Origin of the sequence: Bradyrhizobium sp. 137 (genome assembly GCF_023074095.1) — a bacterium.
Classification (GTDB): Bacteria; Pseudomonadota; Alphaproteobacteria; order Rhizobiales; family Xanthobacteraceae; genus Bradyrhizobium.
This window is the reverse complement of the sequence record NZ_JADPKU010000119.1, coordinates 1-57,443: the sequence shown is the minus strand read 5'-3', so window position 1 is coordinate 57,443 and position 57,443 is coordinate 1. Positions and strand designations below refer to the sequence as shown.

The window sequence follows — 57,443 nt, the reverse complement described above, 5'->3', positions numbered from 1 at the left end:
GGGTGAGCGCGCTGCGCAAGTCCCCATGCAGATAGGTGCTGATGGCACGGGCATAGCGCGCCGGCATGCTGTCGTTGGTCTGGGGATAGCGGCGGTACACCGTCTCTGGCCGCTCCATGAACGCCGAGATCTTGGCGCGCACCATGTCATGGCGGAGCTGGAGCGCGGGATCGTCCTTCTTGTCCCAATAGGGGCTTGAGCTTGCGAACTCCTGGAGCGAGGCGACGCGCTCGGCCGGCATCGGATGCGACTGCAGATAGGGATCGGCGCCGCGCGCGGCGAACAGGCTCTCGCTGGTGAAGCGCTTGAAGGTCTCGTACATGCCCTTCGGCGACTGCCCCGTCGCGGTGAGGAATTTCACGCCGGCACGGTCGGCGTTCTCCTCCTGCTGGCGCTGATAGGACAGCAGCGTGCGGCGGATCATCTCCTGCGGGCCGGCGATCGCGGCCGCGCCGGCATTGGCAAGGCCGTTGTTGCCGGCGCTCGAGCTGCGGGTGCTGCCGGCTGCGATCGCGCCGGCGCCGAGCAGCATCGCGATGATCATCTGGGTCTGGGCCGTGGCGAGCTGCTCGCGCAGCTTGGACAGATGGCCGCCCGCCAGCTGCCCGGTCTCGTGCGCGAGCACGCCGATGATCTGGTTCGGTGTCTCCGACTGGAGGATCGCGCCCCAATTGACGAAGATGCGGCGGCCGTCCGCGACGAACGCGTTGAACGAGCCGTCGTTGATGATCACCATCTGGATGTTGTGCTTCTCTAAACCGGCGACGCGCAGGATCGGGCGGGTATATTCGCGCAGGAGCTGCTCGGTTTCGGTGTCGCGTAGGACCGGCGGCCCCTTGACCTGCGCACGCGCAGCCGAGAACGGCGTCAGCGCGATCGCCGCGGCCGTGGTGAGGGCAGTGAGGGCGGAAGCCTTCTTGCCCGATGCGATCTGGAGCAACATCAATCGGTCTGGGTCAACGGTCTTGGTCAAGCAGTTTCGTGATTGGTTTTTGGCGATTGGCGGCGGACCGGATACGCGATATGCCCTTGTGAACCGTACCCCTTATGAGCCGTACAATGCGGCTAGTCTGGGGCGCAAGCGCTCCGTTTTCCTGACCGGACGGGCCGGTCTGCCAGCGAAATAGCGGAAATCGATGCACAATGCGACATTGAGGAACCGGTTGGCGCAGTGGCTCGAGCCCTCCCGCCGCAGCGATGTTCCCCCGTTCATGGTGATGGACGTCATGGCCGCGGCGGCCCGAATCGAGGCCGCAGGTGGCCAGGTCATCCACATGGAGGTCGGTCAGCCCGCGGCCGGCGCGCCCAGGACCGCGATCGCGGCCGCCCATGCCGCGCTCGAAGCGGGACGGATCGACTACACCTCCGCACTCGGCATCCCCTCACTGCGCGAGCGCATCGCGCGGCATTATCGCGATGTCCATGGCTGTGACGTCAGCCCCGAGCGGATCGTGGTGACGACCGGCTCCTCGGGCGGATTTATCCTGGCCTTCCTGTCGATGTTCGAGCCCGGCGATCGCGTCGCGGTGACCGTGCCGGGCTATCCACCCTACCGCCACATCCTTACCGCGCTCGGCTGCGAGCCGGTGCTGATCGAGACCACGAACGAGACGCGCCACGCGCTCACCGGCGAGGCGCTGCTTGCCGCCCATCGCAAGGCGCCGCTGAAGGGCGTGCTGGTCGGCAGTCCCGCCAATCCGACCGGGACCATGATGCACCGCGAGGCGCTCGCTAGCCTGATCGCAGCCGCGCAGGATGCAGGTATCCGCTTCATTTCCGATGAGATCTATCACGGGCTCGATTATGCGTTTCCGGCCGTGACGGCGGCGGCGCTGTCGGAGCACACGCTCGTGATCAACTCGTTCTCGAAGTATTTTTGCATGACGGGCTGGCGCGTCGGCTGGATGGTCGTGCCTGAGATCCTGGTGCGGCCGATCGAGCGGCTCCAGCAGAACCTCTCGATCTCGGTGCCGTCGCTGTCGCAGATCGCGGCGGAGGCCGCCTTCGACGGCGCGGCCGAGATGGAGGAGATCAAGCACGGCTATCAGGAAAACCGGCGTATCCTGATCGATGGATTGCCGAAGGCTGGACTGACGAGATTCCTGCCGGCCGACGGCGCCTTTTATCTCTATGCCGACGTCTCCGACTTCACCGCCGACAGTTTCGAGTTTGCCAAGCAGATGCTGGAGCAGGCCCATGTTGCGGCGACGCCCGGCCTCGATTTCGATCCCATTCACGGACGCTCGTTCGTTCGCTTTTCCTACGCACGTTCGCCCGAAGAGATGCAGGAGGCAGTTGACCGGATCGCCCACTGGCTTAAATAGCCGCGAGTTTTGACCAGCCTTCCGGAGTTCATCTTGTCTGAACGATCTACCGCGCCCGCTGCCACGTCGCATTCTCCTCTCGCCGCATTGATGTGGCCGACCCGGCCGGGTGAATCCGTCGGCGCTTTGCGCGCCTTCGTGCTGATTGCGCTCGGCACCGCATTGATGGCGCTATCAGCCAAGGTCAGCCTGCCGCTGCCTTACGTGCCCATGACGCTGCAAACGCTGGTGGTGTTGATGATCGGCGCTGCCTATGGCTGGCGCCTTGGCAGCGCAACCATGATTGCCTACCTCGCCGAGGGCGCCCTGGGGCTTCCCGTATTTGCCGGCCCGGTAGCCGGAATCGCTCCGCTGGTCGGGCCGACCGCGGGCTATCTGTTCGGTTTTGTTCTGGCAGCCTTCGTGACCGGCTGGCTCGCCGAGCGCGGCTGGGATCGCAGCGTGGTCCCGCTATTTGCGGCAATGGCCGTTGGCCATATCGTCATTCTCGCCGCCGGGTTTGGCTGGTTGGCCCTCGGCCTCGGCCTCGGTGCCGCGAAGGCCTGGCAGGTCGGAATTGTGCCGTTCATTGCGGCTTCGCTGGTGAAGAACGCGCTCGGCGCGGCGTTGATGCCGGCTGCGCGCCGGATCGTCGATCGCCGCGGGTAATACGCGCAGCAATGACCAGTTCCAATTGACAGGGCCGGCCAAGTTGATCTTGGCTGGTCCGATAGTTTGAGGGGGAGTGAAACGATGACGACGACAACGATCGCGGAGGCGCCGGTCGCGCCGCCTGCGGCCAAGCCGTGGTACAAAGTTCTCTATGTTCAGGTGCTGATCGCGATCGTGCTCGGCGCCATCGTCGGCTGGTTGTGGCCATCGCTCGCCACCAACGAGTGGATCAAGGCGCTCGGCGACGGCTTCATCAAGCTGATCAAGATGGTGATCGCTCCGATCATCTTCTGTACCGTCGTCTCGGGCATCGCCCACATCCAGGATGCCAAGAAGGTCGGGCGCATCGGCGTCAAGGCGCTGGTCTATTTCGAAATCGTCTCGACCTTCGCGCTGGTGATCGGACTCGTCATCGGCAACTTGGTGAAGCCCGGCGCGGGCTTCGGCAGTGGCGCAGCAAACGAGGCGGCTGTCGCAAATTACGCTAAGCAGGCCGCCGGTCAGAAGTCGGTCGACTTCGTGCTGCACATCATTCCCGACACCGTGGTCGGCGCCTTCGCGCAAGGCGAGATCCTCCAGGTGCTGCTGTTCTCGGTGCTGTTCGGCTTTGCTTTGATGAGCCTTGGCGAGCGCGGCCATACCATGCGCAGCTTCATCGACGATGCCGCGCATGCCGTGTTCGGCGTCATCTCTATCGTCATGCGTGCAGCACCGATCGGCGCGTTCGGCGCGATGGCCTATACGATCGGCAAGTTCGGCACTGGCGCCATCCTCAACCTGGTCGGGCTGATCGCCACGTTCTACCTCACCGCGGCGCTGTTCGTGTTCGTCGTGCTCGGCATCATCGCCCGTATGGCGGGGTTCTCGATCTTCAAGTTCCTAGCCTACATCAAGGACGAACTGCTGATCGTGCTCGGCACCTCGTCGTCGGAAAGCGCGCTGCCGTCGCTGATGGAGAAGCTGGAGCGGCTCGGCTGCTCCAAGTCGGTGGTCGGCCTCGTGGTGCCCACCGGCTACTCGTTCAATCTCGACGGCACCAACATCTACATGACGCTGGCAACGCTCTTCATTGCGCAGGCGCTCGGTTACGATCTCTCCTTCAGTCAGCAGCTCACGATCCTCGTCGTGGCCATGCTGACCTCGAAGGGCGCCTCCGGCATCACCGGCGCGGGCTTCATCACGCTCGCGGCGACGCTCGCCGTGGTCGATCCGCGGCTCGTCCCGGGCATGGCGATCGTGCTCGGCATCGACAAGTTCATGAGCGAGTGCCGCGCGCTGACCAATCTGTGCGGCAACGGCGTTGCCTGCGTGGTCGTCGCCTGGTGGGAGGGTGAGCTCGATCGCGACAAGCTCAACGCCAACCTCTCCAAGCAGATCGATCCGACCGACATGGAGACGGCGATCACGACGGACTGATCTGCGCGACGCGCCGCCGGGCTTCGAAGTCGTAGGGCTGGTCGAGACTCCTCGGTCAGCCCTTTTCCTTTCGGCGCATCCGAGTAAGGCGCCCGTCGACAGCTAGAACCGCTCTGGCCGGTAGGGCGCCGGATCGATCGCCGGCGTCTCGCCGCTCATGATTTCGGCGAGCAGGCGTCCTGTCGCGGGACCCAGCGTAAAGCCCTGGTGGCCGTGGCCGAAATTCATCCAGAGGCCCGGATGTCGCGGAGCTTGCCCAAGCACCGGGAGCATGTCGGGCGTGCAGGGGCGCGTGCCGAACCACGGATCCGGCTCGACCCGCTTGCCGAGATCGATCAGCTCGCGCGCGGAGGCTTCGGCGCTGGCGAGCTGCACCGGGGTTGCCAGCGCGTCCATGCCGGTCAATTCCGCGCCGGTGGTGATGCGGATGCCCTTGGCCATCGGGCCCATGGCGTAGCCGCCGCCCTTGTCGACGAGGGGCAGGTCGAGCGAGGCGCCGCCGCTGTAGTGCATGTGGTAGCCGCGCTTGCGGACCAGCGGAATGCGATAGCCGAACTTGTGCAACAGATCGGGTGACCACGGGCCGAGCGTCACGACGGCGTGGGCCGCGTCGAGACGTCCCTGGTCCGTATCGACGGACCAGCCGGTTGCGGTTTGCCGCAGGCTCTGGGCGTCACCGAGCACAACGGTGCCGCCGAGGCGCTCGAACAGCTCGGCATAGGCCGTGACGAGGGCACCTGGATCGGACACGGTCCAGGTGTCGAGCCAATGGATCGCGCCGGGGAGATCGTCGCGCAGGATCGGCTCGGCCTTGGCAAGCTCGCTGCCGGAGAGCACGCGGAAATTCACGCCGAACTCGCGCTGGTCTTCCTCTGCGGTCTTGATCGCGAGATCGAATGACGCAGGGTCGCGATGCAGCATGCGATAGCCGGCGCGGCGGATGAGATTGTCAGCGTGGGCTTCGCGAATGAGGATGTCGTGCTCAGCCGTCGCATAGGCGATCAGCCGGGCCCAGGCCTCGATCGCCTCGCGATGCCGCTTCGGCGCCGAATGCCACCAATAGCGGAGCAGGGGCTCGATATGGAGATGAAGCGACGACAGGCTGTAGCGCACGTCATTGGTGCGGCCGGTCGCGATCTTCAGCAGCGTGGCGAGGTCGCGCGGCATCGGGTAGGGGCGGACCGCTTCCGCCTGGATCATCCCCGCATTGCCGTAGCTGGTCTCGCGGCCCGGCTCCCTGCGGTCGACCAGCGTGACGGACCAGCCGCGCTGCCGCAGGTGCAGCGCCGCGCTGACGCCGATCATGCCGCCGCCGAGAACGATCGCGCTTTGCATTGGCAGATTTCTCCTGTCAGGCTGGTTGTGGGCGAGGTCGGGTCAGTCCCAGGCGAGGAACCCTGGTGCGGCCGACAGCGGCGGCGCCGCGGCGAGCCGCGCCGGATCGGTCACGTCGGTCGTTTCGAAGAAGCTCTGATTGGCGCGAGCACTGGAATCGCAAAGCTTTGACAACGCCATTCCCATTCAAAATGACGAAAGCGATCTAGCATATCGGAAACGGCCCGGGCAGGTGATCAGCGCGCATAGGAGCGCATCGAAACAAAAACGCCCGGCTGTGCCGGGCGTTTTGCATTGGATGCTCGGCTTTATTCGCCGCCACCGAAGCGGCGCGACCACCAGCCGGCACGGCGCGGGGCGGCCCGAGTTTCGTTTGCGGCTTGCGGTGCGGGCTCAGCTGCTGGGACGGGCGCAGCAACCGGTTCGGTCGCCTGCGCAACCGGTGTTACGGGCTCGGGCTGGCTGTTCAGCAGGAAGCTGACCTTTTCCCGGACGGTGGAGCGGCGTCGCGCGGCCTTGTCGTCGGCGGGCTCTTCGACCGGCGCTGCGGTCGTCGCTGCGGGAGCGGGCTCGGCTGGTACCTCGCTCTGCGCGTCGGCGCGCGATGCAGGCTCCGCCGCCTGCGGTTCGGCCCTGTGTTCAGGCTCTGCGATCGAAGGCGCGGCCTCGTTGCTGAAGCCATCGAAATCGGCGACGGCGTCGGTTGCTTCCGGCGGCGCGTTGGCTGCGAGCTCGTCGCCGATGGAGCCGGCGAGACCTTCCTCGTTGCCACCGCGACGACGGCGTCCGCCACGGCGACCACGCCGGCGGCGGCGATCGCCGCTACCCTGCTGCTCGCCGCGGGCCACCTGTTCCTCTCCTTCCTCGCCGTCCTGCTCGGACTCGGAGTCCTCTTCGCCTTCGCCGGCTGCCGTGGCGGCCTCAGGAAGCGTGTGTGCGCTATCCTCGCGCAAATCGCCGTCGCGCTGGCCACCGCGGCCGCGGCGGCGGCGGCGGCGCTTGCGGCGCTGACCGTCCTGCTCGACGGCTGCCTCGCCGGCAGCTTGTTCCTCGCTGAGACCTTCGGTCTCCTCGGTCTCGATCTCGGATTCCAGCTCCGGATCGAACTCCTCGTCCTCATAGGCCTCTTCGACCATGGGCGGCGGACTTGCAGCCGCCTGCGCCGCCAGCAGCGCCTTGGCAGCTTCCAGCGTATGCACCTGCTCGCCGCGGTCGATCACATAAGCCTGAGGTCCGCTGACGCTGGGATCGGCGATGACCGACAGCGTGACCTTGAAGCCGTTCTCGAGGTCGCGCAGATGACCGCGCTTGTGGTTCAGCACGTAGAGCGCCACGTCGGTGCGGGTGCGGACCACGAGATTGTGGGTCGCGCCCTTCATCAGGATCTCTTCGAGGCCGCGCAGCAACTGGAGCGCCACCGAGGAGACCGAGCGGACATGGCCGGTGCCGCCGCAATGCGGGCACGGATCGGTCGAACTCTCCAGCACGCTGGCGCGAATGCGCTGGCGCGACATTTCCAGCAGGCCGAAATGCGAAATGCGGCCGACCTGGATGCGCGCGCGATCCTGCCGCAGGCAATCGGACAGCTTGCGTTCGACCGCGCGGTTGTTGCGCTTCTCGTCCATGTCGATGAAGTCGATGACGATCAGGCCGGCGAGGTCGCGCAGGCGGAGCTGGCGTGCGACCTCTTCGGCCGCTTCCAGATTGGTCTTGAGCGCGGTGTCCTCGATATGGTGCTCGCGGGTCGAGCGGCCCGAGTTGACGTCGATCGAGACCAGCGCTTCCGTCTGGTTGATGACAATGTAGCCGCCGGAGCGAAGCTGCACGGTCGGCGAGAACATCGCATCCAGCTGGCTTTCGACGCCCATCCGCGAGAACAGCGGCTGGCCGTCGCGATACTGCTTCACCGCGCTGACATTGGCGGGCATCAACATCTTCATGAAGTCGCGCGCTTCCCGGTAGCCGGCCTCACCGGCCACCTGGATCTCGTCGATCTCCTTGTTGTAGAGGTCGCGCAGCGAGCGCTTGATCAGCGAGCCTTCCTCGTAGACGAGGGTCGGGGCCTGCGACTTCAGCGTCAGGTCGCGCACGGTCTCCCACATCCGGATCAGATATTCGAAGTCGCGCTTGATCTCGGGCTTAGTGCGGGCGGCGCCGGCGGTGCGCAGGATGATGCCCATGCCCTCGGGCACGTCGAGATCCTGCACCACTTCCTTCAGACGGGAGCGATCCTGCGCGCTGGTGATCTTGCGGCTGATGCCGCCGCCGCGCGCGGTGTTGGGCATCAAGACGGCATAGCGGCCGGCGAGCGACAGATAGGTCGTCAGCGCCGCCCCCTTGTTGCCGCGCTCTTCCTTGACGACCTGCACCAGCATCACCTGACGGCGCTTGATGACTTCCTGGATCTTGTACTGGCGGCGCGGACGGAAGGTGCGCTCCGGCACTTCCTCCAGCACGTCGTCGCCGCCGACGGATTCGACGACTTCCTCTTCGGCTTCTTCGTCCTCGTCCTCGTCCTCGTCGTCTTCGCCGGCTGCTTCTGGGGCCTCGGCGTGCGGCGCCTCGACGCTCTCGCCGGCGGCGTAAACGGCATCGGCCGGCTCGGCAGTAGAGGTCACGGTCTCGGCCAGAGCCTCCGCGTGCACCTCGAAGGCGACGGCCTCCTGCGGCTCGGCACCGGTCTCGGCCGCAACTACGGGCTCGACGCCGACGGCCGCGACAGGCGCGGGCGTCGCCTCGGTATGATCATGGTCGTGATGATCGTGCTCACCGTGATGACCATGATCGTCATGATCGTGGGCGTGATGGTGATCGTCATCATGGGCATGATGATCGGCGTGATCATGATCGCCATGACCGTGTTCGTGATGATCGTGGCGGTCGTGCTCGTGATACTCGGCATCGGTGTGCAGGTGCTCGCCTTCGTGCGAGGCGCCCTCGCTCAGCGCCGGCTGGAGCTCGCCCTCGACCGGCTGGGCCGCGGGATCGCCGCCGGCATCGAGGCCTTCGACGATGTCGCTGCGGACGCGTTCGCCATGACCGCGGCGGCGGGCGTTGCGGTGGCGCGAACGGCGGCGGCCATGGGAGCGGTTCTCGCTCTCTTCCTCGGCCTCGCGATGGGCCTGTTCCTCGGCCTCGATCAGCGCCTGCCGGTCGGCGACCGGGATCTGGTAGTAATCAGGATGGATTTCGCTGAAGGCGAGGAAGCCGTGGCGGTTGCCGCCATATTCGACGAAAGCGGCCTGAAGCGAGGGTTCGACCCGGGTGACCTTGGCGAGGTAGATATTCCCGCGCAGTTGCTTGCGTTGTGCGGTCTCGAAGTCAAACTCTTCGACGCGATTGCCGCGGACCACGACGACCCGGGTCTCTTCCGGGTGGGTGGCATCGATCAACATCTTGTTGGGCATGTCTTAACTCTTGGCGGCGGCGGGCGCGATTCACCGTGGGCGCGTATCGCGCCGCCGGGTGACGCGACGGTCCACCTGATTCGGGGGTGAGGGGAAGGCCGAAACGCCGTCTCTTTCGCCTTGCCGAACCGGAAGCTTCAGGACCAATGCGGCGCGCGGGATTTTCAATCCGCAGCGTCGCGAATGGTCCTTCAGAGTTCGTCGGCACAGTCTGGCGCATCAAGCGTCGGCCCGTATGAAACATTGGGCGGCGAGGCCGCCCCTCAATCAGTTGCTGCTGGCCAGGCATGGCGCGAGCGCGCTCGCCTTGGGATCACGAACCGCTCCCTTGGGATCAAGGGCTCGGGTAATGGGTCACGTCGCTGTCAGAACCGCCCGGGTGACGTGAGTGGTAACCCAGGACCGTCCGCCGCCGGAGCTTGACCCGCTCCCTCTCGTTGCCGCGCACCGCGCTGGTCTTGGAGGGGAACGGAAAACGCTGGAATTCCCAAACGTTGAGAGTTCCGGCGCTGCACCGGGAGGCTGAATGCGACACAACCGGAAATATCGGCCGTCAGCAGTCCGTACATACGAGGAATGAGCCATCCGTGCAAGGGAGCGTCGCACGGCGGTCACAGTCAGCGAGTTTCGCGCATCCGTCATTAAGCATCGTTTAACCCTGTGGTTCTATTGCGTTAAAAGGGCTGCTCGGAGGCACGGAATCGGTGGCGAGCCGCACAAATCAAAGGGTTTTGCTGGGATGCGTGCTGCTGTGCGCCGCGGCATTGCCATGTGCTGATTCCTCCCGCCTGAGCGCAGCGGAAAGCCAGCCGCAACCCTCTGTTGCGGTGGCGAATTTTCCAATCGCCTCGGCCGCCCGTCTGGCCGGCGACGGGAAGCAGACCCGCTTCATCCTCGACATCGACCAGACCGTTACCTTCCGTGCCGTGACGCTCGCCGACCCCTACCGCGTCGTGGTGGACGTGCCGCAAGTCAATTTTCAGCTGCCCGCCGGTACCGGCAGCGGGGGCCGGGGGCTGGTCAAGGCCTTCCGCTATGGGCTCGTCATGCCGGGCGGCTCGCGAATCGTGTTCGATCTGACCGGACCGGCGAAGATCACCAATTCGTACGTGGTCGACGCAGCCAACGGCCAGCCGGCCCGGCTCGTGGTCGAACTGGAGGAGGTTGACCGGGCCGCCTTCGTGCCGTCACCCGCGCCCGAACACCGACCCGAGCTGCGGCCCGCGATCGCCGAAGCGCCGCCTGCCGCGGTTCCCGCTACGGCAACTCCGGATGCCGCACAGCAGAAGGCCGATGGCCGTCCGGTGGTCGTGATCGATCCCGGCCATGGCGGCATCGACAATGGCACGCAGTCGAGTGGCGAGAGCGAAAAGAACCTGGTGCTCGCGTTCGGCCTTGCACTACGCGACCGGCTGGAAAAGGCCGGCAAATATCGCGTGGTCATGACGCGGGACGACGATACTTTCATTCCCCTCAATGACCGGACCAAGATCGCCCGCAATCTCAAGGCCGCCTTGTTCGTCTCCATTCATGCCGATGCGCTGCCTCGTGCCGAGGGTGACGCGCAAGGCGCGACCATCTACACGCTCTCAGACAAGGCGTCCGACGCCGAGGCCCAGCGGCTCGCGGACGCCGAGAACCGGGCCGACGCGATCGCCGGCTTCAACCTCGCGGAGGAGCCGACCGACGTCGCCGACATCCTGATCGACCTCACCCAGCGCGAAACTCGCACCTTTTCAAACCGTTTTGCCCGTCTCCTGATGGGGGAAATGAAGTCGACGGTGCGGATGCACAAGCATCCTCTGAAATCCGCGGGCTTCCGGGTGCTGAAGGCGCCCGACGTGCCCTCGGTGCTGGTCGAGATCGGGTATGTCTCCAATAAGGGGGACCTTGAGCACCTGGTCTCCGAGGGGTGGCGGTCCCGCGCCGTGGGCTCCATGGCGCAGGCGATCGACGGGTTTTTGACAAAGCGGATGGCCACGGCCGGATCTTCGAATTGAAAGGGTTTTTCCGTCTCGCCGCAAAAGCCCTAGTTTGGCCACAGCGGGCGCTTTATAAAAATGCCGTAGGGGGTTCCGGAATCGGAGAGAATCCCGCTCGGCAAGCGTCTAAAATCCGGCACTGATGTGATTGCGTAAGCCGGTGAATGCGCGACGTAAGGTTGGCCCCTGTTTGGGGTGCCAAGGGCACTGATACTGGGCTGATCCAGAATTTGAACGGATAAACACATAATGCGCTTGCTGGTGCGGTTCATGGGCTTCCTGTTCGCCGCGGGAACAGTGGTGTTCCTTGTCGGTGTAGGGGCCGTGGCAGGCCTGATCTGGCATTTCTCCAAGGACTTGCCGGACTATTCTCAGCTTCAGGATTACGAACCGCCGGTGATGACACGCGTGCACGCGGTCGACGGTTCGCTGCTCGGCGAATACGCCAAGGAGCGACGGCTGTATCTGCCGATCCAGGCGGTGCCGAAGCTCGTGATCAACGCGTTCCTGGCAGCCGAGGACAAGAATTTCTACGAGCATGGCGGCATCGACTACACCGGCATGGCGCGCGCAGGTCTGGTCTACATCCAGAACTACGGCTCGAACCGGCGTCCGCAGGGCGCCTCCACCATCACCCAGCAGGTCGCCAAGAACTTCCTTCTGACCAATGAGGTCTCCTTCGCCCGCAAGATCAAGGAAGCCTTGCTGGCGATGCGCATCGAGAAGACTTACTCGAAGGACAAGATCCTCGAACTGTATCTGAACGAAATTTATCTCGGCCTTGGCGCCTACGGCATCGCGGCGGCGTCGCTCGTCTATTTCGACAAATCGGTGAACGAGCTCACCGTTGCGGAAGCCTCCTATCTGGCGGCACTGCCGAAGATGCCCGCGACCCTGCATCCGGTGCGCAACCGCGACCGTGCCGTCGAGCGCCGCAACTACGTGGTCGACCGTCTGCTGGAGAACGGCTGGATCAAGCAGGCCGACGCCGAGAAGGCGCGCAAGGAGCCGCTGGCCGTCACCAGCCGGTCCAATGGCGCCCACACGTTCGCCGGCGAATATTTCGCGGAGGAAGTCCGCCGCGATATCTTCGAACGCTATGGCGAGAAGAAGCTGTATGAGGGCGGTCTCTCTGTCCGCACCACGCTCGATCCCAAGATTCAGGTCATGGCGCGCAAGACCATGGTCGCCGGCCTCGTGAACTATGACGAGCAGCAGGGCTATCGCGGCGCCATGAGCAAGCTCGATATTTCGGGCGACTGGGGCGTGAAGCTTGCCGAGATCAAGTCGCTCTCCGACATCTCGCCATGGCGTATGGCGGTGGTGCTGGAGACCAGCGACCAGTCGGCGCGCATCGGCTTCCAGCCGAGCCGTGAACTCGGCGGCGCCGTGAGCAAGCAGCGCGAGACCGGCCTCGTCACACTCGACGGCGTTCGCTGGGCGCGGGCCGTGCAGGGCGGCACAAAGGGCAAGACGCCGACGGCGGTGTCGCATGTGCTCCAGCCCGGCGACGTCATTTATGCCGATCCGCTCTACAAGGACGGCCAGCCCGTCGAAGGCCAGTACCGGCTGCGCCAGATCCCAGAAGTGTCGGGCGCGATGGTGGTGATGGACCCCTGGACCGGCCGTGTGCTCGCGATGGTCGGCGGCTTCTCGTTCGATCAGAGCCAGTTCAATCGCGCCACGCAGGCCTATCGACAGCCGGGTTCGTCGTTCAAACCGATCGTCTATTCGGCCGCCCTCGACAACGGCTATACGCCGTCGACCGTGGTGCTCGATGCGCCGATCGAAATCGACCAGGGCCAGGGCGCCGGCGTGTGGCGGCCTGAAAACTTCTCCTCGGGCAAGTTCCAGGGGCCGGTGACGCTGCGCAACGCGCTGCGGCAGTCGCTGAACACCGTGACGGTGCGCCTCGCGCAGGACATCGGCATGCCCCTGATCGGTGAATATGCCCGCCGCTTCGGCGTCTATGACGAGCTGCCGAACTATCTGTCCTACGCGCTCGGCGCCGGCGAAACGACGGCGATGCGCATGGTCACGGCGTACTCGATGCTCGCCAATGGCGGCCGCCGGGTGAAGCCGACTTTGATCGACCGCATCCAGGACCGCTACGGCCACACCATCTTCAAGCACGACCAGCGCGAATGCCGCGGTTGCGACGCGCCGGGCGGCTGGAAGAACCAGCCCGAGCCGCAGCTGATCGACCGCCGCGAGCAGGTGCTGGACTCCATGACCGCCTATCAGATCACCGAGCTGATGGAAGGCGTGGTTCAGGCCGGTACCGCGACCGTGGTCAAGGAAGTCGGCAAGCCGATCGCAGGCAAGACCGGCACCACCAACGAGGCCAAGGACGCCTGGTTCGTCGGCTTCTCGCCCGACGTCGCCGTCGCCATCTACATGGGCTACGACAAGCCGCGTCCGCTGGGTAAGGGCAATGCCGCAACGGGCGGCCATCTGGCAGCTCCCATAGCACGCGATTTCCTCAAGCTCGCGCTCGCCGACAAGCCCGCCGTTCCGTTCAAGGTGCCGGCCGGCATCAAGCTCGTGCGCGTCGCGGCCAAGACCGGCATGCGCGCCGGCCCGGGCGAGACTGGCGGAACCATCCTCGAAGCCTTCAAGCCGGGCACGGCGCCGCCGGACAACTACGCAGTCATCGGCGTTGCTGACGCCGATGGGCGCATGCCGGCGTCGCAGCAGCAGCAGCCGGATTCCGGCTTCTTCATGCGGCCGGGCACCGGTGGGCTGTATTAGCTGATAACGCCGACGTTTGATGGTGGGCGGTTGCGCTTTGGCGCCGCCGCCGCTACATCCCGTTGCAATCGTAAGCGGAACAATTCCGCGACATCAGAGAGCGATATGCGCGCCGAAATCGAGCGGTTGGTAGAAGAGATCAAGCAGTCAGTCGGGCTGCTGAGGAGGCATCTTTGACGTCGAGAAATCGACGGCGCGCCTCGCTGAGCTGAACAAGCTCGCAGAAGATCCCAACCTCTGGAACGATCCCCAGAAAGCCCAGAAGCTGATGCAGGAGCGCACCTCGCTCGAGGATGCGTTGTCGGGCATCGGCAAGGTCGAGCAGGAGCTCGAAGACGATATCGGCATGATCGAGCTCGGCGAGGCCGAGGGCGATGACGGCGTGGTCGCCGAGGCCGAAGCCGCGCTGAAGAACCTGAAGAAGGAAGTGGCGCGGCGCGAGCTCGAGGCGCTGCTGTCGGGCGAGGCCGACCGCTTCGATTCCTATCTCGAAGTCCATGCCGGCGCCGGCGGCACCGAGAGCCAGGACTGGGCGCAGATGCTCTTGCGCATGTACACGCGCTGGGCCGAAACCCACGGCTTCAAGGTCGAGGTGCTGGAAGAATCCGAGGGTGAAGAGGCCGGCATCAAATCCGCGACCATTCAGGTCTCCGGCCACAACGCCTATGGCTGGCTGAAGACCGAGGCTGGCGTGCATCGCCTGGTGCGCATCTCGCCTTTCGATTCCAACGCGCGGCGGCACACCTCGTTCTCGAGCGTGCAGGTGTTCCCCGTCATCGACGACAGCATCAAGATCGACGTCAAGGAATCGGACGTCCGCACCGACACAATGCGTTCGGGGGGCGCCGGCGGTCAGCACGTCAACAAGACCGAATCCGCGGTGCGCCTGACGCATATTCCGACCGGTGTCGCGGTGGTCTGTCAGGCCGGTCGCTCCCAGCACAAGAACCGGGCGCAGGCCTGGGACATGCTGCGTGCGCGCCTCTACGAGATCGAGCTGAAGAAGCGCGAGGAGAAGGCCGCCGCCGACCAGGCCGCCAAGACTGACATTGGCTGGGGCCACCAGATCCGCTCCTACGTGCTGCAGCCCTATCAGATGGTGAAGGATCTGCGCACGGGTGTGCAGACCTCCGACACCTCGGGCGTGCTGAACGGCGAGCTCGACGAGTTCATGGCGGCGACCCTGGCGCAGCGCGCCTTCGGCACCACCACCGGCGAGATCGAGGACGTGGACTGATCATGCCCCGCGTCGCCTTCATCGGGCTTGGACGGATGGGCCATGGCATGGCCGGGCGCTATCTCGATGCCGGCTTCACGGTGACGTTGTGGAATCGTACCAAGTCCAAGGCCGAATACCTGATCGCGCGTGGCGCCCATTGGGCAACGTCCCCTGAGGACGCCGCGATCGATGCCGACGCCGTCGTGACCATGGTTGCCGATGACGAGGCCTCGCGTGCGGTCTGGCTTGGGCCCAAGGGTGCTGCCAAGACCGCGAAGGCAGGCACCATCGCGATCGAATGCTCGACCGTCTCCTATGACCATGCCCGCGAGATGGGCCGCGAGCTGAATGCGCGCGGCCTCATCTACATCGACTGCCCCGTGACCGGATTGCCCGATGCGGCCGCAGCCGGGAAGCTGACACTCTTGGCTGGCGCCGATCCGGCCGATCTCGCTCGCGCGCGGCCTTATCTCGACCCAATCGGCTCGACCATCCGCCATTTCGGTGCGGTCGGCACCGGGACGGTCTACAAGCTCATCAACAATCTGATGGGCGCGATCCAGATCGCCGGCCTCGCCGAGGGCCTTGCCATCGCCGAGCAGGCCGGACTCGACATGAATCTGGTGCTGGAGTCGATTCTGTCAGGCGTCGCGGCAAGCCCGCAGGTGCAGCGCCACTCCAAGCGCATGGTTGCCCGCGATTTCAGCGGTGCGACCTTCACGTCGGCGCTGCGGCACAAGGATGCCGCTTATGCCGTGAATTTGGCGGAGAGCCTGCTGGCCAGCAAGCCGCTGGTCGCGCGCGCCGCCGTCGAGGCCTACGCGCAGGCGAAAGCGACGATGCCCGACGATGATGAAGGCAGGATGATCGAACTGGTGTCGCGGCCGAAGACATCCTCCTAGCCAAGTGCACCCAACATGGGGCCACCTTGGCAGCTCCATTCATTCCGAGCGCCGGTTTTGTAAACCATGGCTTCGTCGGAAATCGGGTGGCACTGTCCACCGCACCGTTCTAGGGAATAGGCTCGCCGCCAAGCTGAGACGCCATGTCCCGGAACGACAACCGCATCGATGCGCGCGACTGGTCGCTGCTCGCCGTGCTCTCGGTGCTCTGGGGTGGCTCGTTCTTCTTCAACAGCGCGGGCTTACGGGAATTGCCGCCGCTGACGCTGGTGTTCCTGCGCGTCGCGCTTGGCGCGGCCATTCTCCTACCGTTGCTCCGTATGCAGGGGATCGGCTTCCCCTCGGGCACGATGGGATGGAGACCGTTCGTCGCGATCGGGCTGCTCAACAACGTGATTCCGTTCTCGCTCATTGTGATCGGCCAGACTTTCATTCCGAGCGGCCTGGCGTCGATCCTGAACGCGACCACGCCGCTGTTCACTGTGGTGGTGATGGCGGCGGCCGGCGACGAGGCCTTGCAGATGCGTCGTATTGTCGGGGTGGCGCTGGGGCTTGCCGGCGTGATCGTCCTGCGCGGAGGGGGTTTCGAGACAACGCCGGGGCCGGGACTCGGTATCCTGCTCTGCCTCGGCGGCGCCTTCAGCTATGGTCTTGCGGCGCTCGCGGCGCGGCGGTTGCTGAAGGACACGCACCCGCTTGGAACGGCGACATTTCAACTGATGGCATCCACCGTGATGATGGCGGTCGTCGCCGGCGCGGTGGAGCGGCCCTGGCAGCTACCGCTACCGAGCCCGACGACCTGCCTCGCCGTGCTTGGTCTTGCCGCGCTTTCAACGGCGCTCGCCTACATCGTCTTCTTTCAGATCGTGCGGCGCTCGGGCGCGAGCAATGTCATGCTGGTGACGCTGCTCATTCCCGTCACCGCGATCCTTCTGGGATGGCTGGTGCTGGGTGAGCCGATCTCCACGCGCGAGATCGCCGGCGCCATCGTCATCGGCAGCGCATTGCTGGTGATCGACGGACGCGTGCCCGGCCTGCTGCGCCGCGGCGCGTAAGTTCCCGCTCTATCGTTTCATCTTGCGGAAAATCCCGGCGCTTGCCAGCGGCAGGGCGCCTTGCGACACTCCCTGCATAACAAGACTACAAAAATACAGGGGAGAGAACGATGCCGGGTCGTCGCACCAACCTTGCTGCCCTCGCCATGCTTGCTGCCGGAGTGCTCGCCACGACACCGGCCTCGGCGCAGAAAAAATACGACCCCGGCGCCAGCGACACCGAAATCAAGATCGGCAACATCATGCCCTATAGCGGGCCGGCGTCCTCCTATGGCGTGATCGGCAAGACCGAGGCCGCCTTTTTCAGGATGATCAACGATCAAGGCGGCATCAACGGGCGAAGGATCAACTTCATCAGCTATGATGACGCCTATTCGCCCCCGAAGGCGATCGAACAGGCGCGCAAGCTCGTCGAGAGCGACGAGTTCTCTTGATCTTCCAGTCGCTCGGCACGCCCTCGAACTCCGCGATCATGAAATACATGAACGCCAAGAAAGTGCCGCAGCTCTTCGTGGCCTCCGGTGGCACCAAGTTCGGCGATCCCAAAAATTTCCCCTGGACCATGGGCTTCCAGCCCAACTATCAGAGCGAGGGGCGGATCTATGCAAAGTACATCCGCGATCATTTCCCCGACAGTAAGATCGCGGTGTTCTGGCAGAACGACGATGCCGGCAAGGACCAGTTCAAGGGACTGAAGGACGGGCTTGGCGACAAGGCCAGCATGATCATCGCGGACAAATCCTATGAAGTCAGCGATCCCTCGATCGACTCGCAGATCGTTGCTCTTCACGATTCCGGTGCGGACATATTCTTCTCATGGGCCGCGCCAAAAGGGTCGGCGCAGGCAATCCGGAAGGTGGGTGAACTCGGCTGGAAGCCAAAGTTCTTCCTGGCCAACACCGCGACCTCGGTTGCCTCGGTGCTCAAGCCGGCCGGGCTGGACTATTCCAAGGACATCATCTCGACAGTCTATCTGAAAGACCCGACCGATCCGACCTGGGACAAGGATCCGGCTGTGGTGAAATGGCGCGCGTTCATGGACAAATATTATCCCGATGGCGACAAGACTAACGCCAACAATGTCTATGGCTACGTCCAGGCCGAAGCGATGGTCCAGGTCCTGAAGCAGTGCGGCGACCATCTCACCCGCGAGAACGTGATGAAGCAGGCTGCGAACCTGAAGGATTTCCACACTGACCTGATGCTGCCGGGCATCATGGTCAACACCTCGCCCGACGATTATTTCCCGATCGAGCAGATGCAGCTGATGCGCTTCAACGGGCAGGCGTGGGAGCTGTTCGGTGACGTCATCACCGGTGAGGTCGGCCACGAGCGCAGCCAGTAATCCGCCGCTGTATCAGCGTTAGCCCGCGCTGAGCCGCACGCCGGCGCGCAGAAACTTCTGCGGATCGACCGCTTCGCCCTCGATGCGGGTCTCATAGTGTAAATGCGGACCGGTGGAACGGCCGGTCGAACCAACGAGACCGATCACCTGGCCGATCTTGACGACCTCGCCGATCCTGACGTTGATCTCGGAGAGATGGCCATAGCGGGTCGAAAGCCCGTTGCCGTGATCGACCTCGACCATGCGGCCGTAGCCGCCGGACCAGCCGGCGGAAATCACCTTGCCGTTGGCGGTGACGCGAACGGGATCGCCGGTGGCGGCGCGGAAGTCGAGCCCGGTATGCATTGCGGGCCGGCCGAGGAAAGGATCGCTGCGCACGCCGAAGCCGGAGGTGAACTCGACCTCGCCAATGACGGGCTTGCGATAAGGCACCAGCGCCAGCGTGCGATTGAGCCGGTCCAACTCGGAGCGCGTGGTGTTGATGCGATAGAGCTGCTTCTCGAACGGCCCGGCGTTCGGCGTCAATTTGACGGGTACGTAAGGCCCGCCCATTGCGGTGCGCGGTACGGCGGCTTCGAGAGTGGCGAGGCTGAGGCCGAGATCGCTGACGACGCCGCGCATCCGGCGCATGCGTGAATCCATGCTTTCCTCAACGGCGTTGAGCGCCGCCATCTGGCGACGCTCGACCTGATCAAGCGAAGCCGTGAGCCGGACCAGGACGTTGTCGAAGCCCTGGCTCTTGGCGAATTGGCTGGTCGGCGGCGCCGCGACGGTCGGCGCGCGCGACTCGAGCCGCGCTTCGCGATCCGGCGGCGCCACGAAGATCACGGTGTCGCTGATCGGCGACGGCTTCGGCGTGCCCTGGGTTGCGTTCTGGCCGGCGTCACCACGCTGCGGTGTCGAGCGCGGGATCGACCCGGTCACGTCGGGCATGGCGCCGAGCGCCGTCGCCCGGGATTCCAGCGCCGTCTGGCGATTCATGATCTGGTCGAGCTTCTGATCGAACTGCTCCTGGTCGAGCAGCTGCCGGCTGGTGGTGCGGTCAACCTTGGCGCGCAGCTCGGCGATACGGTCTTCATAGGCGTACTGCATCTCGGCCTGGCGGGCGATCAGCCGGGTCAGGACGTCGTCGCGGAAGGCGAAGTAGGTGGCGGTGGCGGCCGACCACAGTCCGAGCAGCACGACCGTGCCGACCACGATCCAGAACACCACGGGTCCGAAGCGGACTTGCTTGCCGGCATGGACGATGGTGTAGGCGTCGTCGGTCGCGGGAAGGGGAATCGCAACCGCCGCCGCTGGGGCGGCTGGATGGCGATGGAAGGCCCGTCCGTGGTGATGAGGATGATGTTGGGGGTACTGCGAGTATTGGGCAGAACTTTTCGACATCGGCACTCCCGCGCCGGTCGGATGAGTCCGTACGGCCTAATTGCCGCAGCAATCTGGGCCGGTCATGGTTAATTTTCCGGAAACGGGAACATTCGAATTTAAAGGACTGGTTAAAGACTTCTTGCCGCTTCCAGGACCTCATCGGCATGGCCGTCGACCCGGACCTTGCGCCAGATCCGGGCCACCTTGCCATCGCTCCCGACCAGCACCGTGGTGCGAAGAATTCCGAGGAAACTCTTGCCATACATGGACTTTTCGCCCCAGGCGCCGTAGGCCTCCAGCATCTCGTGCGTCTCGTCCGAGACGAGTGGAATGGTGAGCTTGTGCTTGTCGCGGAACTTTTCCTGGGCCTTTAACGGATCCGCGGAGATGCCGAGCACGGCCGTGCCGGCAGCCGTGAAGGCGTCCGCCAGCCGGGTGAAGTCGATGGCCTCCCTGGTACAACCGGGCGTGTCGGCGCGGGGGTAGAAGAACAGCACCAGCTTTTGCCCGGCATAGTCCGCCAGCGTGACCACATCGCCGCCGTCGCGGGGCAGACGGAAGGCCGGAGCCTTCTGGCCCTCGGTCAAGGCGACCTTCGCCGCCGCGGGCGACTTGGAAGAATTTAACTGTTTCGAGGCGGCCTTATGCGATCCTGCTTTTGCTACGGTCTTGGTTGATTTGCTCGCCGGCGTCCGCTGTGTTTTCGCGGACCTTGTTTGAGTCGCTGCCCGCGTTTTCAGGGTCTTCTTTTTAGCCGTCGGACTGCCGGAGGGCGTTTTGGACGATTTCTTTTGGGATTTCTTGGACATACGCCTTCCTTTCGTCGCTTTCGGCAGGTCAACCAAAGCGGTATTGCAGCTCTCGTCCGGTGTGCCGGAATCGCGCCCTCGGCTGGGCAAGTCTGACGACGCCGGAGTATGGTTACAAGGAATTCCACGCACCACCCCACTGCTCGTTGAACGCGCTGCCGGGGCGAAATGACGAACAGCAGGAATATTCGAAGTACGGCGGCATTGCCGGCGCAGGGGCCTTCGCTCCCCGTCGACGGCTGCGGTCCCGGCGGCGCTCAATCCGACGATGGACGCCTGTATCGAGAGGCAATGGCAAGGAATAAGTCGCCCCAGGATTACACGCGGGACTTCGATCGGCGCGGCGGTCAATCACAGCCGCAGGAATGGGATGACGCCGATTGGGATCCGGATCAGGAGGAGGCGGCGGGCCATCGCGCGCGCCGGCTGTTATCGCGTTCCAATTCGGGTTTCCATCGCCTCGGTGACGGGTTTGGATCTTTGCGTCGCTGGCTGGGCGGCGGCCGCTGGCTGAAGCGGCTGGCCGTCGTCGTTGGCGTCCTCGTCGTCATTTTCGTCGGCTGTTTCGGCACGCTGTGGTGGCGGCTCGGCGCCGGTCCCATCAATCTCGACATTGCAACGCCGTGGCTGGCAGCCGCCATCGAGGACAATATCGGCCACGGCAACACCGTAGAGGTGGGCGGCACCCAAATCGAGCGGGCGGGGCGGGTCCGGATCGCCGTCCGCATCCGTGACATCGTCGTCCGCGACCGCGATCACGCCATCGTCGCCAGTGCGCCGAAGGCCGAGGTCAAGCTGTCGGGTACGGGTCTCCTCATGGGGCGCCTGCGCGCAGAAAGCCTCAATCTCGTCGATGCCGAGCTCGCGATCCGCATCGCACCTGACGGCACCGTCACGGTCTCGGCCGGCGATACCGCAAAGCCGCTGGCAACCGGCGTGGCCTCCAAGAAAGAGGCAGGCTTGCCGCCGACATTCCCACGCAATGGCGTCCCGCCGCCGCCATTCGCCACAGCGCCTGCGGGCCCGGACCCATCCCAGGCTGCTCCCCAGGCGACCGCACAGAGCGGAATTCTTCAGGGCCTCGATTGGCTCGACAGTCTGAGCATGACCGGCCTCGACGGCCAGAACCTCAACGAGATCGGCCTGAAGAACGGCAATCTGATCGTCGACGACCAGCAGCGCGGCAGCAAATGGTCGTTCGAGAACATCACGCTCAGCCTGCGCCGCCCGAGCAGTGGCGGCGTCGCGCTCAGTCTCGGCGAGGAGGGCGCGCGCCCGTGGATGCTGCGCGCCACGATCGGGCCGGCCGAGAACGGCGTGCGCTCGGTCGACATCCGCGCCGACAAGGTCTCGACCTCCAACATCCTCTTGGCGCTGCGGGTCAAGGATCTCACCTATACCGCGGACCTGCCGCTGACGGGCGAGCTGAAGGGCGAACTCGGCCGCGACGGCGTGCCGACCTACTTCCGCGGCAAGATTGCGGTCGGCGCGGGCAACATCATCGACACGGACACGCCCGATTATCCGATGGCGATCGACTCGGCCGAGATCAACGTCGAGTGGGACGCGAACCGGCGGGTGCTGGTCGCTCCGTTCAAAATTCTCTCCGGCGCCAACCGCCTGACCTTGCTCGGGCATCTCGAGCCACCGAATGGCGCCACCAATGACTGGCAGCTCGGCTTCAATGGCGGCTCAATCCTGCTTGGTGGCATCGACAACGAGCCGCCGCTCGTCTTCAACCGTATTGCGATCGGTTTCCGTTTCGACACTGACCACAAGCGCCTCTTGCTGACGCAGGCCGATATCAGCAATGGCGAGATCGGTGTCGCCGGCACCGGTGCCATCGACTATTCGGGCGAGCCGCGGCTGACGCTCGGCTTTGCGGGAACGCCGATGTCGGCCTCCGCGCTGAAGCGGATGTGGCCCACATTGATCGTTCCCGAGCTGCGTGAATGGGTGATCGAGCGGATCGAGCGCGGCACGCTCCAGCGCATCGAGATCGGCGTCAACTCGCCGGTGAAGAACCTTCCGCGCAAGGGGCCTCCCATCCCCGACGACGGCCTATCGGTCAACATCGTGGCAGGCGGTGTCGCGGTGCGTCCGGTGGACGGCATGCCGGTGGTGCACGATGCCGATCTGAAGGCGCGCGTGACCGGCCGCACTGCGACCGTGAACATCGGGCAGGGCATTGCCGATACGCCCGCCGGCCGCAAGATCACGATCTCCGACTTCACTTTCGAGGTGCCGGACATGGCGCCCAAGCCGTCGCCGTCGCGCACGAGATTTCGCGTCGACGGACCGGTGCCCGCGGCGGCCGAAATGCTCTCCAATGATCGCCTGAGCGATCTGTCTTCGACCGTCGTCGATCCCAATACCAGCAAGGGGACGTTCTCGGCGAACATCCAGCTCGGCATGCCGGTCAAGGGCGAGCTGACCAGGGCCGACACCACCTATGCCGTGACAGCCGAGCTCAACGGCTTTGCCGCCGACAAGCTGGTGATGAACCAGAAGCTGGAGGCCAACAACCTCAAGATCATCGCGAGCAACCAGGGCTATCAGGTCAAGGGAGACGTCAAGATCAACGGGCAGGCCGCCTCGCTCGACTATCGCAAGCCGGCCGAGGGCGATGCGGACGTCAGATTGCAGGCGACGCTGGACGATGCCAGCCGCGCGCGCCTGGGGTTCGATCTCAGCCCTGCCGTGAGTGGATCGTTGCCGATCAAGCTGTCGGGCAAGATCGCGAGCGGCGCGGATCAGACGACGAAGCTCGGCGTCGAGGCCGACCTGACCTCGGTGAAGCTCGACAACATCTTGCCCGGCTGGGTCAAGCTGCCGGGCAAGTCCGGCAAGGCCAGCTTCAAAGTGGTGCCGGCGGCGCAATCGACGCGTTTCGAGGACATCGTCATCGAGGGCGGTGGCGCCTCGATCAAGGGCTCGCTCGAGATCGATGCGAATGGCGACCTCATCAACGCAAACTTCCCGACCTATTCGCCCTCCGACGGCGACAAGGCCTCGTTGAAGGTGGAGCGCAGCCAGGACGGCGTGGTGCGCGGCACCATGCGCGGCGACGTGTTCGATGGCCGCGGTTTCCTGAAGTCGGCGATCTCAGGCAATTCCAAGGACGATGCCAAGAACAAGCTGAAGAACATCGATTTCGACATCGACGTGAAGCTCGGCGCCGTCGCCGGCTTCAACGGCGAGGCGATGCGCAGCGTCGATGCCAAGATGTCGAAACGCAACGGCGCCGTCAAAGCCTTCACGCTGAGTGGCAAGATCGGCCGTGATACGCCGGTGGCAGCCGATTTGCGCGGTGGGCGCGCGCAGGGCAGCCGTGAAGTGATCTATCTCCAGACCAACGATGCCGGCGCGCTGCTGCGCTTCACCGATACCTATACCAAGGCGGTCGGCGGCCAGATGGTGGTGGCGATGGAGCCGCCGACATCCGAGCCGAACACGTCGCGCGAGGGTCTCATCAACGTGCGCGACTTCACAGTCAAGGGCGAGGCGCAGCTCGAGCGCGTTGCTGCCGGCGCGCCCAACGGCACCGGCAACGGCGTCTCCTTCAGCGCGCTCCGCGCCGAGTTCACCCGTCAGAATGGCGCGCTCACGATCCGCGACGGCGTCGTCAAGGGACCGATGATCGGCGCCACCATCGAGGGCTCGATTGACTATCCCGGCAACCAGGTGTGCATGAGCGGCACCTTCGTGCCGATGTATGGCGTCAACAACATCTTCGGCCAGATCCCGTTGTTCGGCATCTTCCTCGGCGGCGGCAACAACGAGGGGCTGATCGGCGTGACCTACGAGGTCGTCGGCACCCCGGCCGCGCCCGTGATGCGCGTCAATCCGATCTCGGCAATGGCGCCGGGCCTGTTCCGCAAGATCTTCGAGTTCAACACCGGCAAGCAGAACTCGCCATTCGAGGAATTCCAGTCGCAATCGAACGACGGGTCGACCGGTTCGACGCGGCAGCTGTCGAGCGGTTGCAGCCTGGCGCGGCGATAGAAGCGGGACTCAAGAGTCCGTCACGCCCGGGCCTGTCCCGGGCATGACGCATGTGGGGGTCGGAAACTTACGCCGCGCGCACGCCAGCCAGGAACGTCCCGACCTCGCCGGAGAGCTGTTCGGCCTGCTTGGAGAGGCTCGAGGCGGCCGCGAGCACCATGCCGGCAGCGTTGCCGGTCTCGTTCGCAGCCGTGCTAACGGCGGTGATATTGGTCGTGACCTCCTGGGTCGCTTCTGCGGTCTGCGACACGCTGCGGGCGATCTCGGCGGTGGCGGCACCTTGCTCCTCGATGGCCGCGCCGATCGAGGTCGCGATGCGACTGACCTCCTCGATGGTGGCGGTGATGCCGCCGATTGCGTCCACCGCTTCTTTGGTCGCGCCCTGGATCTGGGCGATCTTGTCCCCGATCTCGCGGGTGGCTTCCGCGGTCTGGCTCGCGAGCGACTTCACCTCGGAGGCGACCACGGCAAAGCCACGACCGGCTTCGCCTGCGCGTGCAGCCTCGATAGTGGCGTTGAGCGCGAGCAAATTGGTCTGTGCCGCGATGCTGGAGATCAGCTCGGCGACGTGCTCGATCTGCTGGGCACCGTCGGACAGCGCGCGCACGATCGTGTCGGTGCGGCGCGCACTGTCCACCGCGCGTCCGGTGACTTCGGCGGACTGCGCGACCTGACGGCTGATCTCGGTGATGGAAGAGGAGAGCTCTTCGGCGGCGGCCGCGACGGTCTGGACGCGCTGGCTGGCCTCCGTAGCGGCCGAGCCGACCACGGCGGCGCGGCGGTTGGTGCCTTCGGCGGTGGAGGACATCGACTTGGCGGTCGCCTCGAGTTCGCCGGAGCCCGAAGCCATCAGCCCGACCAGCTGGCCGACGGACGCATCGAAGCGGTCGGCAAGCGCGATCAAGGCATCGCGTTTCTCCTGCTCGTTACGGGCCTTGGTGGCGACCTGCTCGGCCTCCAGGTTACGCGCGGTCAGCGCGGTTTGCCGGAGCACTTCGAGCGTCTCGGCCATGCGGCCGATCTCGTCGCCGCGGTCGGTCTCTTCGACCGCCTTGTCGATGGCGCCTTCCGAGATCTGATGCATGCGGTTCTTCTGGCGGTCCAGCGCGGCGAGCACGTCGCGGGCGATCAGCCAGGACAGCATCGCCATCAGCAGCATCAGGCCGACGCCGATGGCGGCGAGCTCCAGCGTCAGCGCGCGCACGTCGGCGTCGATGTCGTCGACGTAGAGTCCGTAGCTGATGGTCACGTTCCAAGGCGCGAATCTGCGCGCGAACACGGTCTTGCGGACCGGCTCAGTCTGGCCGGGGCGGGGATAGAGATAGGAGGTCACGCCACCCTGCGCGGTGTCGGTGCCGGCCCTGATGATGGCGTCGGCAATCAACACGCCGTTGGAATCCTTGGCGCCGGTGATCTTGCCTTCGAGCTGCTGATTGGCGCCGTTCACGACCAGGGAGGTGTCCTGATTATAGACCACCGGGTAGCCTTGACCGCCGTTGAAACTCATACGGCGGCCGCGTTGATGGAACAAGCTCTTGGCCTCGGCTTGCGTGAGCTTGCCGGCTGTCACCTCGTCCTGGAGCGATTGCGCGTAGTTATAGAGGAGCTCCACCGCCGTCCGCATCTGCTGGACGCGGTCCTCCATCATGCGGCCCTTGCTCAGCACGGCCGATACCCCGATGATGGCCGTGACCGTGAGCGCCGCGAGGCAGACCATGCTGGCAAGCTTGGTGCGGATCTTCAGATGACTGAGCAGTTGCATCACGGTCTCAACGAATGGTGGTTATTGCTCGCGTCGGTAGCATGAAGTTCTTACCAATCATGAACGGACGCGGGCAACGCGCTGCCATGCATGCGGCGTTCGCAGTCGCATGCGCAAACGCGCCGCGCCTGCGCATGGCGCATCCAATCGCGGGAAGAATTGATGCTGGATTTTGGTGTGGCCGAGCCTTGCCGGGACAGCAATGAGTCGATTCGTTCACCGCATCATCATGTCGGTGCTGCTCGTGGCGGCTCTCGTTCTCATCTGGAACGTGCTGGGCGCGCGTTGAGCCGGCACCGGCAAATGCGCCGGTGCCCTGTCTTTCCTTCGAATCCGCGAGCGCGTCAGCGCCGCGCGTAGGCGCCGCCGGTCGAATCGCTTTCCTTGCCCATCGCCGCATCGACGCTGACCGAGCCGCCGCCGGCTGCCGAGAGGTAGAGGCAGGCGAAGCAGAACAGGATGGCGGCGGTGCCGCCGTTGAGCAGCGGCAGGAACACCGGCGTTTCGCCCTTGAACATGTGGCCCATGAAGTAGGCGAAGGCCATCTCACCCGAGAGAATGAAAGCCGCGAGGCGGGTGAACAGACCGAGCATCAGGAGCGCACCGAGCACCAGCTCGATCGCGCCTGCCGTCCAGATCAGCGGCGGGATGTTGGCGAAGTAAGGAAGCACTGGAAACTTGAAGATCTTCGCAACGCCGTACTGGAACAGCAAGAGGCCGGTGATGAAGCGAAACAGGCTCAGGAGAACCGGTTGAAAGCGAGTGAGATAGGGAAAGTTCATTGGTTTGTGCCCTCCATCCAATGCGCGACTTGGACCGTATTCGATTCCGCCTCGCAAGCCATCAGGATCAATTCCGCGCTGACATTTTCGTCATGTCGGACAAAACACCGCAGGCTCCGCCCTCAGTCGCGCGCGATCCGCATTTTTTCCTGTGTTGGCGTCGTGCCCATCCGTAATTTTCCGGTGACGCAAACGAACTCAAGTTACCCCTGGGAAACCTACCGTCGCAAGGCAGGCACGACCAGGAATGGAATCATCCCGAGCACCACACTCGCAAGTGCGAAGGCGAGCAGCGCGTTGTAGCCATGGGTCGCGTCATGGATCAGGCCGCCGCTCCAGGAGCCGAATGCTGAGCCGAGGCCACTGCCGATCGAGATGGTGCCATAGATGGTGCCCACCCGTTTTCCCTGGAAGATTTTCATCGCGGTTGCGGTGATCAGCGGCCCGCGCGAGCCCATCATGCTGCCGAAGCAGACGACGAAACCGGTGAGCAGGATGATGTTCGGATAATACTGCAAGAGCCAGAGCAGGAAGATGCCGAGCATCGAGATCGCGTAGCTCAGCAGCACCGACGGCCGGCGCCCGATCAGCCCGTCGAGCGCGGAGACCCCCAACATCCCGAACACCAGCACGACGCCGGAGAAGCCCCAGGCAGTCGCGGCCTGAAGCGGCGGGAAACCGGCATCGATCAGATAGGCCACGATCTGCGCCGCGATCGCGTACATGCCGACCGCGGTGAAGAAGAAGGTCGAGAACAGCGCCCAGAAGGCGTGATGGCGCATGGCGCCAACAAGCGTCCAGCCGTTGTCAACAAAATCTGGATCGGTCTTCTTGGTCACGTGCGGCGAGCCGGCAGCGAACAGCGGCCATGGCAGCAGCATGAGCGGCACCAGCAGGCCCAGCGCAGCGAAGCCGAACAGCTGATAGGTCTCGCGCCAGCCGATGTGATCGATCAGGAGCTGCGAGGCCGGCAGCAGCGCCAGCACGCCGCCGCCCATTGCCGAATAAACCACGGCCATCGCGGTCGGCAGCCGCGGCCCGAACCAGCGGCCGAGCAGAATCGAATTCGGCACGTTGCCGATGAAGGCGACCCCGATCCCGACACACAGTCCGATCGAGAGCTGGAATTGCCAGAGCGCTTGCGCATGGCCCGCAATCAGGAAGGCCGAGCCGAGCAGGAACAGTCCGAGCGCATAGACGACGCGGGGACCGGAATGGTCGAATAGCCGCCCGACCAGAGGCGCGGTCAGTCCGCTGACGAGCCAGGTCAGCGAATAGATCGAGACGACCTGCGCGCGATCCCAGCCAAAGCTTTCGGAGATGGGCTTGAGGAAGACGGTGAAGCTCTCGCTGAGGCCGCGGCCAAGGACAGCCAGCGCGAAACACAGCGCGAGCACGACGAGCGCGGTCCGCACGGCACCTCCCGGCGCAGCCGCTGCGCGGTCCTCGGCCTGCCTGGGCGTGTTCTGGTCCATTGCCGGTCAAGGAGCGCGCTTCGCCGCGCCCTGACAAGCAGCGAAAAGCTCATACGCCTATGCAGGCTTGATGAGGACGTGCTTCTTCTTGCCGAACGACAGCTTGATCACGCCTTCCGGTGTCAGATTGGCCACCGAGAGTGCCATCTTCTCGTCGGTGACGGGGGCGTCGTTGATGCGCAGGCCGCCCCCCTTGATCTGGCGGCGGGCTTCGCCGTTTGAGGCAACCAAGCCCGCCCGAACGAAGGCGCTGAGCACGCCGAGACCATCGTCGAGCTCGCCACGCGGAATTTCCACAGTCGGCAGGCTTTCGGCGAGCGCACCTTCCTCAAAGGTGCGGCGCGCGGTCTCTGCTGCCTCGTTCGCGGCATCGCGGCCGTGCAGCAGCGCAGTCGCCTCGGTGGCGAGCACCTTCTTGGCCTCGTTGATCTCCGAGCCGCCGAGGGTCTCGAGCTTCTTGATCTCGCTGATTGGCAGCGTCGTGAACAGCTTCAAGAATTTGCCGACGTCGGCATCCTCGGTGTTGCGCCAGTACTGCCAGAAATCATACGGCGAGAATTGGTCGGCGTTGAGCCAGACCGCGCCCTGCGCGGTCTTGCCCATCTTGGCGCCGGACGCGGTCGTCAGCAGCGGCGTCGTCAGCGCGAACAACTGGTGCGTGCCCATGCGGCGGCCGAGATCGACGCCCATGATGATGTTGCCCCACTGGTCCGAGCCGCCCATCTGGAGGCGGCAGCCGGTGCGCTTGGCGAGCTCGACGAAGTCGTAGGCCTGGCAGACCATGTAGTTGAACTCGATGAAGCTCATCTCCTGCTCGCGCTCGAGGCGCAGCCGCACGGAGTCCATGGTCAGCATGCGGTTGACCGAGAAATGCCGGCCGACGTCGCGCAGCATCTCGATCCAGTTCAGCTTGGTCAACCACTCGGCGTTGTCGAGCATGACAGCGTCGCTCTTGCCTTCGCCATAGCGCAGCACCTTGGCGAACACGCCGCGGATCGAGGCCTTGTTCGCCTCGATCTCGGCGACCGTGCGCATCGCGCGCGTCTCGTCCTTGCCGGAGGGATCGCCGACCATGGTGGTGCCGCCGCCCATCAGCGTGATCGGCTTGTTGCCGGATTGCTGCAGCCAGTGCAGCATCATCATGGTCAGATAGTTGCCGATATGTAGCGAGGGGGCGGTGCAATCGTAGCCGACATAGGCGGTCGCCTCGCCCCTAGCGGCGAGCGCGTCCAGCCCCTCGAAATCGGAGCACTGGTGGATGAACCCACGTTCCTGCAGGGTGTTGAGGAAATCCGATTTGAATGCAGTCATTTGTCGGCGTGCCTGACAATTCTTGGTTTACTGTTTTGGGAGCAATTTAAGGATCTTGCGTGGGAACTCGATTGCCACCCGCCACTTGGCGCAGTGGCATTATAATATGTGTCCCTCTGGCACAAGATCGGCATGCCAGGGTGGGCCTTTGAGGACGCTGGTCCATGATGTTGACGGCACTCGGTCTGATGAGCGGCACCTCGCTGGACGGGGTGGATGTCGCGCTGATCGAAACCGACGGAAAGCACGTCAAGGCGTTCGGACCGACCGGCTACCGGCCCTATGGTCCGGCCGAGCGCAACCTGCTGCGCCAGGCGCTGAGCGAGGCCGTGCACCTACGGCAACGTGATGCCCGGCCTGGGATCCTGACCGAGGCTGAGCGCGCAGTGACGCAGGCCCATGCCGAGGCGGTCGCCGCTTTCGTCGCGCAGAACCGGATGAGGCCGGAGGACATCGACATCGTCGGCTTCCACGGCCAGACCGTGCTGCACCGGCCCGAACAGCGGCTGACGGTGCAGATCGGCGATGGGCCGGCGCTGGCCAAGGCGATTCATATCCCGGTCATGTATGATTTCCGCGCCGCCGACGTCGATGCCGGCGGGCAGGGCGCGCCGCTCGTGCCGGTCTATCATCGGGCGCTCGCCAATTCGCTGGAGCGCGAGGGCCCGATCGCGGTGATCAATATCGGCGGCGTCTCTAACATCACCTATATCGACGGCAGCGACACGCTGATCGCTTGCGACACCGGCCCCGGCAATGCGCTGCTCGACGACTTCATGTACCGCACCATGAACCAGGCGTTCGATGCGGAGGGAAGGTTCGCCGCGCTCGGCAAGGCTGATGAGGCCTGGATCGCGCGGGCACTGGCGCTGCCGTTCTTCGCAGCGCCGCCGCCAAAGTCGCTCGATCGCAACGACTTTGCCGCGCTGAAGCTCGGCGACATGGCACCGGCCGACGGCGCCGCGACGCTGACCGCGTTCACTGCGGCCGCGATCGCCCGCATCATACCGCTGCTGCCGCGACGACCGCGCAGCTGGATCGTTTGCGGCGGCGGGGCCCGCAACCTCACGATGCTGCGGATGCTCCGGGAGCGGGTGGGCTCGGCGACGGTCGAGGCCGCGGAGACGCTCGGCTGGGCCGCCGACGCTATCGAGGCGCAGGCCTTCGGTTTCCTTGCCGCGCGCGGCCTCAAGGGCCTGCCGCTATCCTATCCGGCAACGACGGGCGTGCCGATGCCGATGACGGGTGGGGTGATTGCACGGCCTTGAAGATCACGGGCAGTTGACGGAAGTGCATTGATCTTGACATGTGCATGCATCTGCATCTATCTAGATGCAGTTGCATTTAACTGTCGGGATCGCCACCATGACCGCTCCGCTCAAACTGATCAGTCACAAGCTTTGCCCCTACGTGCAGCGCGCCGTGATCGCGCTCAAGGAGAAGGGCGTGCCGTTCGAGCGGATCGATATCGATCTCGCTGACAAGCCGGACTGGTTCTTGAAATTGTCGCCGCTCGGCAAGGTGCCGGTGCTGGTGGTTGCGACAGACAAGGGCGAGGTTGCGTTGTTTGAGAGCAACGTGATCTGCGAGTACATCGAAGACACACAAGGCGGTGCGAAGCTGCACCCGACGGATGCGCTGAAACGTGCCGAGCATCGCGCTTGGATGGAGTTCGGCTCGGCGATCCTCGGCGACCTCTGGGGGCTGGAGACGACGACCGATCCGGCAACATTCGAGAGCAAGCGCCAGGCGCTCGCGGCCAAATTCGCGCGCGTGGAAGCCGCGCTTGGTGTAGGGCCGTATTTCGCGGGCGACGCGTTCAGCCTCGTGGATGCAGTGTTTGCCCCGATCTTCCGCTATTTCGACGTGTTCGATGAATTGATTGAGCTCGGAATCTTCAACGATCTGCCCAAGGTCCGCGCGTGGCGGGCCGAGCTCGCGAAGCGTCCGAGCGTGCGCTCTGCGGTCGGCGCGGACTATCCGCAATTGCTGCGGGCGTTCCTGGTGCGCCACGACGCGCATCTCTTGAAGCTCGCGGCCTGAGGCTACGCCGATGTCGCAGTCCACGGCCTGGCTCATGCTGGTGATCGCCGGCGCGCTTGATGTCGGCTGGGCGATCGCAATGAAATATGCGGAAGGATATACGCGCGCAGGCTGGAGCATCGCCTCGCTCGTACTGCTTGCCGCCTTCGTCTTCCTGCTCGGGCGTGCCTTGAAAGTGCTCGAGGTCGGCGTTGCCTATTCGGTGTGGACCGGCATTGGCGCGGCCGGCACGTTCCTGATGGGCGTCGTGCTGTTCGGCGAGACCTTGAGCGCTGTGAAGCTTGCGGGCATCGCACTCGTGCTGACGGGGATCGTCGCGCTCAAGCTGGCGTAGTCAGCCCATACTGATCAGGTGCAACCGTCGGCAAGCAGCAGCCTGCTTGTCGTCGTTGCGTGCCGCACCCTGAAGAGATCCTGAATGTCGGGATCGTCGAGGAACGCTTGCGCCTTCTCGCGCTCCGCAAATTCGATGATGACGAGGCGCTCGGGCGCCCAGTCGCCTTCGATCGTGGTCGGCTCGACGCCGCGCACGATGTACCGCCCTGAATGCTTGGCAATGAATGCCGGGATTTCAGCGATGTAAGTCTTGAAACCGACGTGGTCGTTCACCGACAGGTCAAGAACCAGATACGCCTTCATCGCTCGCAATCTCCAGCGTTGACGGTCCGCAGCCATGCCACGAACACGTCTACGCCGGAAGGCCTCAGCGCACGCTGGCGAGGCGCATGTCGAGGTAGGCCGTGATGGTTTCCATCAGCGGCTCGAGCTTGGCGTCGAAGAAGTGATTGGCGCCGGGAATGACCTGCTGGTCGATCACGATGCCCTTCTGCGTCTTCAGCTTCTCGACCAGCGTGTTGACATCCTTAGGGGGCACCACGGCATCCTTTTCGCCATGCACGATCAGGCCCGAGGACGGGCAGGGCGCAAGGAACGAGAAGTCGTAGAGGTTGGCCGGCGGCGCGATCGAGATGAAGCCTTCGACCTCCGGGCGGCGCATCAGCAGCTGCATGCCGATCCAGGCGCCGAAGGAGAAGCCGGCGACCCAGCAGGCGCGCGCCTCGGGATTGATGGTCTGCGCCCAATCGAGCGCTGCCGCCGCATCCGACAATTCGCCGGTGCCATGGTCGAACGAGCCCTGACTGCGGCCGACGCCGCGGAAATTGAAGCGCAGCACGGAGAAGCCGCGATGCGCGAAGGCGTAGTAGCACTGGTACACGATCTGATGGTTCATCGTGCCGTGGAACTGCGGATGCGGATGCAGGATCATCGCGATCGGCGCGTTCTTCTGCTTGGCCGGGTGGTAGCGGCCTTCGAGACGGCCAGCGGGGCCGGTAAATATGACTTCGGGCATCGATGATCTCTTGATTGATTTCCTGGAGACGACCTCGGCAATCAACCGATTGTGGCCTCACCGGCAGATGCCGACGAAAGCGCGAATGAAGGGCGAGGAGGCGCGCGCAGCGGTGATGCGCTGACGGCGCGCGGTGACTTGACGGTGCGCGTTCTAACATAGCCTGAGGGTCAAAAAGCAAGCATCTTGAACATCAGCCAACGGGTTCAAGACGTTAGCGTGTCATGACCGCGTCAACTGTGGCCGCACATTCGCAAATCATGGTTGCCAAGGGCGTGCCCGCGGCCCATGTCGAGATGGCGCAACGCCGTCTGCGATGTGAGGTAATATATTACTCAATGCCGACCCGCGTCTATCTCGATTGGAACGCGACCACGCCGCTCCGCGCTGAGGCGCGGGCAGCGATGCTGGCTGCATACGACCTGATCGGCAATCCATCCTCCGTCCATGCCGAGGGGCGGGAGGCACGACGGCTGATCGAGGAGGCGCGTGCCGCGCTGGGACCGGCGGTCGGCGCTCAGCCGCGCAACGTCGTCTTCACATCCGCTGGAACCGAGGCCAATGCGCTGGCGCTGTCGCCCGGCCTGCGGGGGCCGTCCGGCGGACCCGTCGAGCGACTGCTGGTCTCCGCGGTCGAGCATGCCTCGGTGCTGGCGGGCGGCCGGTTCCCGGCGGATAGGATCCGACAGATACGGGTAACGCGCTCCGGTGTCGTCGATCTCGACGATCTGTGGGCCCAGCTCAACGCTGGCCCGCCGACGCTGGTCTCCATTATGGCCGCGAACAACGAGACGGGCGCGCTTCAGCCTGTCGCTGAGGCTGCGCGGATCGTTCATGAGGCCGGCGGTCTCCTGCATGTCGATGGGATCCAGGCGCTTGGCAAAATTCGGTTCGATATCAAGGCTGTGGGTGCAGACCTTGCGACCTTTTCTGCGCACAAGATCGGTGGCCCCAAGGGAGTTGGCGCGCTGGTCATGGCAGAAGGGCTCGCCGGTCTGGCGCCGGTCCTGCGGGGGGGCGGGCAGGAGCTCAACCGCCGGGCGGGCACCGAGAATGTCGCGGGGATCGCCGGCTTTGGCGCGGCGGTCAGACGGGCGCTTCAGACTCTGCCGGAGGATCTGAAACGAATGGCAACCCTCAGAGATCATTTGGAAAATGGGCTTCGCGCCACGGCCGGGGCGACAATCCTCGCCGACGGTGTGGAGCGGTTGCCAAATACCGTACTTTTCACCGCACCAGGGCTGAAGGCCGAGACTGCTGTGATCGGCTTCGACCTTGCAGGCGTCGCCGTGTCGTCAGGTTCGGCCTGCTCATCGGGAAAGGTCCAGCCCTCCCACGTGCTCTCGGCCATGGGGTACGATCCCATCGTGGCCCAAGGAGCGGTGCGCCTCAGTCTTGGCTGGTCCACGGAACTGGAAGAGATCAATAGGGCGTTGGAGGCTTGGCGAAAGCTCGGTAATAACCTACTTAAGAGCTAGGCGACGAAACACAGCTTGAACGATTCTAGGCGCGTGCTTTCCGCCAGAGAACATCGTAATAAACGTAATACTCGTCCGAGTTTGATCCACCGCGGTCCTTGAAACCGCGAGCGGAGGATGGAATGCCAGCCGTACAAGAGACGGTCGAGCGCGTGAAGCGCATCGACGTCGACCAATATCGTTATGGGTTTGAAACCCTGATCGACTCCGAGAAAGCCCCCAAGGGGCTATCGGAAGAGACCGTAGAGTTCATCTCGCAAAAAAAGAATGAACCCGCCTGGATGCTCCAGTGGCGGCTGGAAGCCTATCGGCGCTGGCTGACCATGACCGAGCCGACCTGGGCGCGGGTCGACTATCCCAAGATCGACTTCCAGGACCTCTATTACTACGCGGCGCCGAAGCCGAAGAAGACGGTCAGCTCCCTCGATGAGATCGATCCGGAGATCCTGAAGACCTACGAAAAGCTCGGCATTCCCCTGCGGGAAGTCGCCATGCTCGAAGGCGTCGAGCCGAAGGTTGGCGAGGAAGATCCGGCCCGCCGTAAGATCGCGGTCGACGCGGTCTTCGATTCGGTGTCGGTTGCGACCACGTTCAAGGCGGAGCTGAAGAAGGCCGGCGTGATTTTCATGCCGATCTCGGAGGCGATCCGCGAGCATCCCGAGCTGGTGCAGAAGTATCTCGGCACCGTGGTGCCCACCTCGGACAATTTCTACGCGACGCTGAACTCGGCGGTATTCTCGGACGGCTCGTTCGTCTACGTGCCGCCCGGCGTGCGCTGCCCGATGGAGCTGTCGACCTATTTCCGCATCAACGAGCGCAACACGGGTCAGTTCGAGCGCACGCTGATCATCGCGGACAAGGGCTCCTACGTCTCCTATCTCGAGGGCTGCACTGCGCCGCAGCGCGACGAGAACCAGCTGCACGCGGCCGTGGTCGAGCTCGTCGCGCTCGACGACGCCGAGATCAAATACTCGACGGTGCAGAACTGGTATCCGGGCAATTCGGAAGGCAAGGGCGGCATCTACAATTTCGTCACCAAGCGTGGCGACTGTCGCGGTGCCAATTCAAAGATCTCCTGGACCCAGGTCGAGACGGGCTCGGCGATCACCTGGAAATATCCGAGCTGCATCCTGCGCGGCGACAATTCGCGGGGCGAGTTCTACTCGATCGCGATCTCGAACGGCTTCCAGCAGGTCGATTCGGGCACCAAGATGATCCACCTCGGCAAGAACACGTCGAGCCGCATCATCTCCAAGGGCATCGCCGCCGGCAAATCGCAGAACACCTATCGTGGGCTCGTCACCGCGCATCGGAAAGCCACCGGCGCGCGCAACTTCACCGCCTGCGATTCCCTGCTGATCGGCGACAAATGCGGCGCGCACACCGTGCCGTACATCGAGGCGAAGAACTCCTCGGCGACGTTCGAGCACGAGGCGACGACGTCGAAGATCTCCGAGGACGTGCTGTTCTACTGCATCCAGCGCGGTCTCTCGCAGGAAGAGGCGGTTGGCCTCGTGGTCAACGGCTTCGTCAAGGATGTGCTTCAGCAGCTGCCGATGGAGTTCGCGGTGGAAGCGCAGAAGCTGATCTCGATCTCGCTTGAAGGGTCGGTCGGTTAACACCGACCCTCGCGGTGCGCTTAGGCGCTCCATGCCTCATTTGAATAGACTGGACACCAACAATGCCTTTGCTTGAAGTGAAAGACCTGAAGGTTCGTGTCGAGGAGCGTGAGATCCTCCACGGGCTGACGCTGACCGTGAATGAGGGCGAGGTGCACGCCATCATGGGACCGAACGGCTCCGGCAAGTCGACGCTCTCCCATGTCATCGCCGGCAAACCCGGCTATGAGGTCACCGACGGCCAGATCCTGTTCAGGGGCGAGGATCTCCTGGAGATGGATCCCGACGAGCGCGCCGCCAAAGGCGTGTTCCTGGCGTTCCAGTATCCGGTCGAGATTCCCGGTGTTACCACCATGAATTTCCTCCGTACCGCACTCAATGCCCAGCGCAAGGCTCGCGGCGAGAGCGAACTGATGGTGCCGGACTTTTTGAAGAAGGTCCGCGAGGTCTCGAAGTCGCTGAACATCCCGCAGGACATGCTCAAGCGCGGCGTCAATGTCGGCTTCTCCGGCGGCGAGAAGAAGCGCAACGAGGTGCTCCAGATGGCGCTGTTCGAGCCCAGCCTGTGCATCCTCGACGAGATGGATTCCGGCCTCGACATCGACGCGCTGCGCATCGCGGCCGACGGCGTCAACGCGCTGCGCTCGCCGAAGCGCGCCATGGTCGTCATCACCCACTATCAGCGGCTGCTGAACTACATCGTGCCCGACGTCGTGCACGTGATGTCGAAGGGCCGCGTCGTGAAGAGCGGCGGCAAGGAGCTGGCACTGGAGCTGGAAGCGTCCGGCTATGCCCAGTTCGAGGACGCCGCGTAAGGAATTTTGCAATGAACGTTGCTGTGGCAAAGACCGGAAAGGGCCGCGCGGTGAGCGATCTCTTCGCCAGCGTCGAAGGCCGCTTGCCGGGTCCGCCTGCTGTGATCGCGGCGCGTCGCGAAGCCTTCGAGAATTATGAGCGGCTCGGCCTGCCGCACCGCCGGCTCGAGGAATGGAAATACACGGATCTGCGCGCGCTGGTCGGCGAGGTCCTGCCGCTGGCGGCCAGCCCCGACGCGGCCGCGCTGGCGCGCGCCGCGGACGCGGTGAAGGCGCATGCCATCGCGGGCGCCCGCAAGCTGGTGCTGGTCGACGGCGTGTTCGCGGCCGATCTGTCCGACGTGAAGGCGCTCGGCTCCGAGACGAGCCTCAAGACCCTGCGCGAGACGCTGGAGACCGATGCCGATCTCCTCAACACGGCGCCCACCGATGCCGTGATCGCGCTGAACGCCGCCATGGCAACCGACGGCGTCGTGCTGTCGATCGCTGACGGCGCGCAGCTGTCCGCGCCGATCCAGATCATCCACATCGCAACCGCGGCTTCCGCCTCGAGCTTCACCCGTTCGCAGGTTGCGATCGGGAAGGGCGCTCGCGCCACCATCGTCGAAAGCTTCGTTGCGGCAGGTAGCAAGGCCTACCAGGTCAACGATGCCGTGCTGGTGAAGGTTGGCGACGACGCCGATGTTGCACACATTCGCCTGATGGACGATGCGCCTGACGCGGTGAACGTCACCTCGCAGTTCATGACGGTCGGCGCCAATGTGAAGTTGAACTTCTTCAACATGACCATTGGCGCGGCGGTCAGCCGCTTGCAGGGCTTCATCACACTGGCGGGCGAGGGCAGCGAGCTCTCCGTCAACGGCGTCAACCTTTTGAAGCAGACCGAGCATGGTGACACCACACTGGTCGTCGACCACGCCGTGCCGAACTGCGTCAGCCGCGAGACTTTTCGCGCCGTGATCGACGATCGCGCTCATTCGGTATTCCAGGGGCGTATCATCGTTCGTCCCGATGCGCAGAAGACCGACGGCAAGATGATGACCCGCGCGCTGCTGCTCTCGGACGAGGCGGAAGCCGACAACAAGCCCGAACTGGAAATCTTTGCCGATGACGTCTCCTGCGGCCACGGCGCCACTGCCGGCGCGCTGGACGACAGCCTCTTGTTCTATCTGAAGGCGCGCGGCCTGCCGGAGAAGCAGGCCCAGGCGCTGCTGATCCAGGCCTTCGTGGGCGAGGCGATCGAGCAGATCGCCGACGACGGCTTGCGCGAGCACGTGATCGGCATCGCCGAGCGCTGGCTGGAGCGCCGGTCATGAGCACGCATCCGGCGGTCAAGAACGGCGCCTACGACGTTGCGCGCGTGCGCCAGGATTTTCCCGCGCTCGCCATGCAGATCTACGGCAAGCCGCTGGTCTATCTCGACAACGCCGCCTCGGCGCAGAAGCCCGGCGCCGTGCTCGACCGCATGACGCAGGCCTATACGAGCGAATACGCTAACGTGCATCGCGGCCTGCATTACCTCGCAAATGCGGCGACGGAGGCCTATGAGGGCGCGCGGGCAAAAGTCGCGCAATTCGTCAATGCCCGCCGCACAGAAGAGATCATCTTCACCCGCAACGTCACCGAGGCCATCAACCTCGTGGCGTCGTCCTGGGGCGAGCCGAACATCAAGCAGGGCGACGAAATCGTCCTCTCGATCATGGAGCACCATTCCAACATCGTGCCCTGGCATTTCCTCAGGGAGCGCCATGGCGCGGTGATCAAATGGGCGCCCGTCGATGACGAAGGCAACTTCCTGATCGACGAGTTCGAGAAGCTGCTGACGCCGAAGACCAAGCTGGTCGCCGTCACCCAGATGTCGAACGCCCTCGGAACCTTCGTTCCCATAAAGGAGGTCGTGCGACTGGCCCACGAGCGCGGCATTCCCGTGCTGGTCGACGGTGCACAGGGCGCGGTGCATCTGCCCGTCGACGTGCAGGATCTCGACTGCGATTTCTACGCATTCACCGGCCACAAGATTTATGGCCCGACCGGTATCGGCGCGCTCTATGCCAAGCATGAGCATCTTGTCGCGATGCGCCCCTTCAACGGTGGCGGCGAGATGATCCGCGAGGTTGCGAAGGACTGGGTCACCTATGGCGACCCGCCGCACAAGTTCGAAGCTGGCACCCCGCCCATCGTCGAAGCGATCGGCCTCGGTGCCGCCATCGATTACGTCAATTCGATCAGCAAGGAGCGTATCGCCGCGCACGAGCGCGATCTCGTCACCTACGCCCAGGACCGGCTCCGTGAGATCAACTCGCTGCGGCTGATCGGTACTGCGCGCGGCAAGGGGCCGGTGATCTCCTTCGAGCTCAAGGGCGCGCATGCCCACGACGTCGCCACCGTGATCGACCGTCAGGGCATCGCAGTGCGCGCCGGCACCCATTGCGTGATGCCGCTTTTAGAGCGGTTCAACGTCACCGCCACCTGCCGGGCGTCGTTCGGCATGTATAATACGCGGGAAGAAGTCGATCATCTGGCACAAGCGCTTCTGAAGGCGCGGGATTTGTTCGCATGAGTGACACGGCCGAAATCAAAGCCAATCCGATGGAGACCCATTCGGCGCTGCCGCCGGAGGAGACCGAGCGTCTGACCACCGAGATCATCGCGGGCCTCAAGACCGTATTTGATCCGGAAATCCCGGCCGACATCTACGAGCTCGGCCTGATCTACAAGGTCGAGATCAAGGACGACCGTTCGGTCGACGTGCAGATGACGCTGACGACACCGAACTGCCCGGCTGCGGGCGAGCTGCCGACCATGGTCGAGAACGCGGTCGCCAGCGTCCCGGGCGTCGGCGTGGTCGACGTCAAGGTCGTCTGGGAGCCGCCGTGGTCGCCCGAGCGCATGAGCGACGAGGCGCGCCTCGTGCTCAATATGTGGTGACGGTCTCAGCTCGCATTGAATTCGCCTCGCAACGGACCACATAGATAACATGACCCAGATCTCGTCAGGCTCGACACCAGCTTCGACACCAAAGCCCCGGCGGGCGCGCCCGCAGGTGATGCGGCTGACGGACGCCGCCGCGCAGCGGATCACGGAGCTGACCCAGCGCGCGGACTCCGAGATCGTCGGCCTGCGCGTCGGCGTGAAGAACGGCGGCTGCGCCGGCCAGTCCTACACGGTCGAATACGCCCACGAGATCCGGCCGACTGACGAGGTCGTCGAGGACAAGGGCGTCAAGATACTGGTCGATCCCAAGGCCGTGCTGTTCCTGCTCGGCACCGAGATGGACTACAAGGCCGACAAGATGCAGGCCCAGTTCGTCTTCAACAATCCCAACCAGGTCTCCGCCTGCGGCTGCGGCGAGTCGGTCGAGCTGCGGCCGGCGAAGGTCGACGGGTAGTTTTCCCCGCCCTTGCGAGGAGCTCGCGACAAAATTGCGTAGCAATTTTGCGCTGATGCGACGGAGCAATCCAGACTGTCTCTGCCTCGGCAGTCTGGATTGCTTCGCGGAGCCTGTCATCGGGCCGCGCTTCGCGCGGACCCGTTGGCTCGCAATGACGGCAGTGGTATAGTGGCTGGCCTGCTCGCTCCGGGATACCCATGGACCGCGAATTCCTGATCGACCTGTTCGCCGATTTCGGTCCCGTCACGATCCGCAAAATGTTTTCCGGCTACGGCATCTCCGCCGAGGGCATCAACTTCGCGCTGTCCTTGCGCGCCGGGCTGTTCTTCCGCGCCGACGAGATGACGATCCCGAATTTCGAGGCGGAAGGCTCAAGGCCGTTCCAATACTCGACCCGCGCCAAGACAGTCACAGTGAACTCCTACTGGCAGTTGCCCGCGCGCTTGTTCGACGATTCCGAGGAGCTGGCACAATGGGCGAGGGCAGCGCTCGCTGCCGCCCAGCGCGCCAAGGTCAAGAAGCGGCCGAAGACGAAGAAGGTCAGCAAAGCTGCCAAGGCGCCCGCCGGAAAGCCCAGCCAGAAAACTTCGTCAAAAAGATCGCTCAACAAGTTTGCGGTGCGCAAGCGTGCAAAGCGAAAGGCGTAATTCTCGGGGCTCGCGCCAAGAGGTGCGCTCCGGAATGACAGCGAGGGTCGGGCCTACGCCACCCGGTTGTGCGTCTCGACCGCGTATTCCGGATCGACTTCACAGATCACGCGGTTGCGGCCGTTGCGCTTGGCGGCGTAGAGGCAGGCATCCGCGCGTTCGATCAGGGCGTCGGTGTCGTCGCCCTGCCTGAGCATGGAGACGCCGACGGAGATGGTGACGCGGCCGAGAATCTCGCCGGTGGATTTCTTCTTCAGTTCCTTCGCCATCACCGCGCGGCGGATGTGATCGGCCACCGTGAGTGCCTGGCGCAGCGCCGTGTTGGGCAGCACGACCGCGAATTCTTCGCCGCCATAACGCGCGGTGATGTCCTGGCCCTTGATGGTCTGCTTCAGGGACAAGCCGACAAGGCGCAGCACCTGGTCGCCGGTGAGGTGGCCGTAGGAATCGTTGAATGACTTGAAATGATCGATATCGAACAGCAGCAGCGACAGCGGCTCCCCGGAGGCGAGCGCGCTCTGCACCGCCATGCCGATCATGCGATCGAAATATTTGCGATTGCCGAGGCCGGTGAGCGGATCGGTGAGGCTCTCGGCGCGGATCGCCTCCAGGCTCTGCTGGAGATTGCTGATCTCGTTCCTCGATAGTATCAGGCGGCCTTCCAGCGCCTTGTTGGCCTCGCGCATCTCGCTGGTCGAACGCAGCAGCGTCTCGACGATCGCCTTGATCTGGTCGCGGCCCTTGGCCGACGACAGTTTCTCGGTCGCACCCGACAGGCTGGCGTCGTAGGCGCCGCTCATCCCGAGCGCATCGCCGAGAACCTTCATCACGTCGTCGATCTCGCCGATGACGCGCGCGCCCACCTTATCGATGCGGTCGGTGGTCTTGATATGGGAGAGATAGGTCTCGTAGATCTGCTCGAGATCGGCTTCGGTCAGCTTGCCGTTGCGCGCCAGCGTCTCGTTGATGATCTTGTTGAGCGGTGCGTTGTAGCCGGTGGCGTAGACGTACCAGATCTCGTAATTGCGCGGAATTGCCGTCTGCCGGAGCGATCGAATCTGGCCGAGCGCCACTTCGGCGAACGCCATCGTGCGTTCGTGTTCGTCGAGAACCTTGACCACGGAACATACCCCGCAGCGGTCGGTGCGCCCCCGACCGCAGCAATGCTTAAATTATGTTCCTAGGCTAACGGACGATCGTGAACGCCCCGTAAATATACGTTCGCCAATGCATCCGAAAAAAGTGTGGGGCGTTTTTCCTCAACCGAAACCAAAAGCGCGTGTCGCGCTTCAGGCTCCGGCGGGGGAGCGAACCGGCCGCAGCAGAAATGCCGGCAGATGCGAGTGATCGCCCGGCTCGGCGTCGACCTCCCGCTGCCGGCGCGGTTCGGGACGGCCGATCGAGGGCACGTGCGACGGATTGGCCTGATGGCGCGCGCTCTGACGCGGCTCAGATGACGGCCGTGCTTCGCGGGGAGGCCGCGCTTGGCGTGCAGCCCTTGGCTCGCGAGCGGGCCGGGCTTCGGCCGCGGGGCTTGCATCGACCGAAGGCCTTGCCTCGGAGGGCTGCGGCGCGTCGCCACGCGGCTCGTGGCCGCGACGCGGCTTGCCCCGTCCGCCACGGGAGCGCTCGCGGTCCCGTCCGCGAGACTCGCGCGGGCGCTCGCTGTGTTCGGTCGTGCTCCCGTGCACCTCGAAGTCACCCTCGGCGCGCGGAATGCTCTGGCCGATCAGCTTCTCGATCGCCGCCATCGACTTCTGGTCGAGCGGTGTCACGATCGAGATCGCCGTGCCGGTGCGGCCGGCGCGGCCGGTGCGGCCGATGCGATGGACGTAGTCGTCAGCGTGGTGGGGGACGTCGAAATTGAAGACGTGGCTGACCTCGGGAATGTCGAGGCCGCGAGCGGCGACGTCGGAGGCGACCAAGAGCGGCAACTCACCCTTGCGGAACTGTTCGAGCGCCGCCGTGCGGGCCGATTGGTCCATGTCGCCGTGCAGGGCGCCGACGCTGAAGCCGTGCTTCTGAAGGGATTTGTGAACGATGGCGACCTCGCGCTTGCGATTGCAGAAGATGATCGCGTTCTTGAGATCCTTGGCCTCGCGCAGCAGGCGGCGGAGCAACTCGCGCTTCTCGTGCGCCTCGCGCCCAGCGGGCACCTGGGCCTGCGTGACGGTCACGGCTGTCGTGGCGGGTTTGGAGACCTCGATCTTCTGCGGATTGTGCAGGAAGGCCTCGGTGATGCGCCGGATCTCCGGCGGCATGGTCGCGGTGAAGAACAGGGTCTGCCGCGTAAACGGGACGAGCTTGCAGATGCGCTCGATGTCGGGGATGAAGCCCATGTCGAGCATGCGGTCGGCTTCGTCGATGACGAGCAGCTCGACGCCGGTGAGCAGGAGGCCACCGCGCTCGGTATGGTCGAGCAGGCGGCCCGGCGTTGCGATCAGCACGTCGACGCCGCGCGTCAGCTTGGCATCCTGGTCGCCGAACGAGACGCCGCCGATCAGAAGCGCGACGTTGAGTTTCTGGCCCGCGCCGTAACGGTCGAAGTTTTCCTTCACTTGCGCCGCGAGTTCGCGGGTCGGCTCGAGGATCAGCGTGCGCGGCATGCGCGCCCGGGCTCGACCCTTTTCGAGGATGGTGAGCATCGGCAGCACGAAGGCCGCGGTCTTGCCGGTGCCGGTCTGGGCGATGCCGAGCACGTCCTTGCGTGCGAGGACGTGGGGGATCGCCTGTTCCTGGATGGGAGTGGGGGTGGTGTAACCGGTGGCCGCCACTGCGGCGAGGACTTTTTCGGATAGTCCGAGATTGGTGAAGGACATTGAGCCTCTGGTCGAAACCGCCGTTCGGAATCGAGGGTAAAAAGGCTGTCGCGTTCCACCCCAAAACGGCGTGCTCTCAAAGAAGCTGGGGGTGCTGACTCACGCGAACAAAGCGCCAGGCTCGAGAATCGATCTTCGATTTGAGCCGCGTCGCCCCGGAACATAGGCAGGAATCCGCCAAAGTCAATGGAGCGGGCGCGGGAAGACCCTAAAAAACCTGAGGTTTTTGCCCAAATAGCGGGCGCGGCTGCGGTTTTCCGCCCAAGCGGCGGACTGACCAGAGCCGGCAAACGGCGGCTAATGCCCCGCCCGAACCTGGGCCCGGAAGTCGCCTGGGGCGATGCCATAGGCAGCGTTAAAGACTCGGTAGTAGGTCGCCAAGCTCTCGAAGCCGCAGGCGGCCGCGATGTCGGCAATCAGCCGCTCCGGAGCCTCGCGGATCAGGCGGCGGCTCTGTTTCAGCCGCTCTTCGGTGATCGTCTGCGAGAAGCTCTTCTCCGCCGTCTCGAACAGCATATGCAGGTGACGCACGGAAATGCCGAGCCAGTCGGCCACCATCGTCGGCGCGAGATTGGGGTCTTGCAGGTGACGCGCGATCAGGCGCCGGGCCTGCGACAGACGGGCGGTCCGCAGCGCGGCCTGCCCGCGGCGGCCGCCGGGCCGCACGATGCCGCGCTCGATCAGCGCCAGGTGGGCCAGGACCTGAACAAGGGAGGCCTGCACCGGGGAGGCGGCGTCGAAGCAGCCGTCATTGCCGGCAACATCGTCGAGATCGGCAAAGCAGGTGCCGAGCAGGGGCGCCAGGGTGGGATCGTCAAACGTCCGCGGTGCAAGCTCGCGCATGCGTTTGTCCTGCGCCGGGATGTTGCTCACCGGGATCTTCAGGATTCGCAAATGGAAGCCGCCTGCGCCCAGCGGCGCGGTACGATAGGGCAGGTCGATATGGCTGGTGGCAAAGCCGCCGTTTGCGATCGCAAAGTCGCTGCCGCGCATGCCGCCGAACCAGCCGCCGCTGCCAAGCTGCTGGTAGACGCAGATGGCGTCGCCCGGTGCGGAGGCGATGTCGGATGCGCTACGCTCGACCGTGTAGGCGGAGGCCTTCAACTCGACGAGGCTGGCGCCGCCAAGCTGGCGCAGCGAGAATTCGCCGAAGAAATCGGCGCGGCGTTCGCGCTCGAGCTCGGCCGTGACGCCGAACAGACCCTTGGCGCGCACCTCGCGCCAATAGTCGAAGCGGTCATGCGGCTCGACCTCGTCGGTGCACCAGCGATACACGATACCTCTCGCTTCCAATGGGATTACCCAGAGACATTGCTAAGGAAGAGCAGATTCCAGCGGAATCTGCCATAGGACCGACGATGGAATCGGGGACCGAGGCCCTTGAACCCTCGATATGTCTGGACCGACTATCACATCAACGGCTGGGTTTCCCATGAACGACCTTTCGAGGGGGCCGGCGGAGGGCCGTTCTGCAACGGGGTATTCCAATGACGCGTCGGCTTTTCAGAATTCTGGCGGCACTCGGCCTCGCAGCGGGCCTGAGCGGATTCGCGCTTCCCGCGCATGCCGAGAAGCGGGTCGCGCTCGTCGTTGGCAACAACGACTACAGGAACGTGCCGAAGCTGCTCAAGGCCGTCAACGACGCACGCACCATGGGCGACACGCTGAAGCAGCTCGGGTTCTCGGTGATGGTCGCCGAGAATCAGAACCGGCAGCAATTCTCCGAGACGTTGCTCGCCTTCGACAAGGCGATCGAGCCCGGCGACACCGCGTTCTTCTTCTATGCCGGCCACGGTTTCGAGATCGCGGGCCAGAACTACTTGCTGCCGACCGACGTTCCGGCGGCGACGGAAGGGCAGGAAGAGCTCGTGCGCGACGCCTCCATCCTGGCCGACCGCATCGTCGAGCGCCTTCAGAACAAGAGGGCGCGGACCTCGATCTTGGTGTTCGACGCCTGCCGCAACAACCCGTTCGAGCGCAAAGGTACCCGCGCGGTCGCCGGTGGCGGCGGGCTCGCGCCGATGACGCAACTGCCGGAAGGCGTGTTCTCGGTGTTTTCGGCAGGTCCCCGCCAGACCGCGCTCGATCGCCTCTCCAACGACGACGCCAACCCCAATTCAGTGTTCACGCGCACTTTCGCCAGGGAGCTGCTCAAGGCCGGCGAGAACCTCGTGCAGGTGGCGCAGCGCACCCGCCGTGCCGTCAGTGAGATGGCCGATACCGTGAAGCACAAGCAGGTGCCGGTCTATTTCGATCAGATGGTCGACGACGTCTTCCTTAGCGGCCTCGCCAAGGATGCCGCCGCGCGCGCGGACGATCCGCCGCCGCAGAAGCTCGCCGCGCTCCCGCCGGTATCGGTGCCGCACCTGCCGAAGGAGGAGACCACCAACGCGCCGATCGCGAGCTTCTCGCGGCACAATGGCGGCTGGAGCGTGGTGTTCTCCTTCGCTGATCCGACGCTTGGCATCTCCTGGCGCATGGCCGGCAAGGGCGATTTCCGCGAAACCGGCTTCATCGACACGCTCGATCCGCGCACGCGCAAGCGGATGCCGAACCCGTCGGTCGAATTGCCGCCGGATGCGCAAGCCGGCACCATCGAGGTCCGCTATGTCGATCAGTCCGGCGCGATGCAGGGGCCGTTCCCGATCAGGTTCGATCCCGAGGCCGCGCTGATCCGCGACCAACGCAAGATCCTCGACATGACCGCGACAAGCTGGCTGTCATTCCGCGAGTTCAATGGACTGCTGGTCTACTACACGCATCTCGTGTCCTACCGCTGCGCCATTCGCGAGGTGCGCATTGGTGTCGACACTGCCGTGCCGAACCAGGTGCTGAAGATGCCTCCTTGCGACATGCGCGATCCCAGCGCGATCAGCGCCGGCATGCCGCTCTACATGAAGCTCGCCCCGGCGACGCAGTCCGTCTCGGTTGAGCTGACCTACCGCGACGGCAGCGTGTCGGAGATCAAGAGCTTTCGCAGCGCGAACCGCAGCAATAATTGAGATCTTCGTCGGCCGCGACAGGAGAGGAACAACTCCTGCTGACCTGGATTGTCAGTCAAACCAGGGAGACGATCCATGATCCGCAGATCCATCTTCGTAACGATCGCTTGCGTTGCACTTTCGACGGCGGCTTTTGCCCAAGGGGGCGGTGGTGCGGCGGGCGGCGCCGGTGGCGCCAGCGCCGGATCGGGGGCCAGCTCAGGTGCAGGGGTGGGCACGTCACCCAGCAGCGCCAACTCCGGGCCGTCGGCTCCCTCGGGGATGGGGACGCATGACACCACCACGGGGGCCAACGTCAACACCAATACCGGCCCGGTCAACCCGAACGTTCAGTCCCCAACCGCAAATGGTAAGACGCCGTCAGCAGCACAAGCCGAGCGGAACATGGGTGTCGGTCATGCGACCAATGGGTTGCCGATCGGCAGTCCAGGCACCGGGACCAGCAACGAGGACCAGAAATAGTCGATCCCGTCCTCACCCAAGGCCCGCGCTCTGCGGGCCTTTTTTTTGGCGCTTGTTTGCTGCAGCAAAGCGGCCCCGGTGAGCTTTTGTCTGCAAATTGAGACTGCACTCGGCCTGGATCGCGTTAGTATCGTCCGGCATATCTTCATCGATACTCACATCGCGGATCGCGGCTGCCATGACATCCGACCAACAATCAAACCGGACCATGAAGGTCCGCTGCTGCATCGTCGGCGGCGGGCCAGCGGGCATGATGCTCGGCTATCTCCTGGGCCGCGCCGGCATCGAGGTCGTGGTACTGGAGAAGCATGCGGATTTCTTCCGCGATTTCCGCGGCGACACCGTGCATCCCTCAACACTTCAGGTGATGGACGAACTTGGCCTGATCGACGGCTTCCTGAAGCTGCCGCATCAGCGCTTGCAGAAGATGGACGGCCTGTTCGGTGGCACGCCGGTGCGCATCGCCGATCTCAGCCGGCTCCACACCAAGTACCCCTTCATCGCTTTCATGCCGCAATGGGACTTCCTGAATTTCCTGCGCGAGGCCGGCCGGCGCTTTACCTCGCTCAAGGTGATGATGAGCACGGAGGCGGTCGATCTGATCCGCCGCGGCGAGACGGTCGCCGGCGTGCGGGCGAGGACGCCTGAGGGCATTATCGACATCGAGGCGGATCTCACCATTGCCTGCGACGGCCGGCATTCGACGGTGCGCGAGCGCGCCGGCCTTGCCGTCGAGGAGATCGGCGCGCCGATGGACGTGCTGTGGTTCCGCGCCGGCCGCAGACCCGACGAGACGGAGAATGTGTTCGCGCGCGTCGAGCCCGGCAAGATGATGATCACCTTCGATCGCGGCGACTATTGGCAATGCGCCTACGTCATCGCCAAGGGGCAATTTGATGCGGTGAAGGCGAGGGGATTGACGGCGCTGCTCGACGACGTCGTGCGCATGGCGCCGATCCTGAAAAGCGGCATCGCGGACGTGAAGAGCTTTGACGACATCAAGCTGCTCACCGTCGCGATCAACCGCCTGACGCGCTGGACGCGGCCCGGCCTGCTTCTCATCGGCGACGCCGCGCACGCGATGTCGCCGGTCGGCGGCGTCGGCGTCAATCTCGCCGTGCAGGACGCGGTCGCAACCGCAAACCTGCTGGCGGATGAGCTGCAGCACGGTTGTCCCTCGGAGAACGAGCTCGATGCGGTGCGACGCCGGCGCGAGTTCCCGGTGAAGATGACGCAGCGAATGCAGGTCGTCGTGCAGAACAACATCATCAGCGGCGCCTTGCTAGGCAGCGACCGGCCGTTGAAGGTGCCGCTGATCGTGCGCCTCATCACTGCGCTGCCCTGGCTCCAGGGCATTCCGGCGCGCCTGCTTGCGCTCGGCGTTCGGCCCGAGCACGTGCAGTCGAAGGCGGCGCCGCCATCGTAGCGCAAGACTCGGTAGGGATAACGCTGCATTAAATTACGCTCGGTGCGTTGCACGCTTGCAACATCGCGAATGCATTCAAGGCGCAACGTGTGCTCATCCGCCACATTAACCGTGTTGATTTCAATTTTGGTAAGGGCCGTCTGTGAGCGTGCGCCCATCAACGGACACGGGGTCTACCATGCGTACCAAATTGATTGCCGCCTTCGCCTGCACGACCGCTCTGGTTTCGATCGGCGCGGCTTCCGCTGCCGATCTCGGTGCGCGCTACACGAAGGCGCCCGCCTATGTCGAGCCGCTGTTCAACTGGACCGGCTTCTATGTCGGCGGCCACATCGGTGGCGCGTGGACCAACGAGCAGTTCATCAACAACGGAACCGGCGCGCCGTTCGGCGATCTTTCGCCGGGCGAAGGCTTCCGCCAGCGCAAGTCGGGCATCATGGGCGGCGCCCAGATCGGCTACAACTGGCAGGCCAACAATTACGTGTTCGGCATGGAAGGCACGATCTCCGGCCTCGACAACAAGGGCACGGTGGTAAACAACGTGTTTGGCGCCGCGGACGACGTGTTCTCCTGGCGTGCCAACGTGCTCGCGACCATCGTCGGCCGCGCTGGCTTCGCCGTGCAGAACAACCTCTTCTACATCAAGGGTGGCTATGCCGGCGCGAACAACCGTCTGTCGGTCAGCGACACCGTCGGTGTGTCGGGCTCGGGCGGACAGACCCACTGGGCCAACGGTTGGACCGTCGGCGCCGGCTGGGAATACGGCGTCACCCGCAACTGGATCGTTGGCCTCGAATACAACTACGCGGCCTTCGGCAGCCAGACCTATCAGCTCGGCGGCACCTCGGGTAACTACACCTTCGATGCCAAGCCGCGCGACATCCAGTGGGCCGTCGTGCGCGCGAGCTACAAGTTCGACGCCCCGACCATCGCCCGTTACTGAGCACGTCGACGCAACGCGACCAACGATCAAAAAAAGCACGGCCAAAATTCAAAGCCCCGGCATGGTCCGGGGCTTCTTTTTTGCGTTGGTGGATTGCGGCCACGGCCGGCCTCAGGCCATCACCGAGAAGCCGCCGTCGACCGGGATCGCGGTGCCGGTGAGGAAGTTCGAGGCGGGCGATGCGAGGAACACGGCGATGCCGGCGAAGTCGTCGATGTCGCCCCAACGTCCTGCAGGCGTGCGCGCCAGCACGCGCTCGTGCAGCCCTGAGACCTGCTGTCGTGCGCCGCGGGTGAGGTCGGTGTCGATCCAGCCCGGCAGGATGGCGTTGACCTGGATGTTGTCGGGCGCCCACGCATTGGCGCAGGCGCGTGTGTACTGCACGATGCCGCCCTTGCTCGCCGCATAGGCGGTCGCGAAGCTCGCGCCGAAGATCGACATCATTGAGCCGATATTGATCACCTTGCCGTTGCCGGACGCCTTCAAGGCTGGATAGGCCAGCTTCGAGCAGACGAAGGCGCTGGTGAGGTTGGTGTCGATCACCTTGTTCCACTCGTCGAGCTCGAGTTCGTGCGGGGGCTTGCGGATGCTCATGCCGGCATTGTTGATGAGGATGTCTATCCGGCCGAGCTCGCTGACGACACCGTCGACCATGGCCGCCACGGCGGCCTTGTCGGTCACGTCGGTGGTGACCGCGATCGCCTTCACGCCGCGCCGTCTGAGATCGGCCACGGCTGCGGCGGACTTGGTTTCATTGCGTCCCGCCACGGCGATGTCGGCTCCGGCATCGGCAAGGCCGCGGGCCATGCCAAGCCCGATGCCGCCATTGCCTCCTGTTACGACAGCGACCTTGCCGCGAAGGTCGAATCGGCTGGATGTCATGCTCTCAGTACCTTTTCTTGTCCTGGTTTGTTCTATTGGCTGCTCTGCCAGATCAGCACCAGCCCGAAGCCGGCCATGGCTGCGCCATAGCCAGCCCATTGCAGCTGGTCGACCATGAAGCTCGATCCCGGCCAGGCGAGCGTGCCCGTGCCTTGTCCGATCCAGAGCAGCCCGACGGCAGTCGCAAACAGGCCTGCGATCAGCAGAAATCGGCGCATGCGTTCCTCCCATCAGTCCGCTTCTGTCGCGACGCGGCATGAACGATTGCCGTGCACCCGCGAACTTGGACGCAGACTAGCCGTAGCTTCGGCTCCGATACAATGGGCCGCGATTGACACGCGGGGCGCCGGCTCATGCAGGAACGTCATTGACGGTGAGGAGATCACAACGAAAAAGCCCCGGACGATGCCGGGGCTTTGACGTTTGGTCCTGAGACCAGATCAGTACTTCGCGACGACCGGGCCGCTCCAGTTGAAGCGATAGACCAGCGAGGTGCTGATAGTCTGGACCCAGGGCTTGAAGGTGGCGGCCGTGCCAAGCGGCGCAACAACACCGCAACCGGCAACAGTACAGGTCTCAGGCAAGCTGATCCGATCGTAGAAGGCGGACCGATATTCGGTCTTCATGAACCAACCAGGGGCGCTGATCCCGAAGATGTTGAGGTTGTTCTCAACACCGCCGCCCACGAACCAGCCGTCACGCCGGAAAGACGACGTATTCAGGAGGGTCGGGCCTCCACCGGCAGTCAGTGTGGACAGGCTGGTGCCAGACCATTCCGATCCGGAATAACCGGCGTTCACGTAGGAAAGGACGTTCGGGGCAACCAAATAACCGAGCCTGACGCCAGCGGCGTAGCTGGTCCGGAGCTTTTCGCGTCCTTCCACGAAATTGAAGGGATCGCTGAGGGAACCACGAATGTCACCAAATTGACCATCGGCGAAGACGCCCGCCACCCAGCTCGGGGTGAACTGCCAGTCATAACCAAGACCGACCGTTCCGAACCAGCCGCTACCGCCCAAACGCTGATCGCGGGTCAGCGCAGTGCCTGCCGCACCAAAGGCGCCGAACGGCCCGACAACACCAGTGCTCTGAACGTTGCTGTCCGCGTTCCAGAGCCCGCCGCCGGCACCGCCGAAGATGTAGAAGCCGGTCCAGTTGGCGACCGGCGCGGGCGCCGGAGCCTTCACGTACGGACGGGCCCCAAGGTCGGCCGCCGAGGCCGAACCGGTCAAAGCCGCAACCGCGGTCAGAGCAAGCAAAATCTTCTTCATTTCCAAATCCCCAACCTTGGTTCGCTTAGCAGGTGCGAGCGCCGTTCCGTTCAAATTCGATGGTTGGACTATAGACGGATTCTGCTGAAATGCTGTTGCTGAGCGGACACAGATGACTGAAAACGATCCGGTGTTGTACGGAGGACACAGGGACCCCGGAGTGATGTCGTCCGCCTTAAAAATGAACGCCTACAATAACTTACGCGATGACTTCCATTACACGCTAAAGATGAAGGTCGTCGCGAAAATCACCATATTCGACGTAGAGGGAGAAAGTTGCTTCAGCCGCCGGCGAAAAAGCGAAAATCAAATCGCCCCCGATTCTTATCTTTGCGGCGCGGTCTGGGATGAGTCGGAGCTGGACTGTTCATCTCTCGCCATCGCGACGCGATGAGCAGATGGAAACCGCAAGCGGCTGGCCCGCTGCTTCCCGCTCTAGACGTCCAGCAGCTCTTCGCTGGCAAATTCGGCCTTGTCCGAGATGAACGCGAAACGTGCCTCGGCCTTGGTGCCCATCAGGCGCTCCACCGAATCCGCCGTGGTGTCGCGATCGTCGGCGAGCAGCACCACCTTGAGCAGCGTCCGCTTGGCCGGATCCATGGTGGTTTCCTTGAGCTGCGCCGGCATCATCTCACCGAGGCCCTTGAAGCGGTTCACCTCGACCTTGGCGTTGGCATTGAACGCGCTCTTGATCAGCTCTTCCTTGTGCTTGTCATCGCGCGCATAGACCGATTTGGTGCCGTGGGTCAGCTTGTAGAGCGGCGGCACCGCGAGGAAGAGGTGCCCTTCGTCGATCAGCCGCGGCATCTGCCGGTAGAAGAAAGTGATCAGCAGCGAAGCGATATGCGCGCCGTCGACGTCGGCGTCGGTCATGATGATGATGCGCTGATAGCGCAGATCCTCTTCGCGATAATGGGCAAGCGTGCCGCAGCCGATCGCCTGCACGAGATCGGAGAGCTGGGCATTCGCCGTCAGCTTGTCCTTGCCGGCTGAGGCGACGTTGAGAATCTTGCCGCGCAGCGGCAGCACGGCCTGGGTCTTGCGGTCGCGCGCCTGCTTGGCGCTGCCGCCGGCCGAGTCGCCCTCGACGATGAAGAGCTCGGAACCGTCGGTGCCGGCATCGGTGCAGTCGGCGAGCTTGCCGGGCAGACGCAGCTTCTTGCCGGCGGTCTTGCGCGCCGTCTCCTTTTCCTGGCGACGGCGCAGCCGCTCCTCGGCGCGGTCGATCACGAAATCGAGCAGCCTGTTGGCCATGTTCGGATTGCCCGACAGCCAATGATCGAACGGATCTTTGATCGCCTGTTCGACGATGCGCTGGGCCTCGGCGGTGGCGAGGCGATCCTTGGTCTGGCCCTGGAATTCAGGCTCGCGCACGAACACCGAGAGCATCACGGCAGCGCCCACCATCACGTCTTCGGAGGTGACGGAGGCCGCGCGCTTGCCCTGACCGACGCGCTCGGCGTGATCCTTCAGACCGCGCAGCAGCGCGCTGCGCAAACCCGATTCATGCGTGCCGCCATCGGGCGTCGGCACGGTGTTGGTGTAGGAGGAGAGAAAGCCGTCGGCATCCGCAGTCCACGCCACCGCCCATTCGCAGGCGCCATGAGCACCGTTGCGGCCGGACTTGCCGGAGAAGATGTCGGGATGCACCAGCGTGTCGGCGTGGATCGCCGCGGCAAGATAATCCTTGAGACCGCCGGGGAAGTGGAACGTCGCCTCCGCCGGCACGTCCTCGACGCCCTTGAGCAGCTCGGGCGCGCAGTTCCAGCGGATCTCGACCCCGCCGAACAGGTACGCCTTCGAGCGCGTCATCTTGAAAAGGCGCTGCGGCTTGAACGCGGCCTTGGCGCCGAAGATGTCGGTGTCGGGCTTGAAGCGCACGCGCGTGCCGCGGCGGTTGTTGACCTTGCCGAGATCCTCGAGCTTGCCTTTGGGGTGCCCGCGCTCGAACGTCATGCGGTAGAGCTTCTGGCTGCGCGCGACCTCGACCTCGAGACACGAGGAGAGGGCGTTCACCACGGAGATGCCGACGCCGTGCAGACCGCCCGAGGTCTCGTAGACCTTGGAGTCGAACTTGCCGCCCGAATGCAGCGTGCACATGATGACTTCGAGCGCCGACTTCTTCGGGAACTTCGGATGTGGATCGATCGGGATGCCGCGGCCGTTGTCGGTGACGGTCAGGAATCCGTCGGCGCTCAGATCCACCTCGATGAAGGTCGCGTGCCCGGCCAGCGCCTCGTCCATGGAATTGTCGATGACTTCGGCGAAGAGGTGATGCAGGGCCTTCTCATCGGTGCCGCCGATATACATGCCGGGTCGGCGCCGCACCGGTTCCAAGCCCTCGAGCACCTCGATGTCGGCCGCCGTATAGTCGGCTTCCCCGCCACCGCCGCGCGAGGCCGTCTTGGCGGCGGGCGCGCGAGACTTTGCCTCGTCGGCGCCGAACAGGTCGTCTTTCGCTTTGGTTTTCAATTGCTTGGACATATATCTTGATACGCTTTGAAGGCCGCATGGGCGGCGAATCGGTTAGGCCGACTATGCCACTTCTGGCTTGGAAAGGTTACCGCCGGGCGGGCCGGGCCGTGTGGTTGGGAGCCAATCCCGGCGATTTTACGCCGTAGGCCCGCCAATTCCCGGCAATTTGACGTCCCGCCCGCCTTGGGCCGGGCTTTGTGACTTGATGTCACACAAGCCCTTGGCTTACCAGTCCTTTTCATCGAGCAGCACCTTGAGACAGGGCGGGAAGGCTAATCTGGAATGGAGCAGTTTGCGCACGCCCTGGCCGACTTCGTGCGCGCTCACCAGGCTTGGGCCGCGCCGATCGTGTTCCTGCTCGCCTTCGGGGAGTCGCTTGCCTTCATCTCGCTGCTGGTCCCGGCCTGGGGCGCGCTGGTGGGGATCGGTGCGCTGATCGGAGCGAGCGGCATCAGCTTCTATCCGGTCTGGATCGCCGGCGGTATTGGCGCGGCGCTGGGCGACTGGGTCTCCTACTGGTTCGGCTACCGCTACAAGGAGAGGGTCGCGCAGATGTGGCCGCTTTCGCGCTATCCCGAACTCCTGCCCAAGGGCGAGGCTTTCGTGCGCAGCTGGGGCGTGCCCAGCATCTTCATCGGCCGCTTTTTCGGCCCCTTGCGCGCCTCGGTGCCGCTCGCAGCCGGCATCTTCGAGATGCCGTATTGGAGCTTCCAGGTCGCCAATTTCGTCTCAGCCCTGGTCTGGTCGGCGGCACTGCTGCTGTTCGGCGACGTGATCGCGAAGCTGATGGAATGGATCTGGCGCCTCATCTGATGCCATGAACCTTGACGGGAACCGGATCTGGCTTTATAGCCGCGCGCCATGATCAACGCTGCGACCATTCTGTTCGCCCGTCGCCGCCGCCGCTCTTTCGCGGTTTGGGCGGTCGATCGCGTTTGAGATCATCGTCTTTGCCGCTGGATCCGGTCCGCGGCATTCTCTCTCCTGTCAGCGCGATCTGATCCGGCGGCCCCCAAGGAGGCCCAGCAGGAGACCACGATGTACACGCCAGTCTTTTTCAAGCAGGACCGCGCCGCGAGCCTGAAATTCGCCGAGGAGCGCGGCTTCGGCACGATGTGCGCCTTCGACGGCCACAAGCCGGTTGCTTCCCCGCTGCCGTTCTATCTGACCTACGCCGCTGACGGCACGCCGCAGGCCGCCTTTCATGTGGCCCGTCAAAATCCGCTGCTAAAGCTCGCGGGCGGTGATGCGTCCTGGCTGCTCGCGGTCAACGGCCCCGATGCCTATGTATCGCCGGACTGGTACGTCTCGCCCGACCAGGTGCCGACCTGGCTCTACCAGTCGGTGCATCTCAGCGGGCCGGTACGGCTGCTGTCGGACGACGAGCTGGCGGTGCAGATCGATACGCTCAGCGACAAGTTCGAGAGTTGGCTGCTGCCGAAAAAGCCGTGGACATCAGGCAAGATGACGGCGGGGCGGCTGGAGACGATGAAGAAGGCGATCGTTGGGCTGGTGATGACGGTTGAGGAGGTCGAAGGCAGCTTCAAGCTGAACCAGCACAAATCGGATGCCGACTATACGGCGATCGCCAATGCGCTTGGCGCCGGCGACGCCGATGCGAAGCAGATCGCACATTTGATGCGGCAGGCCCGGCCGCAGCCTTTTGCAGACGATACGAACATGCTCGAAGGGAGCGCGCCATGAACCTCGCTGACACCACCAAAGCCCCGACCCCCGGCACGGCGAAAAAGCCGGCCACCGTCTTCGTCGACGGCGGCTCCGGCACCACCGGGCTCGGCATCAACGAGCGGCTGAAGCTCCAGGGCGACGTCGCGGTGAAGACCATCGCCGACGACAAGCGCAAGGACCCCGCGGCCAAGAAGGCGCTGATGGAGGAGGTGGATCTCGTCATCCTCTGTCTGCCCGACGATGCCGCCAGGGAGACGGTTGCTCTCGTGGACGGCATGGGCGCCTCGGCGCCGAAGGTGCTGGACGCTTCGACCGCCTACCGCGTGGCGCCCGACTGGGCCTATGGCTTTCCCGAGCTCACGCCCGATCAGGCCGGCAAGATCAAGGCCGCGAAAAAGGTCTCCAATCCCGGCTGCTATCCGACCGGCGCGATCGCCCTGCTGCGGCCGATCGTCGATGATGGCCTGCTGCCGCAGGATTATCCCGTCACCGTCAACGCCGTGAGCGGCTATTCCGGCGGCGGCAAGTCGATGATCGCGAGCTTCGAGGATGGCAGCGCGCCGTCCTTCGAGCTGTACGGTCTCGGCTTCGAGCACAAGCACCTGCCGGAGATGCAGCTCTACTCGAACCTGACGCGGCGGCCGATCTTCATTCCATCGGTCGGCAATTATCGGCAGGGCATGCTGGTCTCGGTGCCACTCCAACTCGACACGTTGCCCGGCAAGCCGGGCGGCGCCGACCTGCAAGCGGCGCTCGCCAAGCGATACACCGGCTCGAAATACGTCAAGGTGATGCCGCTTCAGAACGAGGCGACCAAGGGTGCTCGGCTGGAGCCGGAGGCGCTGAACGAGACCAATATGCTCGAGCTCTACGTCTTCGCCAGCGACAAATATCGCCAGGCGTTGCTGGTCGCCCGGCTCGACAATCTCGGCAAGGGCGCCTCGGGTGCAGCCGTGCAGAACATGCGGCTGATGCTGGGATTGCCGGAGGAGTAGGGCTGGGACCTATCCACCGTCATTGCGAGCCAACGGGTCCGCGCGAAGCGCGGCCCGATGACAGGCTCCGCGAAGCAATCCAGAGCTCCCACCGTGGAAATAGTCTGGATTGCTTCGTCGCAAAAGCTCCTCGCAATTGTGCATGTTCACTAATTCGCTGATTGGATCGCTCCAGCGGAGGACGATCCGATGCGCGACAACAGCTATGACCGGACGATTGAGCGCAACTATCTGCA

The 57,443-nt window shown here is 64.3% G+C and carries 49 protein-coding genes and 1 pseudogene (1 of these 50 running past the window's edge); 30 read left to right on the top strand and 20 right to left on the bottom strand.

The window, feature by feature from the left end:
• A protein-coding gene (locus IVA78_RS29885; RefSeq protein WP_247469126.1) for a M48 family metalloprotease crosses the window boundary here: on the bottom strand, positions 1–943 show its 5' portion. The gene continues 458 nt to the left of window position 1, outside the view; 943 of the gene's 1,401 nt are visible here — the first part of the coding sequence; the start codon lies at positions 941–943; the stop codon falls past the left edge of the window.
• 193 nt (positions 944–1,136) lie between these two features.
• On the opposite strand from IVA78_RS29885, the gene IVA78_RS29880 reads away from it, so the two are divergent.
• From IVA78_RS29880 to IVA78_RS29870, 3 genes are all read left to right on the top strand, one after another.
• Positions 1,137–2,324, top strand: coding sequence for an aminotransferase class I/II-fold pyridoxal phosphate-dependent enzyme (locus IVA78_RS29880; protein ID WP_247469094.1), 1,188 nt, complete (start codon positions 1,137–1,139; stop codon positions 2,322–2,324).
• 90 nt (positions 2,325–2,414) lie between these two features.
• On the top strand, positions 2,415–2,972 hold the full coding sequence (locus tag IVA78_RS29875) for a biotin transporter BioY (RefSeq protein ID WP_247277311.1): 558 nt from the start codon (positions 2,415–2,417) through the stop codon (positions 2,970–2,972).
• An 84-nt stretch (positions 2,973–3,056) separates the two neighbouring features.
• The gene (locus IVA78_RS29870) at positions 3,057–4,391 is read left to right on the top strand and encodes a dicarboxylate/amino acid:cation symporter (protein WP_247277239.1); all 1,335 of its coding nucleotides are present in this window, start codon (positions 3,057–3,059) and stop codon (positions 4,389–4,391) included.
• 102 nt (positions 4,392–4,493) lie between these two features.
• Here IVA78_RS29870 and IVA78_RS29865 read toward each other — a convergent pair whose 3' ends face one another.
• The 3 genes from IVA78_RS29865 to IVA78_RS29855 form a co-directional block, all read right to left on the bottom strand.
• Positions 4,494–5,726, bottom strand: coding sequence for an FAD-binding oxidoreductase (locus IVA78_RS29865; RefSeq protein WP_247297105.1), 1,233 nt, complete (start codon positions 5,724–5,726; stop codon positions 4,494–4,496).
• Positions 5,727–5,768: 42 nt separating this feature from the next.
• A complete protein-coding gene (locus tag IVA78_RS29860) occupies positions 5,769–5,906 on the bottom strand; it encodes a hypothetical protein (RefSeq protein WP_247277237.1) in 138 nt (45 codons plus the stop codon).
• Positions 5,907–6,034: 128 nt separating this feature from the next.
• Entirely contained in the window at positions 6,035–8,371 is a 2,337-nt protein-coding gene (locus IVA78_RS29855; protein ID WP_346015570.1) for a ribonuclease E/G, read from the bottom strand.
• On the opposite strand from IVA78_RS29855, the gene IVA78_RS34685 reads away from it, so the two are divergent.
• From IVA78_RS34685 to IVA78_RS29825, 7 genes and pseudogenes are all read left to right on the top strand, one after another.
• Complete coding sequence (locus IVA78_RS34685; protein ID WP_346015569.1) at positions 8,366–9,223, top strand: hypothetical protein; 858 nt, start codon at positions 8,366–8,368, stop codon at positions 9,221–9,223. The genes IVA78_RS29855 and IVA78_RS34685 overlap by 6 nt on opposite strands.
• A gap of 614 nt (positions 9,224–9,837) precedes the next feature.
• Positions 9,838–11,133: an N-acetylmuramoyl-L-alanine amidase gene (locus IVA78_RS29850; RefSeq protein WP_247417655.1), complete on the top strand. Its 1,296-nt coding sequence runs from the start codon at positions 9,838–9,840 to the stop codon at positions 11,131–11,133.
• 231 nt (positions 11,134–11,364) lie between these two features.
• Positions 11,365–13,866 carry a penicillin-binding protein 1A gene (locus tag IVA78_RS29845; protein WP_247277234.1) on the top strand — a complete coding sequence of 834 codons (2,502 nt, stop codon included), beginning with the start codon at positions 11,365–11,367 and terminating at the stop codon, positions 13,864–13,866.
• 105 nt (positions 13,867–13,971) lie between these two features.
• Positions 13,972–15,103 (top strand): peptide chain release factor 2 gene (prfB, locus tag IVA78_RS29840; protein ID WP_247469093.1). Its coding sequence is split into 2 segments (ribosomal slippage): positions 13,972–14,040 and positions 14,042–15,103, totalling 1,131 coding nucleotides; the frame shifts between segments, so codons are not numbered across the junction.
• Between the two features lie 2 nt (positions 15,104–15,105).
• Entirely contained in the window at positions 15,106–15,987 is an 882-nt protein-coding gene (locus IVA78_RS29835) for an NAD(P)-dependent oxidoreductase (protein ID WP_247277232.1), read from the top strand.
• Positions 15,988–16,130: 143 nt separating this feature from the next.
• On the top strand, positions 16,131–17,042 hold the full coding sequence (locus IVA78_RS29830) for a DMT family transporter (protein ID WP_247449164.1): 912 nt from the start codon (positions 16,131–16,133) through the stop codon (positions 17,040–17,042).
• A 110-nt stretch (positions 17,043–17,152) separates the two neighbouring features.
• Positions 17,153–18,387: pseudogene (locus IVA78_RS29825) on the top strand (ABC transporter substrate-binding protein).
• Between the two features lie 18 nt (positions 18,388–18,405).
• On the opposite strand, the gene IVA78_RS29820 reads toward IVA78_RS29825, so the two are convergent.
• Together IVA78_RS29820 and IVA78_RS29815 are read right to left on the bottom strand one after the other, a co-directional pair.
• Complete coding sequence (locus IVA78_RS29820) at positions 18,406–19,773, bottom strand: M23 family metallopeptidase (protein ID WP_247277231.1); 1,368 nt, start codon at positions 19,771–19,773, stop codon at positions 18,406–18,408.
• Positions 19,774–19,883: 110 nt separating this feature from the next.
• Positions 19,884–20,564 carry a peroxiredoxin gene (locus tag IVA78_RS29815; protein ID WP_247277230.1) on the bottom strand — a complete coding sequence of 227 codons (681 nt, stop codon included), beginning with the start codon at positions 20,562–20,564 and terminating at the stop codon, positions 19,884–19,886.
• 168 nt (positions 20,565–20,732) lie between these two features.
• Here IVA78_RS29815 and IVA78_RS29810 point away from each other — a divergent pair, with 168 nt between their 5' ends.
• Complete coding sequence (locus tag IVA78_RS29810) at positions 20,733–24,569, top strand: DUF3971 domain-containing protein (protein WP_247449163.1); 3,837 nt, start codon at positions 20,733–20,735, stop codon at positions 24,567–24,569.
• Positions 24,570–24,636: 67 nt separating this feature from the next.
• Here the strand turns inward: IVA78_RS29810 and IVA78_RS29805 are convergent, their stop codons facing one another.
• The 4 genes from IVA78_RS29805 to tyrS form a co-directional block, all read right to left on the bottom strand.
• Positions 24,637–26,331 (bottom strand): methyl-accepting chemotaxis protein, encoded by a 1,695-nt coding sequence (locus IVA78_RS29805; protein ID WP_247469092.1) that lies wholly within the window; start codon positions 26,329–26,331, stop codon positions 24,637–24,639.
• Between the two features lie 344 nt (positions 26,332–26,675).
• Positions 26,676–27,113: a DoxX family protein gene (locus IVA78_RS29800; protein WP_247277227.1), complete on the bottom strand. Its 438-nt coding sequence runs from the start codon at positions 27,111–27,113 to the stop codon at positions 26,676–26,678.
• 218 nt (positions 27,114–27,331) lie between these two features.
• Positions 27,332–28,588 carry an MFS transporter gene (locus IVA78_RS29795; protein ID WP_247277226.1) on the bottom strand — a complete coding sequence of 419 codons (1,257 nt, stop codon included), beginning with the start codon at positions 28,586–28,588 and terminating at the stop codon, positions 27,332–27,334.
• Between the two features lie 57 nt (positions 28,589–28,645).
• Positions 28,646–29,899, bottom strand: coding sequence for a tyrosine--tRNA ligase (gene tyrS / locus IVA78_RS29790; protein ID WP_247277225.1), 1,254 nt, complete (start codon positions 29,897–29,899; stop codon positions 28,646–28,648).
• A gap of 164 nt (positions 29,900–30,063) precedes the next feature.
• Between tyrS and IVA78_RS29785 the strand changes: the two genes are divergently transcribed.
• The 3 genes from IVA78_RS29785 to IVA78_RS29775 all read left to right on the top strand — a co-directional run bounded on the left by IVA78_RS29785 (position 30,064) and on the right by IVA78_RS29775 (position 32,276).
• Positions 30,064–31,167, top strand: a complete 1,104-nt coding sequence (locus IVA78_RS29785; RefSeq protein ID WP_247277224.1) for an anhydro-N-acetylmuramic acid kinase — start codon at positions 30,064–30,066, stop codon at positions 31,165–31,167.
• 97 nt (positions 31,168–31,264) lie between these two features.
• Positions 31,265–31,942: a glutathione S-transferase family protein gene (locus IVA78_RS29780; protein ID WP_247277223.1), complete on the top strand. Its 678-nt coding sequence runs from the start codon at positions 31,265–31,267 to the stop codon at positions 31,940–31,942.
• Between the two features lie 10 nt (positions 31,943–31,952).
• The gene (locus IVA78_RS29775; protein WP_247277222.1) at positions 31,953–32,276 is read left to right on the top strand and encodes a multidrug efflux SMR transporter; all 324 of its coding nucleotides are present in this window, start codon (positions 31,953–31,955) and stop codon (positions 32,274–32,276) included.
• Between the two features lie 14 nt (positions 32,277–32,290).
• On the opposite strand, the gene IVA78_RS29770 is transcribed toward IVA78_RS29775, so the two are convergent.
• Positions 32,291–32,581, bottom strand: a complete 291-nt coding sequence (locus IVA78_RS29770; protein ID WP_247277221.1) for a DUF1330 domain-containing protein — start codon at positions 32,579–32,581, stop codon at positions 32,291–32,293.
• A gap of 64 nt (positions 32,582–32,645) precedes the next feature.
• Positions 32,646–33,293, bottom strand: a complete 648-nt coding sequence (locus IVA78_RS29765; RefSeq protein ID WP_247277220.1) for an alpha/beta hydrolase — start codon at positions 33,291–33,293, stop codon at positions 32,646–32,648.
• A 338-nt stretch (positions 33,294–33,631) separates the two neighbouring features.
• Between IVA78_RS29765 and IVA78_RS29760 the strand changes: the two genes are divergently transcribed.
• From IVA78_RS29760 to IVA78_RS29725, 8 genes are all read left to right on the top strand, one after another.
• Positions 33,632–34,771 carry a cysteine desulfurase family protein gene (locus tag IVA78_RS29760; RefSeq protein ID WP_247277310.1) on the top strand — a complete coding sequence of 380 codons (1,140 nt, stop codon included), beginning with the start codon at positions 33,632–33,634 and terminating at the stop codon, positions 34,769–34,771.
• Between the two features lie 122 nt (positions 34,772–34,893).
• On the top strand, positions 34,894–36,390 hold the full coding sequence (gene sufB / locus IVA78_RS29755) for a Fe-S cluster assembly protein SufB (protein ID WP_247277219.1): 1,497 nt from the start codon (positions 34,894–34,896) through the stop codon (positions 36,388–36,390).
• A gap of 62 nt (positions 36,391–36,452) precedes the next feature.
• Entirely contained in the window at positions 36,453–37,205 is a 753-nt protein-coding gene (gene sufC / locus IVA78_RS29750; RefSeq protein ID WP_247469091.1) for a Fe-S cluster assembly ATPase SufC, read from the top strand.
• Between the two features lie 11 nt (positions 37,206–37,216).
• Positions 37,217–38,521: a Fe-S cluster assembly protein SufD gene (sufD, locus tag IVA78_RS29745; RefSeq protein WP_247469090.1), complete on the top strand. Its 1,305-nt coding sequence runs from the start codon at positions 37,217–37,219 to the stop codon at positions 38,519–38,521.
• Positions 38,518–39,765: a cysteine desulfurase gene (locus IVA78_RS29740; protein WP_247469089.1), complete on the top strand. Its 1,248-nt coding sequence runs from the start codon at positions 38,518–38,520 to the stop codon at positions 39,763–39,765. Before sufD ends, IVA78_RS29740 begins: the two co-directional genes overlap by 4 nt.
• Complete coding sequence (locus IVA78_RS29735; RefSeq protein WP_063683732.1) at positions 39,762–40,133, top strand: SUF system Fe-S cluster assembly protein; 372 nt, start codon at positions 39,762–39,764, stop codon at positions 40,131–40,133. Before IVA78_RS29740 ends, IVA78_RS29735 begins: the two co-directional genes overlap by 4 nt.
• A gap of 118 nt (positions 40,134–40,251) precedes the next feature.
• On the top strand, positions 40,252–40,593 hold the full coding sequence (locus IVA78_RS29730) for an iron-sulfur cluster assembly accessory protein (protein WP_247277309.1): 342 nt from the start codon (positions 40,252–40,254) through the stop codon (positions 40,591–40,593).
• A 200-nt stretch (positions 40,594–40,793) separates the two neighbouring features.
• Positions 40,794–41,243 carry a TfoX/Sxy family protein gene (locus IVA78_RS29725; protein ID WP_247277215.1) on the top strand — a complete coding sequence of 150 codons (450 nt, stop codon included), beginning with the start codon at positions 40,794–40,796 and terminating at the stop codon, positions 41,241–41,243.
• 53 nt (positions 41,244–41,296) lie between these two features.
• Here the strand turns inward: IVA78_RS29725 and IVA78_RS29720 are convergent, their stop codons facing one another.
• The 3 genes from IVA78_RS29720 to IVA78_RS29710 all read right to left on the bottom strand — a co-directional run bounded on the left by IVA78_RS29720 (position 41,297) and on the right by IVA78_RS29710 (position 45,337).
• The gene (locus IVA78_RS29720; protein WP_247277214.1) at positions 41,297–42,364 is read right to left on the bottom strand and encodes a GGDEF domain-containing protein; all 1,068 of its coding nucleotides are present in this window, start codon (positions 42,362–42,364) and stop codon (positions 41,297–41,299) included.
• Between the two features lie 168 nt (positions 42,365–42,532).
• A complete protein-coding gene (locus IVA78_RS29715) occupies positions 42,533–44,062 on the bottom strand; it encodes a DEAD/DEAH box helicase (protein ID WP_247277213.1) in 1,530 nt (509 codons plus the stop codon).
• A 297-nt stretch (positions 44,063–44,359) separates the two neighbouring features.
• Positions 44,360–45,337, bottom strand: a complete 978-nt coding sequence (locus IVA78_RS29710) for a helix-turn-helix domain-containing protein (RefSeq protein ID WP_247277212.1) — start codon at positions 45,335–45,337, stop codon at positions 44,360–44,362.
• 212 nt (positions 45,338–45,549) lie between these two features.
• On the opposite strand from IVA78_RS29710, the gene IVA78_RS29705 reads away from it, so the two are divergent.
• Both IVA78_RS29705 and IVA78_RS29700 read left to right on the top strand, forming a co-directional pair.
• Positions 45,550–47,064 carry a caspase family protein gene (locus IVA78_RS29705; protein WP_247469088.1) on the top strand — a complete coding sequence of 505 codons (1,515 nt, stop codon included), beginning with the start codon at positions 45,550–45,552 and terminating at the stop codon, positions 47,062–47,064.
• 261 nt (positions 47,065–47,325) lie between these two features.
• Positions 47,326–47,526 (top strand): hypothetical protein, encoded by a 201-nt coding sequence (locus IVA78_RS29700; RefSeq protein ID WP_247277210.1) that lies wholly within the window; start codon positions 47,326–47,328, stop codon positions 47,524–47,526.
• Between the two features lie 12 nt (positions 47,527–47,538).
• Here the strand turns inward: IVA78_RS29700 and IVA78_RS29695 are convergent, their stop codons facing one another.
• The gene (locus IVA78_RS29695) at positions 47,539–47,706 is read right to left on the bottom strand and encodes a hypothetical protein (RefSeq protein WP_247277209.1); all 168 of its coding nucleotides are present in this window, start codon (positions 47,704–47,706) and stop codon (positions 47,539–47,541) included.
• On the opposite strand from IVA78_RS29695, the gene IVA78_RS29690 reads away from it, so the two are divergent.
• Together IVA78_RS29690 and IVA78_RS29685 are read left to right on the top strand one after the other, a co-directional pair.
• Positions 47,705–48,952, top strand: coding sequence for an FAD-dependent oxidoreductase (locus IVA78_RS29690; RefSeq protein WP_247277208.1), 1,248 nt, complete (start codon positions 47,705–47,707; stop codon positions 48,950–48,952). The two genes, IVA78_RS29695 and IVA78_RS29690, sit on opposite strands and share 2 nt — an antisense overlap.
• 178 nt (positions 48,953–49,130) lie before the next feature.
• Entirely contained in the window at positions 49,131–49,895 is a 765-nt protein-coding gene (locus IVA78_RS29685) for an outer membrane beta-barrel protein (RefSeq protein WP_247277207.1), read from the top strand.
• A 111-nt stretch (positions 49,896–50,006) separates the two neighbouring features.
• On the opposite strand, the gene IVA78_RS29680 is transcribed toward IVA78_RS29685, so the two are convergent.
• The 3 genes from IVA78_RS29680 to IVA78_RS29670 all read right to left on the bottom strand — a co-directional run bounded on the left by IVA78_RS29680 (position 50,007) and on the right by IVA78_RS29670 (position 52,048).
• A complete protein-coding gene (locus tag IVA78_RS29680) occupies positions 50,007–50,777 on the bottom strand; it encodes a glucose 1-dehydrogenase (RefSeq protein ID WP_247469087.1) in 771 nt (256 codons plus the stop codon).
• 32 nt (positions 50,778–50,809) lie between these two features.
• Positions 50,810–50,995 carry a hypothetical protein gene (locus IVA78_RS29675; RefSeq protein ID WP_247277205.1) on the bottom strand — a complete coding sequence of 62 codons (186 nt, stop codon included), beginning with the start codon at positions 50,993–50,995 and terminating at the stop codon, positions 50,810–50,812.
• 222 nt (positions 50,996–51,217) lie between these two features.
• Entirely contained in the window at positions 51,218–52,048 is an 831-nt protein-coding gene (locus IVA78_RS29670; protein WP_247277204.1) for a porin family protein, read from the bottom strand.
• A 112-nt stretch (positions 52,049–52,160) separates the two neighbouring features.
• Here IVA78_RS29670 and IVA78_RS29665 point away from each other — a divergent pair, with 112 nt between their 5' ends.
• Positions 52,161–52,442: a hypothetical protein gene (locus tag IVA78_RS29665; RefSeq protein WP_247277203.1), complete on the top strand. Its 282-nt coding sequence runs from the start codon at positions 52,161–52,163 to the stop codon at positions 52,440–52,442.
• Positions 52,443–52,483: 41 nt separating this feature from the next.
• Here the strand turns inward: IVA78_RS29665 and parE are convergent, their stop codons facing one another.
• Positions 52,484–54,532, bottom strand: a complete 2,049-nt coding sequence (gene parE / locus IVA78_RS29660) for a DNA topoisomerase IV subunit B (protein WP_247277202.1) — start codon at positions 54,530–54,532, stop codon at positions 52,484–52,486.
• Positions 54,533–54,805: 273 nt separating this feature from the next.
• Here parE and IVA78_RS29655 point away from each other — a divergent pair, with 273 nt between their 5' ends.
• The 3 genes from IVA78_RS29655 (at position 54,806) to argC (ending at position 57,207) form a co-directional block, all read left to right on the top strand.
• Complete coding sequence (locus IVA78_RS29655) at positions 54,806–55,336, top strand: DedA family protein (protein WP_247277201.1); 531 nt, start codon at positions 54,806–54,808, stop codon at positions 55,334–55,336.
• Between the two features lie 225 nt (positions 55,337–55,561).
• The gene (locus IVA78_RS29650; protein ID WP_247277200.1) at positions 55,562–56,227 is read left to right on the top strand and encodes an FMN-binding negative transcriptional regulator; all 666 of its coding nucleotides are present in this window, start codon (positions 55,562–55,564) and stop codon (positions 56,225–56,227) included.
• A complete protein-coding gene (gene argC / locus IVA78_RS29645; protein ID WP_247277199.1) occupies positions 56,224–57,207 on the top strand; it encodes an N-acetyl-gamma-glutamyl-phosphate reductase in 984 nt (327 codons plus the stop codon). The genes IVA78_RS29650 and argC overlap by 4 nt, the downstream gene beginning before the upstream one ends.
• Positions 57,208–57,443: the final 236 nt, after the last annotated feature.

Bases quoted from the DNA above. Each gene is read 5' to 3' on its own strand.
- IVA78_RS29815 (WP_247277230.1), bottom strand. From the start codon at position 20,564: ATGTCCAAGAAATCCCAAAAGAAATCGTCCAAAACGCCCTCCGGCAGT.
- parE (WP_247277202.1), bottom strand. From the start codon at position 54,532: ATGTCCAAGCAATTGAAAACCAAAGCGAAAGACGACCTGTTCGGCGCC.
- IVA78_RS29715 (WP_247277213.1), bottom strand. From the start codon at position 44,062: ATGTCCTTCACCAATCTCGGACTATCCGAAAAAGTCCTCGCCGCAGTG.
- IVA78_RS29760 (WP_247277310.1), top strand. From the start codon at position 33,632: ATGCCGACCCGCGTCTATCTCGATTGGAACGCGACCACGCCGCTCCGC.
- IVA78_RS29655 (WP_247277201.1), top strand. From the start codon at position 54,806: ATGGAGCAGTTTGCGCACGCCCTGGCCGACTTCGTGCGCGCTCACCAG.
- IVA78_RS29845 (WP_247277234.1), top strand. From the start codon at position 11,365: ATGCGCTTGCTGGTGCGGTTCATGGGCTTCCTGTTCGCCGCGGGAACA.
- IVA78_RS29810 (WP_247449163.1), top strand. From the start codon at position 20,733: ATGACGAACAGCAGGAATATTCGAAGTACGGCGGCATTGCCGGCGCAG.
- IVA78_RS29705 (WP_247469088.1), top strand. From the start codon at position 45,550: ATGACGCGTCGGCTTTTCAGAATTCTGGCGGCACTCGGCCTCGCAGCG.
- IVA78_RS29865 (WP_247297105.1), bottom strand. From the start codon at position 5,726: ATGCAAAGCGCGATCGTTCTCGGCGGCGGCATGATCGGCGTCAGCGCG.
- IVA78_RS29690 (WP_247277208.1), top strand. From the start codon at position 47,705: ATGACATCCGACCAACAATCAAACCGGACCATGAAGGTCCGCTGCTGC.
- argC (WP_247277199.1), top strand. From the start codon at position 56,224: ATGAACCTCGCTGACACCACCAAAGCCCCGACCCCCGGCACGGCGAAA.
- IVA78_RS29735 (WP_063683732.1), top strand. From the start codon at position 39,762: ATGAGTGACACGGCCGAAATCAAAGCCAATCCGATGGAGACCCATTCG.
- IVA78_RS29695 (WP_247277209.1), bottom strand. From the start codon at position 47,706: ATGGCAGCCGCGATCCGCGATGTGAGTATCGATGAAGATATGCCGGAC.
- IVA78_RS29665 (WP_247277203.1), top strand. From the start codon at position 52,161: ATGACTGAAAACGATCCGGTGTTGTACGGAGGACACAGGGACCCCGGA.
- IVA78_RS29670 (WP_247277204.1), bottom strand. From the start codon at position 52,048: ATGAAGAAGATTTTGCTTGCTCTGACCGCGGTTGCGGCTTTGACCGGT.
- IVA78_RS29835 (WP_247277232.1), top strand. From the start codon at position 15,106: ATGCCCCGCGTCGCCTTCATCGGGCTTGGACGGATGGGCCATGGCATG.
- IVA78_RS29740 (WP_247469089.1), top strand. From the start codon at position 38,518: ATGAGCACGCATCCGGCGGTCAAGAACGGCGCCTACGACGTTGCGCGC.
- IVA78_RS29785 (WP_247277224.1), top strand. From the start codon at position 30,064: ATGATGTTGACGGCACTCGGTCTGATGAGCGGCACCTCGCTGGACGGG.
- IVA78_RS29765 (WP_247277220.1), bottom strand. From the start codon at position 33,293: ATGCCCGAAGTCATATTTACCGGCCCCGCTGGCCGTCTCGAAGGCCGC.
- IVA78_RS29820 (WP_247277231.1), bottom strand. From the start codon at position 19,773: ATGTCGAAAAGTTCTGCCCAATACTCGCAGTACCCCCAACATCATCCT.
- sufC (WP_247469091.1), top strand. From the start codon at position 36,453: ATGCCTTTGCTTGAAGTGAAAGACCTGAAGGTTCGTGTCGAGGAGCGT.
- IVA78_RS29680 (WP_247469087.1), bottom strand. From the start codon at position 50,777: ATGACATCCAGCCGATTCGACCTTCGCGGCAAGGTCGCTGTCGTAACA.
- sufD (WP_247469090.1), top strand. From the start codon at position 37,217: ATGAACGTTGCTGTGGCAAAGACCGGAAAGGGCCGCGCGGTGAGCGAT.
- IVA78_RS29880 (WP_247469094.1), top strand. From the start codon at position 1,137: ATGCACAATGCGACATTGAGGAACCGGTTGGCGCAGTGGCTCGAGCCC.
- IVA78_RS29780 (WP_247277223.1), top strand. From the start codon at position 31,265: ATGACCGCTCCGCTCAAACTGATCAGTCACAAGCTTTGCCCCTACGTG.
- IVA78_RS29870 (WP_247277239.1), top strand. From the start codon at position 3,057: ATGACGACGACAACGATCGCGGAGGCGCCGGTCGCGCCGCCTGCGGCC.
- IVA78_RS29860 (WP_247277237.1), bottom strand. From the start codon at position 5,906: ATGGCGTTGTCAAAGCTTTGCGATTCCAGTGCTCGCGCCAATCAGAGC.
- IVA78_RS29770 (WP_247277221.1), bottom strand. From the start codon at position 32,581: ATGAAGGCGTATCTGGTTCTTGACCTGTCGGTGAACGACCACGTCGGT.
- IVA78_RS29700 (WP_247277210.1), top strand. From the start codon at position 47,326: ATGGGGACGCATGACACCACCACGGGGGCCAACGTCAACACCAATACC.
- IVA78_RS29795 (WP_247277226.1), bottom strand. From the start codon at position 28,588: ATGGACCAGAACACGCCCAGGCAGGCCGAGGACCGCGCAGCGGCTGCG.
- IVA78_RS29830 (WP_247449164.1), top strand. From the start codon at position 16,131: ATGTCCCGGAACGACAACCGCATCGATGCGCGCGACTGGTCGCTGCTC.
- tyrS (WP_247277225.1), bottom strand. From the start codon at position 29,899: ATGACTGCATTCAAATCGGATTTCCTCAACACCCTGCAGGAACGTGGG.
- IVA78_RS29805 (WP_247469092.1), bottom strand. From the start codon at position 26,331: ATGCAACTGCTCAGTCATCTGAAGATCCGCACCAAGCTTGCCAGCATG.
- IVA78_RS29650 (WP_247277200.1), top strand. From the start codon at position 55,562: ATGTACACGCCAGTCTTTTTCAAGCAGGACCGCGCCGCGAGCCTGAAA.
- IVA78_RS29730 (WP_247277309.1), top strand. From the start codon at position 40,252: ATGCGGCTGACGGACGCCGCCGCGCAGCGGATCACGGAGCTGACCCAG.
- IVA78_RS29685 (WP_247277207.1), top strand. From the start codon at position 49,131: ATGCGTACCAAATTGATTGCCGCCTTCGCCTGCACGACCGCTCTGGTT.
- sufB (WP_247277219.1), top strand. From the start codon at position 34,894: ATGCCAGCCGTACAAGAGACGGTCGAGCGCGTGAAGCGCATCGACGTC.
- IVA78_RS29725 (WP_247277215.1), top strand. From the start codon at position 40,794: ATGGACCGCGAATTCCTGATCGACCTGTTCGCCGATTTCGGTCCCGTC.
- IVA78_RS29875 (WP_247277311.1), top strand. From the start codon at position 2,415: ATGTGGCCGACCCGGCCGGGTGAATCCGTCGGCGCTTTGCGCGCCTTC.
- IVA78_RS29675 (WP_247277205.1), bottom strand. From the start codon at position 50,995: ATGCGCCGATTTCTGCTGATCGCAGGCCTGTTTGCGACTGCCGTCGGG.
- IVA78_RS29800 (WP_247277227.1), bottom strand. From the start codon at position 27,113: ATGAACTTTCCCTATCTCACTCGCTTTCAACCGGTTCTCCTGAGCCTG.
- IVA78_RS29775 (WP_247277222.1), top strand. From the start codon at position 31,953: ATGTCGCAGTCCACGGCCTGGCTCATGCTGGTGATCGCCGGCGCGCTT.